Here is a 48626-nt window from a genome sequence, read left to right as displayed (position 1 = left end):
CGTCAGCGAGCCACGGCGCTTCAGCGCTTCGTTATAGGCCGGCCAGTTCCTGGTCTTGTAGCTCGGGGGGGTCGGTCTGCTCATGCGGCCCTGCTACCACGCCGGATAACACCAGATGAATCCCTCACGTGATTTGTGCAACAGAGCCGGCCAGAGCCCTTATCGACTCGCCGATGGGCCGCTGAACCTGCTGGTAGACAGTACCGGGATCACCTTCCTCGACGACGGCGAATGGCAAGCGTGCAACGCCGACGCCAGTGGGGCAAGGTCCATCTGGCCATGGACACGGCAACTTCGGGCATCCGGGCGGTTGAATTCGCCCCCAGTAGCAACGGTGACAGCCCATTCGTCGGGAAAACAGTCCAGTGGGGGGTGTTGAAGAAACCAGATATGACGGGTGTCCACAGACCGTCTTCTCCGCCATAGCACTCGCAGCTACCGCTATGTTCTGGCCATGAAGGAAGAACGAGATGCCGTAACGGGGCCTGCGCCGCGCCCTACCCGTTCCTGCTGCAGGCCCGAGGGCAAGCTGGCGCCATTCCCGTATCGGATCCTGAAGGAGAGCTGCGGGTTGCAGCTGTTTGTCGGGCTGGATGTGTCGCTGCAGAAGTCCCAACCCTGAAGATGGATTGAATCATTTCACAATAAACTCGGCGTGCAGCGCGCCGGCTGCGTGGATGCTTTTCAGGATATCGATCATGTCGTTAGGCGCCACGCCCAGCGCATTCAACCCGGAGACAACCCGCGAAAGCGTTGTGTCGCCCTGCACTTCGGCAAGACCGGTGCCGGTCTGCTCCTCAATGGAGGCGGAGCTTCGCGGAACGACGATTGTCTCGCCCTTGCTGAACGGGTTGGGCTGAATGACAAGCGGCTGCTCTTCAACGCGAAGGGTCAGCCCGCCTTGGGCCACCGCGACACGGCTGATCCGGACGTCTTCACCCATCACGATCGTCCCTGATCGCTGGTCCACAACGACACGGGCCGCCATCTCGGGCTCCACCGTCAGATTTTCCACCTTCTGCAAAACATGCGCAGCAGAGCGCAGCCGCGTCTGGTCAAGATCAAGTGCAACAGTCCCGGCGTCGAGCATCGTTGCCACGCCACGACCGAGTTCGCGGTTGATCGTCTCTTCGATCCGGCCCGCCGTGGTGAAATCGGCCGTGCGCAGCGCGAGTCGGACATTTCGCAGGCTCGCAAGCTCAAATTCGACTTCACGCTCGACCCGGGCTCCTTCGGGGATCGTTCCCGAGGTCGGAACGCCCTGAACCACACGGGCCGCCTCTCCTTCGGCTGACACCCCGCCGGCAATGATTGCCCCTTGCGCCACGGCATAGATCTGACCGTCGGCGCCGTTCATCGGCGTCATCACCAATGTGCCGCCCAGCAAACTCTTGGCATCCCCAATGGCCGAAACCGTGACGTCGACCTGAGAACCTGCCCGCGCGAACGGTGGAAGTGTAGCCGTCACGAAGACAGCCGCCACGTTCTTTGGCCGATACTGCTCGCCCGTCACGTTGACGCCGAGTCGTTCAAGCAGGTTCGACATGATATCTTCGGTGAACGGGGCGTTTCGCAAACCGTCGCCGGTCCCGTTCAGGCCCACAACCAGTCCGTATCCAACCAGATCGTTGCCGCGAACGCCGTCGAATCGGACCAAGTCCTTGATACGGATCGGACCCGCCGTGGCAGGAAGGGCAAACAGCAGGAATGCAAGCGCAAGCCTAAGCATCAGAGATAATCCACCAGGCTCAGGCGGCTGAGCCGCGATGTCAGACTGTAGAGCGTTTCGATCTGGGTTTGTGTCGACTCGAGCATCGTGGCGGCCTCGTAACTGTCGATGCCCAGCAGATTGGTGCGGGCGATCTGAAGCGAGGTGAGCTCGGCTGCATTCGTGGCGGCTGCGGATTCGATTCGCGTTTCTTGCAAGCCAAGATCTGCGGCAAGCGCAATCCGCGCGCTCTGGTTTTGAAGCAGACGGTCCCCGGCGCGACTGGCAAGATCTGCGCGCTCTGTTGCCGTTCCGGACCAGGAGCCACGTTCGAGGATAGCCCCGAGCGCCAGACCCTTCAAAGTCTCGCGGATCGTGGGATCGTTCGCGGTGATCCGGATCTGTGCCGTCTCAGTCGCGCCGACCGCCATCGGACCCTGCGGATCGCCCCCCTTGTAGCCGGCGGTTGCGTATCCCGCACCATCAAACCATGCGGAAACGGCGGCTTCTACATCTGCGGCCGTTGTTGCCCCGGCGACGGCCAGATCAAGGTCGGCCAGGATCGTTTCGGCGTCGGCCATGGCCGGCTCTTGCGGAAGGTCGCCCGCAAAGATCGACCTGTCGCCCACCCTGGTATTCAGCGCCGAGATCGCGGCGCGAAAGGCGCCATCGGATTGCGAGCCCAGCTGGTCGATGGTCATCGTGGACCCGTTGGTGCCCAGGCTTTTGATATCCAGCGCAAGATCCCGGCTGGCCAGATCGATCGCGCCCAGCGCAGTCTGCATCGCGGCCGCCGCAAGACCGGCCTCGGATGTAAGGGATTTTCTCGCGGTGAGCGTGGCAAGACTGCGGTCGATGCCGGCCAGCGCCCCGAGGTCTCCGCCAACCTGCTTGCGCACGTCGGCGGCCTGACCCGTAACCACCTCGGTCGAAAGGCTTTGTGCCTGTTCCTTGAGGGCCGCGTTCTGGCGCCGGAGCAGGAAGGTTCGGGCCAGATCGCCCAGCGAGACCGCGGTCATTTACATCTCCAGCAGATAAGTGATCAGTTTGTCACAGGCCGTGATGACCTTGGCATTGGCGGCATAGGATCGCTCAAGCAGCAAAAGTTGGGAAAGCTCGTGATCGGTGTCGACGCCGTCGGCAAGCTCGAGAACCCGGAGTTCGTCACTGCGAGCTGCGGCAAAGCTGGTTTCCTGATCTGCCGCGATCAGCGCGGTTGAAACCGATGAGACCGCCTCGGCGGCCAGGCCCGAAAAGCTGAACTTGCCGGCATATGGCCCGCTGGCGGCGGCCTCGCGCGCGTCGAGAGTGCTGACCAGCGCATTAAGCAGGGTCGCATTGCCGCTGGCCCCCTCGGCACTGGCGTTGGCGCCATCCCGAAGGCGCGTCAGCCGGCCGCCGGCCGTTGGGTCCACAGAGGCGTTCAGCGCAATGCGACCTGCAAGGCCGGCCTCGTTGGTGGCAAGAAATTCGGCGCCGCCGTCCGTGAACAGACCGGCGCTGCCGGCGGGTGGCGGATCGGCGGCATCGATCCGACGGATCAGATCGCGGGCGAGGGCATCCAGCCGATCCTGTTCGGCCGGCGCAAGAATATCGCGAACGGCAAAGGCGGCCGTCAAAGAACCTTGACCGAGCATTCCCCCGTCGTCGGTGACCGCGATCGGTCGCCCGTTCAACGTAAGCCCGGACAGGGTGCCAGAACCCAAGGACATCTGGGCCGTCACGACCGGCTTCGCGGAAAAGCCGAACTGGGCGGCATAACCGTCGAGAAGGGCGGTCCCTTCGGTGGTGAACAGGGCGATCTGGCCATTTTCGCGCTGAACCTCGCGGATGGGAACGATCGAGGACAGACTGTCGACAAGCATCTGCCGTTCATCCTCAAGCGCCGAACTGTCGCGGCCGGTGGTGCGGACCTCGGTTATCCGGGCGTTCAGCTCTTTCACCCGGACAAGGGTGGTGTTGAGCTGCTCGACCTGGGTCGCGATATCGGCATCGGCGTCCTGACGGGCCGCCTGCACGGCATCGGAAGCCGCATTCAGCCCCTTGGCCAAGGCATCGGCCGCATCGAACACATTCTGAAGCCGGGCGGTGGATTCGGGCCGGCTGGACGCGGCAAGCAGCGTGGATTCGAAGGCAGCGATCCGCCCAAGCAGCGAACCGCTGCCCGTATCGCCCAGCTGGTCGCCCAGATCCTGAAAAAACGCGGCGCGGGTCTGGCGATCGCCCGTCACCGCATCCGCAATCCTGCGGTCGCCCACAAGGGCCATGTCGATCATGCGGTTGATGTCCACCACGCGGACACCCTGCCCTTCGCTGCCAAGACTGCGCGAGGAAATCTCGAGTTCGCGGCGCGCATAGCCTTCGGTCAGCGCGTTCGCGATATTGTTCGAGACCGTCTCGACCCCGCGGGACGTAACATTCAGGCCCGAAAGCGCATTGGACAGGGCGCCGGTGATGCTCATCGGTCAGGCTCCTTAGCGCTTCATGTTGGTGGTTTCCTGAAGCATCTCGTCCACCGTCTGAATGATCTTGGCATTCGACGAATAGGCGCGCTGGGTCTGGATCAGGCTGGTCAGTTCCTTGGCCATATCGGTGGCCGAGCCTTCGCGCGCATAACCCACGACATCGCCGGTCGGCCCGTCACCGGCATCCCAGAGATAGAAGGCCCCGGAATCGGGCGAAATGGCGAAGGTCTGGTTGTTCAGCGCCATCAACCCGTTGTAGTTTGGCACGTCCACAAGCGGGATCTGATAGATCACGCGGGTGAAGCCCGTGTCGTAGGTCGCCTTGATGAAACCGCCCTCGTCGATCTCGACGCTGGTCAGGTTGCCGACCGGAGAGCCGTCCTTGGTGATCCCGGTCTGCGAAAACTTGCCCGCGACCTGCGTCAGCGCATTTGCGCTGTCGGGTTTGCCCAGCGTCAGCTCGATCGGGCCGCCGTCAACCTGAAGCGTGATCGTTCCGGTCGTGGCGTTCCAGGCCGACGAGGCGCCCGAGACATGGGTCACCCCCGTCGTGGTGAGGGTGCCGCCACCCGTCCGCGCATCGCTGAAGTCAAGCGTATAAGACCCGATGGAGGCACCGCCAGACGCTGAATCGGCAATGTTCATCGTCCATTCGTTGCCATAGTCGCCCGCCGCCGCCCCGATCGTCGGCGTAAAGGTCACCGTCAGCTTTTCCGAGGTGCCGAGGTTCCCGAAATATTCAACCTCGATCGTCAGCGGCTTGACCGTCGCGCCGAATTCGGTCGCTTCCGCGGGAAGGTTCACACCAAGGTTGATCTTTGTCGTCGGGTCGGCAGCCGTCTGGTTCGAGGCGATCACCACGGGTTCCAGCGATGCGATCGAATCGCGCGACTGCGTGGGGATCGTCCCGTCAGAGTTGGCCGGCCAGCCCAGCAGCACCAGCCCGGTATCCGTTTTGAGAACGCCGTTGGGGTCTGTCGCGAACGAGCCGGTCCGCGTCATCAGCAGTGCGTCATTGCCCGACGAGGCGCCAAGAGACGTCTCGGCGATGACCGGCAACATGCCCCGGCCGGAAATCGCAATATCCATCGCATTCGACGTGGAAACGATCGCGCCACTTTCGTCGATCAGGCGCAGGCCGTTCGCTCGGACACCCCCGGCGGAATACATGCCCGAGTTACTGGACTGGGTCAGCACCATGCTTTCGAAATCGGCATCGGCCCGTTTGTAGCCGTAGGTGCCAGAGTTCGCGATGTTGTCGGCGATCGTCGCAAGCTTGGTGGCGTTGGCGGCAAGCCCCGCCACCCCGGCATTGAGCGATGAAGAAATCGACATGAGGTAAGCGCCTTTCTGCTGCTTCGGGCATTGGTCACCCGAAACTGCGCGCGGCGGCTTAACACCGGGCTAACAGCGCCCGGTCTCAAGGGCGATCATCGGTCTCTTCTAAGAAGAATGACTTCAATTCGATTGTTTCTGACCGCCGTCGGGTCGGGCGTGACCGTCTTGCGGTCGGCAAAACCCGAAATCCGTTGCATCCGCTCGGCCGGCAGGCCCGCCGATTCGAGAAGCCCGCGCATCCGTTGCGCCCGTGCGGCCGAGACATCCCAGACCGGATTCCGGATCAGCGTGATCGGATAGCTGCGGATGTGGCCGTTGACCGCAATCCGGTTCGACGTGATCGGCAGGATCTCGGCCAGAAGCCGGACAATGGCGTTCAGCACAGGCTCTGGCTCGGAGGTGTCGCCAAAATACAGCGGCACTTCGGGCAGGTCGAAGATCTCGATCACCAGACCTTCGTCGGTGATGCGCGTCACGACGTGGCGCAACAGGCGCTGCATCGTCATGCTTTCGCCGGTCTTGGCGCGCAGAAGCTTTTCAACCTCTTCCAGTTTGGCCTGTTCCTCGGCGGCATCGCCCTTCTGGCCAGCCTCGCCGCGGGCCTGTCGCTGCTCGGACGCGTTGTCGTTCACCGCGCCGCTGCCGGTCTGGGTCATCGTCTGTTCATGGAACACCGAATCGCCGCCGAAGGCGCCCTCACCGCCGCCCGAGATCCTGTTCATCGGGATCGTCGGATTGAAATAATCCGCAAGACCCTTGCGCTGTTTTTCTGTCGTCGCGTTCAGCAGCCACATCAGCATGAAGAAAGCCATCATGGCTGTCACGAAGTCGGCATAGGCAACCTTCCACGCCCCACCGTGGTGACCGCCACCGTTCGTGACCTTCTTCCGCTTGATGACGACTGGCGCGGCATTTGACTGCCCGGCCATTCCGCTCACCCATAGTTTCACACCCATGTCGAGTGTTACAGGATGCGGGTGAATCCCGACTTAACCTTCGGTATTTTAAAGGTCTTGTGTCGCGGCGTGCAGGGCAAGCCTCATCCGCGTCACAAGGCCGATCTGGGCATAGTCGGCGCAAAACTGCTGCGCAGCGCGACGGCTGAGGCCAGCCTCAAGCCGGACGCCCTCGGCCACCTGCGGCGCCAGCAGCCTTTCGCGCCCATCGATGGCGCGTGTCGCAAGGAAATCGGCCAGATCCGCCTGACTCATGCCGCGGCTTCCCGCCAGAATCAGGTCGAACCGCTGGAAGTCGCGGTTCAGCGCATGAACGCAGTTGCCGTGGCGCGCCACCAACAGCGCCGCCGTTCGCGCATCAAGCGCCGCGGCGACCGCCCCGCTGAACGGGCAGCGCGCAAGACCAAGCTGGCGCAAAAGCCGCATCAGGTCCGTCGAAGCGACCTGCCCCGCCTTCAGGAACAGGTCATAGCGGGCCGAGGCGGGGTTCGAGATCGCAACCCGAAGCGCACTCACCGGACGCAACCGGCGCTGCACCCCCTCGGCCTTGCGGGCGGTTCGACGAAGGATCAGTCCGGTCGGCTCGGCCAGACCGCTCAGAACCGCCTCGGGCGTCATCCGCAGCAGCCGGGCAAGATGCGCAACCGTCGCCGCCGGCACTTCGCGCAACGGCTGAAGCGCGATCTCGACAGGGATATCCGGTGCCGGGCTTCCGACCGGATCAAGCCGTACCGTGACGCCAATCGCAGAAAGAAGCGCCAAAAGTCGTTGGGCGACATCCGCAGGCGCCGTCTCGGCCAAGATCAAGGCGCTGCGCCCCATCCGCTGCACCACCTCGCTGCGGTCAAGGCCCAGATGCGAGGCCAGAAGGCCAACCGCCCCACACGAATGCCGCGTGGCGCCGACGAACGTCATGCGCAACTGACCGCTCGGCGGCACAGGGACAGGCATGGCTTGCACCTTGATTTGTTAGGTCGGCTTGCCGTGGACCAAGTGCGGAGACCTTACCAGAGGCGGAAACTGTCCGTCAAACCGCAAGATATTTACACATTTCAACTTTTTCGTCGCACCGGCGCTGTGGACCCGCCGGCGGCCCGGTCCGCGCTGCCTTGCGCGGGGGGCGGGCGGCGACTAGCTTCCACGACCAATCCCGCAAGAGGCGCACATGATCCAGATCCTTGCCGGTGCCAAGCTGTTCGACGGCAACACTTTCCACAAGGGCAAGGCGCTGGTCCTTCGCGGTGGCCGCATTGCCGAAATCGTTGGCGACGACGCCCTGCCCGAAGGCCGGATCGACATGCTGGACGGCATCCTTGCCCCCGGGCTGATCGACCTTCAGGTGAATGGCGGCGGCGGCGTGATGCTGGACGGCGGGGCGACGGCGGAAACCCTGCGCATCCTTTGCGCGACTCAGGAACGGCTTGGAGTGCTGCATGTCCTGCCGACGCTGATCACCGCCACGCCCGAGGCGACACGCCGGGTGATCGACCTTGCGGCAAAGACCGCCGCCATCCCCGGCTTTCTGGGGCTGCATCTGGAAGGTCCGCACCTCGATCCACGCCGCAAGGGTGCGCATGACCCGGCGCTGATCCGGCCGATGACCGATGCGGATCTGGCACTTTATCTTGGCGCGGCCCGCGCGCTGCCGACGCTGATGATCACGCTTTCCCCCTCGGCTGCAACCCCGGACCAGATCCGGGCGCTTGCCGCGGCGGGCGTGACGGTCAGCCTTGGCCACAGCGACTGCACCATGGCCGAGGCCCGCGCGGCATTTGCCGCCGGCGCCGCCTGCGTCACCCATCTGTTCAACGCGATGAGCCCCCTCGGCCACCGAGAGCCTGGTCTGCCCGGCGCCGCCCTGACCAGCGACGTGCCGACAGGCGTGATCGCGGATGGCATCCATGTCGCGCCCGAGATGCTGCGCATCGCCCTTGCTGCCAAACCCCGCGGGCTGTTTCTGGTCTCTGACGCGATGGCCGTCGCGGGAACGAACCTTGCCAGCTTCACCCTGAACGGCCGCCAGATCCTGCGCCGGAACGGTAGCCTGACACTACAGGATGGCACACTTGCCGGCGCCGACCTGACACTTCCGCAGGCGATCCGCAGCCTTGTCGCGCTGGGCGTTTCGGCACAGCGGGCGCTGGCCATGGCCACCGCCGCCCCGGCCGCCGCCCTGCACCGCGCTGACCTTGGCCGTCTGGCACCCGACCTGCCCGCAGATCTGGTGCTGTTTGGACATGATCTGAACCCCACCGCAATCTGGCGCGCAGGCGTCAGACAAGACCTTCCGTCTCGGCTTTAAGCCAGTCGCGGAACGCCGCCAGCGGCGGATGCGCGTCCCGGCCCTCGGGCCAGACCAGCCAGTAGGCGTGGCGCCCCTCGACCGGCCCACCAAAGGCCGGCAGCAGCGCACCCTCGGCCAAGGCCGGCCGGGCCAGAAACTCGGGCAGCAGCGCCACCCCGATGCCATGGATCGCCGCCTGCATCATCGTGGCGAACTGGTCGAACACCATGCCGCGCGGCGGTGCGGCGCCCACCCCATGATGCGCGAACCAGTTGGCCCAGCCCCGGGGCCGGGTCTCAAGCGTCAGAAGCGGCAGCGTCAGCAGATCCGCCGCCGCCCTTACCGGATGGGCGGCCAGAAATCCCGGCGCCGCCACCGCCACCACACCTTCGCCGAACAGCCGCAGATGCCCGGCACGCGGCCATGTCGGGCTGCCGAAATGAATGGCCGCGTCGAACTCCTCGCCCTCGAAGTCAAAAGGCTTCAGCCGGGTCGCAAGGTTGATCGTCACCCCCGGATGTGCCTTCAGAAATCCCGGCAACCGCGGCGCCAGCCAATGCGTGCCGAACGTCGGCAGGATCGCCAGCGCCAACACCCCCCCATCGGGGTTCGCACCCAGCCGCAGTGACGCCCGCCCGATGATGTCCAGCGCCCGCCGAACCTCGTCGGCATAGACCAGCGCCGCCTGCGTGGGCTTCAGCCGCTTTCGCTGCCGCAGAAACAGCAGAACGCCCAACTGCGCCTCAAGCGCCTGCACCAGCCGACTGACCGTGCCCTGCGTCAGATCCAGCTCGCGCGCCGCCGCCGCGGTCGACCCCGTCCGCGCCACCGCCTCGAAGGCCGCAAGCTGCCCCACCGGCGGAAGATAGCGCCTCGCAAACGCCACTTGATGCACTCCTTGCATAAACTTCGGCAAAATTAGCGTTATATCCACCCCGGATGAAGCGGTATCTGCCGGGAAACGCCATCTGTCAGAGGACGCCATGCCGGACCTGAAAGCAAAAGACGCCCCCGATCTTGGCCGCTTCGACTGGGAAGACCCGTTCCGCCTTGACCTGCAACTGTCCGAGGAAGAACGGATGATGCGCGACAGCGCCCGCGCCTATGCGCAGGAAAAGCTGGCGCCCCGGGTGACAGCCGCCTACCGCGACGAACAGACCGACCCGACAATCTTCCGCGAAATGGGCGCCATGGGCCTTCTGGGCGCCACCATCCCCGAGGAATACGGCGGCCTCGGTGCCTCTTACGTCGCCTACGGCCTGATCGCGCGTGAAATCGAAAGGGTGGATTCCGGCTACCGCTCGATGATGTCGGTGCAATCCTCGCTGGTGATGTATCCGGTCTACGCCTACGGGTCCGAAGAACAGCGACGGAAATACCTTCCCGGCCTTGCCTCGGGCGAGCTGATCGGCTGCTTCGGCCTGACCGAACCCGACGCCGGCTCTGACCCCGCCGGGATGAAAACCACCGCCCGGAAAACCGCCACCGGCTATGTGCTGAACGGCTCGAAGATGTGGATCTCGAACGCGCCGATCGCGGATCTGTTCGTGGTCTGGGCCAAATCCGAAGCCCATGGCGGTAAGATCCGCGGCTTCCTGCTGGAAAAGGGCACCCCCGGCCTCTCGACACCGAAAATCGGCGGCAAACTCTCGCTCCGCGCCTCGATCACCGGCGAAATCGTGATGGACGGCGTCGAAGTCGCTGAAACCGCCCTTCTTCCCAATGTCGAGGGACTCAAGGGCCCGTTCGGCTGCCTGAACCGCGCCCGCTACGGCATCAGCTGGGGCGTCCTTGGCGCCGCCGAAGCCTGCCTTTCCGCCGCGCGCCAATACGGCCTTGACCGCAAACAGTTCAACCGCCCGCTGGCCCAGACCCAGCTCTATCAGTTGAAACTTGCCAACATGATGACCGACATCGCGCTGGGCCTTCAGGCCAGCCTTCGCGTCGGCCGCCTGCTCGACGAAGCCAACGCCGCCCCCGAGATGATCTCGATCATCAAACGCAGCAACTGCGGCAAGGCGCTCGAAGCCGCGCGCCACGCCCGCGACATGCACGGCGGCAACGGCATCCAGGAAGATTTCCACGTCATGCGCCACATGGCGAACCTTGAAACCGTCAACACCTACGAAGGCACCCACGACGTCCACGCCCTGATCCTCGGCCGCGCCATCACCGGGCTGCAAGCCTTCTTCTGACTTTCATTCTGGCAAAAATATCCCCGCCGGAGGCTCCGACCCTTCCCCCGGAACCTCCGCCGGCCACAAAGGCCCCCATGCCCCGCTCGCTGATCGTCCACGAGAATTTCCTTGCCCGCATAAAGGCCCGCGACCTCCCGCCCGGGCCGCTGCCCACGCCGGGTCTTGCCGCGCATGAACTGGTCTCGCTCTTTCGCAGCCAGTGTGTGTCACGCGCGCTCGACCGCACCAGCCGCGCGATGCAGAAGGCCGGACAGGGCTTCTACACCATCGGCTCGTCGGGGCACGAGGGCATGGCCGCCGTGGCCCATGCGCTGCGCCCGACCGACATGGCGTTCCTGCATTACCGCGACGCGGCCTTTCAGATCGCCCGCGCCGCGCAACTGGGGCAAAGCATCGCCTGGGACATGCTGCTGTCCTTTGCCTCGTCCTCGGAAGATCCGATCTCGGGCGGGCGGCACAAGGTTCTGGGGTCGAAGGCGCTGATGATCCCGCCGCAGACCTCGACCATCGCCAGCCATCTGCCGAAAGCCGTGGGTGCGGCCTATTCGCTGGGCCTTGCGCGCCGCCGTCCGCCCGAACACCGCGCCCTGCCGGAAGATGCGATCGTCATGGCCAGCTTTGGCGATGCCTCGGCCAACCACTCGACCGCGCAGGGCGCCTTCAACACCGCCGGCTGGACCGCCTTCCAGTCCGTGCCCCTGCCGATCCTGTTCGTCTGCGAAGACAACGGCATCGGCATCTCGACCAAGACCCCGAATGGCTGGATCGAGGCCAGCTTTCAGTCCCGCCCCGGCCTTCAGTATTTCCGCGCCGATGGCCTCGATATAACAAATACTTACGCGGTAGCTGCGGCTGCCGCCGCCCATGTCCGCGACCGACGCAAGCCCGCCTTTCTGCACCTGTCGACCGTCCGGCTTTACGGCCATGCCGGCGCCGATCTGCCCACCACCTACCTGTCCCGCGAAGAGGTCGAGGCCGGGGAAGCCAACGATCCGCTGTTGCACTCGGTCAGGCTGTTGGATCAGGCCGGCGCGCTGTCCCCGGACGAGGCGCTGGCGATCTATCTGGAAACGCAGGCCCGCGTGGACCGTGTCGCCGCCGAGGCCGTCACCCGCCCCCGCCTGCGCACCGCCCCCGAGGTGATGGTCAGCCTGATCCCGCCGCCGCGGCCCTGCAAGCCCACCAACGGCCCCGCGCCCGATGCCCGCGCCGCGGCCTTCGGCCCCGATCTGAAGGCCATGGCCGAACCCCAGCCGATGAGCCGGCTTTTGAACTGGGCGCTCACCGACCTGATGCTGGCCCATCCCGAGGTGGTGCTGATGGGCGAGGATATCGGCCGCAAGGGCGGGGTCTATGGCGTCACCCAGAAGCTTCAGGCCCGCTTTGGCGCCGACCGGGTGATCGACACGCTGCTGGATGAACAATCCATCCTTGGCCTTGGCATCGGGCTGGCCCACAACGGCTTTCTGCCGATCCCGGAAATCCAGTTCCTCGCCTATCTGCACAACGCCGAGGACCAGATCCGCGGCGAGGCCGCCACCCTGCCCTTCTTCTCGAACGGACAATATGCCAATCCGATGGTGCTGCGGATCGCGGGCCTTGGCTATCAGAAGGGCTTTGGCGGTCATTTCCATAACGATAACTCCATCGCCGTGCTGCGCGACATTCCGGGGCTGATCCTTGCTTGCCCCTCGACCGGCGCCGAGGCCGCGATGATGCTGCGCGAATGTGCGCGCCTTGCCCGCGAGGAACAGCGGCTGGTGGTGTTTCTGGAGCCGATCGCGCTTTATCCCATGCGCGACCTGCTGGACGACAAGGACGGCCGATGGATGCAGACCTATCCCGACCCGTCCCAGCGCATCGGTCTGGGCCAGATCGGCATGGCAGGCGACGGGAAGGATCTGGCCATCGTCACCTATGGCAACGGCAACTATCTGTCACATCAAGCGAATTTCGCGCTTCGTAAAAATCGCGTCGCCACCCGGATCATCGACCTGCGCTGGCTGGCCCCCCTGCCCGTCCCGGCCATGCTGGACGCCGTGCGGGATTGCGCCGCCGTTCTGGTGGTGGACGAATGTCGCCGCTCGGCCGGGGGGCCGGCCGAGGCGTTGATGACCGCGCTGGCCGAAGCCGGCCACCGCCGCATCGCCCGCGTCACTGCCGAAGACAGCTTTATCGCCACCGGCCCGGCCTATGCCGCCACCCTGCCGTCGCGCGATGGCATCGTGGCGGCGGCTCTGGAACTGGTGCGGGCATGAGGATCGTCGTCGTCTGCCCCGGCCGCGGCACCTATACCAGGACCGAGCTTGGATCGCTGTCGCACCTTCACCCCGACAAGGCGGATCTGTTCGCCCGGTTCGACGCCCGCCGCCGCGCGCTGGGGCAGGACACGCTGGCCGATCTGGATGGCGCCGCCAGCTATTCCGTCGCCCGCCACACCCGGGGCGACAATGCCTCGGCGCTGATCTATGCCGCCAGTCTTGCCGATGTCCTGTCGTTGCGCGGGGTCGAGGTGGTGGCCGTCACCGGCAATTCCATGGGCTGGTATACCGCGCTGGCCTGCGGTGGCGCGCTGACCGCCGACGATGGCTTTCATGTCGTCAACACCATGGGCACGCTGATGCAAGGCGCGCTGATCGGTGGCCAGATCGTCCACCCGACCATGGCCGAGGACTGGCGCCCCTGTGCTCTGCGCAAGGCGCAACTTCTGGCGCTGGCCGAAAAGATCGCCGCGCGTCCGGGGCGGGTCTTGTCGCTGTCAATCGATCTGGGCGGGATGCTGGTTCTGGCCGGAAATGCCGAAGGTCTGGCAGATTTCGAGACCGAGGTTCCCCCCGAGCAGGGCCGCTTTCCGATGCGGCTGGCCAATCACGCGGCCTTTCACACCGCGCTTCAGGCCCCGGTGGCCGAACAGGGCCGCGCGGCGCTGCCCGAAAGCCTGTTCCGCCAGCCCGATCTGCCCCTGATCGACGGGCGCGGCGCGGTCTGGTGGCCGCGGGCCACCGACACCCGCGCCCTTCGCGCCTATACGCTGGGCCATCAGGTGACAGAGCCCTATGATTTCACCCGCGCAATTGCCACCGCCGCCCGCGAATTCGCGCCGGATGCCTTCGTGGTGCCCGGCCCCGGCACCACGCTGGGCGGTGCGGTGGCGCAAAGCCTGATCCTTGCGGGCTGGCGCGGGCTGACCTGCAAGGCCGATTTCCAGACCCGGCAAGCCGAAAGCCCCATCCTGATCGCGATGGGGCGCAAGGATCAGCGCGGGCTTGTCACAGGAGGATCACGATGACGGAACTGTTCGATGCCCTTGGGCTGACAGAGGCGGTGACGGGCGGCCCGCTGGCGGTTCATTCGCCGATCGACGGGGCGCGGATCGCCTCGGTTGCGGTGACCGATCCGGCGGACATGCCGGCGGTCATCGCCCGCGCGCAGGCGGCGTTTCGGCTGTGGCGCGAGGTTCCGGCCCCGCGTCGTGGCGAACTGGTCCGATTGCTGGGCGAGGAACTGCGCGCCGCCAAGGCCGATCTGGGCGCGCTGGTGACGCTGGAAGCCGGCAAGATCGCCTCGGAAGGGCTGGGCGAGGTGCAAGAGATGATCGACATCTGCGATTTCGCGGTGGGTCTCTCGCGGCAGCTTTACGGGTTGACCATCGCCTCGGAACGCCCCGGCCACCGGATGATGGAGACATGGCAGCCGATGGGCCCCTGTGCCGTCATTTCCGCCTTCAACTTCCCCGTCGCGGTCTGGGCGTGGAATGCGGCACTGGCGCTGGTCTGCGGCGATCCGGTGATCTGGAAGCCGTCGGAAAAGACCCCGCTGACGGCCATGGCCTCGATGCGAATCCTGAACCGGGCGCTGGCACGGTTTGGCGATGCGCCCGAAGGGCTGGTGCAACTGGTGGTGGGCGGACCACAGATTGGCGAGGCGCTGGTGACCTCGGCCGATGTGCCGATCGTTTCGGCCACGGGATCGACCCGGATGGGGCGGATCGTCGGGCCAAAGGTGGCCGAACGCTTCGGGCGCGCGATTCTGGAGTTGGGCGGCAACAACGCGATGATCGTGGCGCCCTCGGCCGATCTGGACATGGCGGTGCGGGCCATCGTCTTTTCCGCGGTGGGCACGGCCGGGCAACGCTGCACCACGTTGCGGCGGCTGATCGTGCATCACTCGATCCGCGACGAACTGATGGGCCGGTTGCTGCGGGCCTATGCCTCGCTTCCGGTCGGCGATCCGCGGGCGCCGGGAACGCTGGTCGGGCCGCTGATCGACGAAGGGTCGCGCAGCCGGATGCTGGCCGCGCTGGATCGTGCCCGCGCCGAGGGCGGCGAGGTGCATGGCGGCGCCCCGGTCGAGGGGGTGCCGGGCGGAGCCTACATCCGACCCGCCATCGTGCTGATGCCCGCCCAGACCGGGGTGGTGCGCGAAGAGACCTTTGCCCCGATCCTGTATGTCATGGGCTATGACACGCTGGATCAGGCCATCGCGATGCAGAATGACGTGCCGCAGGGCCTGTCGTCCTGCATCTTCACCCTGAACCTGCGCGAGGCCGAGGCGTTCCTGTCGGCTGCCGGGTCCGACTGCGGCATCGCCAATGTGAACATCGGCCCGTCGGGCGCCGAGATCGGCGGTGCCTTCGGCGGCGAGAAGGACACCGGCGGCGGGCGCGAAAGCGGGTCGGACGCGTGGCGCGGCTACATGCGGCGGCAGACCAATACGGTGAACTGGTCGGCCAGCCTGCCGCTGGCGCAGGGGGTGCGGTTCGACTTCTAGGCCGGGTGGGCAAGGGCGGTGCGGCACCAGTGCAGCACTGCCCCAAGCTCGGCGGGAAGGGTCCGGGCCAGACCGCCGGTGAAGTCCTGCCATGCCGGGGCGCTGGCTTCGCGGACGGCGACAAGGACAGGGATCTGCAATTCGCAGGCGCGGGCGATCACCGCGCGCAGGCCCTCGCCCTCGACCTCGGCCTTGCCGAAGCGGGGGATCACCAGCAGGTCGGGCCGCCCATTCAGCGCCGCCAGCGCCACGGCGGCGGCCTCGGCCAGCCCGCGCGGGTCCAGCTTGCAGCCATGCGAGCCGGGTCCAAGCCGCTGGGTGATGCCATGGCTGCCGCCGCCCGCCAGATCGGACAGCCGGACGTCGCCACCGCCGCGGGCCTGAAGAAAGCCCGCGAGCCGGAACCCCTCGGCCCGCAGGTTGCAGACCACCGCGTGCAGCAGCGCGTCGATGTCGATGTCGATGCCGGGGCGGATCGGGATCGACGCGACCGGCAGCAGGTCTGTCGCCTCGTGGGTTCGGGTCATCTGGTTCATCCCTTTTGCCGCCCCTGCCTGACGCCAGACCGCCCGGCGCGCCTTGATCTTGCGCAAGCGGTTGGCCCAGCGTGGCCTGTCATCAGGCGCAACGCGACGGGGGCGATCAGGCGGGCGGGCTCGTGTCGCGTTCGGGGTCAAAGCGCAACAGGCGCAGCGCATTCAGCGTGACAAGGACGGTGGCCCCGGTGTCGGCAAGAACCGCCATCCAAAGGCCGGTGATGCCGGCGATCGAGGTGACCAGAAACACCGCTTTCAGGCCCAGTGCGATGGCCACGTTCTGCCGGATGTTGGCCATTGCCGCGCGGGCCAGCCGCACCATCGCTGGAACATCCGTCACCCGGTCGCGCAAGATCGCGGCATCGGCGGTTTCAAGCGCCACGTCAGTGCCCGAGCCCATCGCCACCCCCACCGCGGCCTGTTTCAGCGCCGGGGCATCGTTGATGCCGTCGCCCACCATCATCACGCCAGCGCCCATGTCCCGGATCGCGTCGCGCTTGTCGGCCGGCAGCATCCCCGCCTGCCAGTCGGCCCCCAGCGGGCCGGCGATGGCGGCGGCGGTGCGGGGGGTGTCGCCGGTCAGCATCACCGTCGCGATCCCCATGGCACGCAACTGGGCAAGGGCGGCGGCCGCGTCGGGGCGCGGCTCGTCGCGCAGCGCGATCAGGCCAAGCCCTTCGGCGCCGCGATACAGGGCGACGACGGTCTGGCCGTCCTTCTCCAGCCGGGCGGCGTGGTGCAGCGCCTCCTGATCCAGCGCCCCGGCTTCGGCGGCGCTGCGGGGGGCGGTGACGCGGACAAGGGCGCCGTCGATCCCGGCCTCGGCGCCGATGCCGGGCAAAACCCGGGCGCCCTGCACAGGCGGCAGGGTCAGGCGGCGACGGGCGGCCTCGTCGCGGATGGCGCGGGCAAGGGGATGGGCGGCGCCGATCTCGACCGCGGCGGCAAGGGCCAGAACCGTATCCTCGTCGCCGTTCAGCGCGACGATCGCGGTTACGTTGGGACGACCGCAGGTCAGCGTTCCGGTCTTGTCAAAGGCCACGCGGGTGGTGGCGGCCGCGACCTCGACCACCGCGCCACCCTTCAGCAACAGCCCGCGCCGCGCGCCGGCCGCCAGCGCCGAGGCGATGGCCGCCGGCACCGAGATCACCAGCGCGCAGGGGCATCCGATCAGCAGCAGCGCCAGCGCCCGATAGCTCCAGTCCGGCCAAGGCAGGCCGAGGACAAGCGGCGGCAGGATCGCCACCAACGCCGCCACGCCGACGATGGACGGCATATACCAGCGGCTGAAGCGGTCGATGAAACGCTCGGTCGGGGCGCGGGCGCTTTCGGCCTCTTCCACCAGCCGGACGATGCGGGCAATCGCACTGTCCGAAGCCGGGCGGCTGACGCGCACCCGCAAGGCGGCCTCGGTGTTGATGGTGCCGGCCAGAACCTCATCGCCGGGGCCACGGGTGCGCGGAACGCTTTCACCCGTCACCGGGCTTTCATCAAGACCCGAGGTGCCCTCGACGATGATCCCATCGGCGGGCACCCGGTCGCCCGCCCGCACAAGGACGACCTGACCGGCCCGCAACGCCGCCGCCCGCACCTCGCGCAGCGCGCCACCCACCTCAAGCCGGGCGGTTTCGGGGGCAAGCCGGGCCAGCGCGCGGATGCCGCTGCGGGCGCGCTGGGCGGCCAACCCTTCCAGAACCTCGCCCACCGCGAACAGGAACAGGACGAACGCAGCTTCTTCCGCCGCGCCAAGCACCAGCGCACCCCCGGCGGCCAGCGTCATCAGCGCCTCGATGGTGAAGGGCATCCCGCGGCGAAGCGCCGCCCATGCCCGCCGCGCCACCGGCAGAAGACCGATCAGACAGGCCAGCACAAAGGCCGCCTCGGCCAGCGCCGCCGCCGCCGTCAGCTTCACCCCCCACGCCCCGGCCAGAAGACCACCCGTCACCAGCAACAGGCGCCCCTTGGCGGTCCGGTGCCACGGAAGGGATGCAGGCGGCGGCATGTCCTGGGGTTCGGGGTCGGGTGCGGGTTCAGGCAGTGCGCCGGGCAGAACAAAGCCCTTTCGCCGCTCGGGCGGGGTGCCCTCGGGCGCGATACCGAAGCCCAGCGCGCGGATCGCCGCCTCGATCTCGGCGCGGGGGGTCAGTGCCTCGTCCAGCGTCAGGCGCAGCCGTTCCGCGATCAGCGTGACCTCGACCCCGCTGACGCCCGGCAGACGTTCCACCGCGCCGCGCACCTTGCCGGCGCAAGATCCGCAGTCCATTCCGGTCACGGTCCAGCCGCAGCGCGTTTGCGTCGCCATGTCCGACCTTGCCCCCTTTGCTTCACAGCCTAAGGCTACACGGTCCAGCATCGGGAAGTGCAAGCGTTTTCCGCCATGGCGGCCGCGTGACCAGTGGGGGTGCCGCCCTTGACGGCAGCCAGACCGGAATGGCCGCCTGCCAACGCCGCCACCTGTGGCCGGCGGCAATCCGGCGGCCTTGTGCATTATCGCTTGAAAATCGCGGGCTGTGGGTGTTCTGCCTAGACGTATCAAAGCCTGTCGGTTCCAGCCCAAGCGGAGACTGTCCATGACTCGCGCCTTGACCCTTCCCCTGTCCCGTCGGTCGGTCCTTGCCGGCGGCGCCGCGCTTGCGGCCACGACAAGCCTGCCGCGCTTTGTGCAGGCCCAAAGTGCGCAGCCGATCCGGCTGGGCTTTCAGTTGCACCGCACCGGGATCGGCGCCGCCTATGGCCGCTGGTATGAACGCACCGCGCTGGCCGCGCTGAAGGTGGTGAACGAGGCCGGCGGCATCAGCGGCCGCCCGGTCGAGATCCTGTTCGAGGATGACGCGACCGACCCCCGCCGCGGCGCCGAGGTGGTCGAGAAGCTTGCGACACAGGCCGGGGTGGATCTGATCTTCGGGCCGCTGTTTTCCCATGTGGTGATCGGCTCGGCGCCGCGGGCGGCCGAGTTGAAGATCCCGTATCTGGTCTGTTCCGAAGGCTATCACGTCGCCTCGGGCAAGCTGAACCGCTGGGTGTTGCAGCCGGGCATCACCGATGTGCGGGCGCAGGTGACGGCGATGGCGCCATGGGTCACGCAGAATCTGGGCCGGAAGGTCACGATGATCTTCCCCGATTATGCCTTTGGCCACGATCACCGCGATTTCTTTTCGGCCGCGGTCGAGGCGCAGGGCGGCGAGGTGGTGGCCAGGATCGCCATTCCGCCCACCGAGACCAGTTTCACCCGCTACTTCCCCCGCATCCCCCGCGATACCGAGGTGCTGTATCACGTCATGGTCGGCCCCGCCGTCCTGAGCTTCGTCAAGGAACTGGGCGAGTTCTATGGCACCGGCCCGCGGCCGCAGATCTTCGGTTTCATCGACTCGCTGGAGGCGGTGGACATCGCCAGCCCCGGCCTGCAATTCCTTGAAGGCTCGCATTTCTGGGAAGGTCAGTGCCGGATGCTGCAACCCGACGCCTCTGACGCCGAACGCTTTTACCGCGCGGCCGTGGGGGTGGACGACGCTGGCGCGGCGGTCGAAGATCCGCGAAATGTCTCGTGCTACGGGCACATGTTCTCGGTCTGGGAGACGCTGTTCGCGATCAAGCAGGGGATGGAAGCCTGCAACTGGCGCGGCCCGCAGGACCGGCAGGCTTTTGTCGAAGCGGTCGAGGCCATCACCGACATGCCCGCCGGCCGCGAACGCCCGCAGGGCGCCAAGGTGTTCAACGCCCGGCTGCATCAGGCGTTCGGGCATCAGTTCATCACGAAGCTTGACGGCGGCCGTCTGGTGAAGGTTCACGAAACCCGCATCGAGGACAGCCTTTACGACAGCGACGTGGACTACACCGCCATGCCCTTCTGAGGATGGAGTTCGGCCCCTTCCTGCTGCTGGCCCTGATGGAGGGGCTGGTGGGCGCTGCGGTGCTGGCGCTGACGGCCTCGGGGCTATCGCTGGTGTTCGGGGTGATGCGGGTGGTGAACGTCGCGCATGGCGAGTTCTTCATGCTGGGCGCGGTGGCGGCGTGGTTTGTCAGCCAGTGGGTGCCGGGGCCGCCGGCCGTGGCCTTCGCGGTGGCGCTGGTGGTCTGCCCGCTGATCGTGGCCGCGCTGGCGGCGCTGGCCGATCTGGCGATCCTGAAACGGCTGAAGCACGAACCCGAGGCGACGATCGTCGCCACCATCGGCCTGCTTTACATCCTGCAACAGGCGGCACTGACGGTCTATGGCCCCGAGGCGCGCCCCGTTCCCGCCCCGTTCGAGATGCGCCTGCAACTGCCGTGGTTCGGCTGGTCGGGCTACAAGCTGTTCGTGATCGGTGCTGCGGCGGCGGTGCTGCTTGGCCTGTGGCTGATGCTGACGCGGACACGGGCGGGTCTTGTGATGCGGGCCACGCAGATCGACCGCGAGACCGCCACCGCCTTCGGCATCGACGTGACCCGCGTGCATGCCGGCACCTTCGCGCTGGGCGCGGCGCTGGCCGCGGTGGCCGCGGTGCTGATCGTGCCGATCCAGCAGGCGCATTACCTGATGGGGGGCGATCCGCTGCTTCTGTCGTTCATCGTGGTCATCATCGGCGGGCTTGGCAGCCTGCGCGGCACGCTGCTGGCGGCGCTGCTGATCGGGCTGTCGGACGGGGTGATCTCGACCTTTTTTCAACCGACGCTGGCCAAGATCGTGGCCACGCTTCTGGTGGCGCTGGTGCTGGTGTTTCGCCCGCAGGGCCTGTTCGGGGCGCGGGCATGAGGATGCTTGCCCTGCATCTGGGGGTTCTGGCGGTGCTGGCGGCGGCGCAGTTCCTGTTGCCGGCCTATCACCACACCAATGCCGCGCGCATCATGGTGCTGGCGGTCTATGCCATCGGCTACAACATCGCCTTCGGCTATACCGGCCTGTTGTCGCTGGGCCATGCGCTGTTCTTTGCCGCGGGGATGTATGCCACGGGGCTTCTGGTGGATCGCGGCGGGGAGCCTTGGCTGGCGCTGTTGGCGGGGCTGGTGGCGGGGGGTGCGGTGGCGGGGGCAGTGGGCCTTCTGGCACTGCGCACCGCGGGGCCGGCCTTCATGATCGTGACGCTGATGTTTGCGCAGGCGTTCCATCTGGCGATCCTTTACTGGGGCGGCTTCACCGGCGGGGACGAGGGCTTTACGCTGTCGGGGGCCGCCCGTCGCCTTGGCCCGCTTGATCTGGCCGATCCCACGACGCGCTATTTCGTGGCGCTGGCGCTGGTCTCGGTCGCGATGCTGGGCACGCTGGCGCTGGTGCGATCGCGCCTTGGGCGGGTGCTGGTCGCGGTGCGCGAGAACGAGGAACGCACGCGGATGCTGGGCTATGACACCTTCCGCGCCAAGCTGCTGGCGCTGATGCTGTCGGGGCTGGCATCCGGCGCGGCAGGATCGACCTATGGGTTGATGTTCGGCTATGTCGGCGGCAGCTTTGCCGCGATCCAGTATTCCATCCTGCCGCTGATCTGGGTGCTGATGGGCGGCGCGGGCACGGTGCTGGGGCCGCTGCTGGGCACGGCGCTGATGTTCTACCTGATCGACCTGTCGTCCTCGGTCACGACCGCTTCGCAGGCGGTGGTGGGGGCGGCGCTGATCGGGCTGATCCTGTTCGCCCCGCGCGGCATCCTTGGCACGCTGCGCGAACGCGGCCTGCGGGGCCTGCCATGAGCCTTCTGGAAGCGCGCGGCCTGATCTGCCATTTCGGCGGGGTCAAGGCGATCGACGGGGTGGATTTCGATCTGGAGCCGGGTGAAGTCCACGCCCTGATCGGGTCCAATGGCGCGGGAAAATCGACGCTGGTGGGCCTGTTGTCGGGGCGGATTCCGGTGCAGGCGGGCAGCATCCGGTTCGACGGGCGCGACATCACCCGCCTGCCCGCCCATGCCCGCGTGGCCTGCGGCATCGCCTATGCGTTTCAGATCACTTCGGTCTTTCCGCGGCTGTCGGTGTTTGACAACGTGGCGCTGGCGGTGCAGCGGACCGGCGCCCGCGATCTGCGCGCGGGCACCATGGCGGCGCTGGACCGGGTGGGGCTGGCTGCGCTGGCCGACCGGCTTGCAGGCGCGCTGTCCTATGGCCACCAGCGCCTGCTGGAGATCGCGATGGGGCTGGCGCTGGCGCCGCGGCTGCTGATCCTGGACGAGCCGACGCAAGGGCTGGCCGCGGCCGAGATCGACAGCTTCAAGGCCCTTGTGCGCAGCCTGCCCGCCACCATCCTGCTGATCGAGCACAACATGGAGGTGGTGATGGATCTGGCCGGCCGCATCACCGTGCTGGGCAACGGGCGCGTGCTGGCACGCGGCACGCCTGCCGAAATCCGCGCCAATCCCGTGGTGCAGGCCGCCTATCTGGGGGGGCGGGATGCTGACGCTTGATGCCGTCGACGCGGGCTTTGGCCGCGCACTTGTGCTGCGCGGCCTGTCGTTTCGGGCCCGCCCCTCCGAGGTGACCTGCGTCATGGGCCGCAACGGCGCGGGCAAGACCACGATGCTGCGGGCGATCATGGGGCAGGTGCCGGTCTCGGCCGGCCGCATCACGCTGGACGGCCAGCGGATCGAGACGCTGGCGCCGCATCTGATCCCGCAGCTTGGCGTGGGCTATGTTCCGCAGGGGCGGCGGCTGTTCGGGTCGCTGACCGTGGCGGAAAATCTGGACATCGGGCTGATGACCCGCGGCCGTGGCCGCGCCACGCGCGATCGGGTGCTGGACCTGTTTCCCCGCCTGCGCGAACGGCTGGGCCAGACCGCCGCGACCCTTTCAGGCGGCGAACAGCAGATGCTGGCCATCGCCCGCGCGCTGTGCCTTGAGCCCAAGGTGATCCTGCTGGACGAGCCGACCGAGGGGCTGCAACCCTCGATGATCGCGGCGATCCGCGACACGGTGCGGACGTTGCGCGGCATGGGCGTTGCGGTCGTGCTGGTCGAACAGCGGGCCGAGGCGGTTCTTGATCTGGCCGACCGCGTGGCCTTTGTCGAAACCGGACGGGTGGCCGAGATGGTGCCCGCCGCCGATCTTGGCCCAGAGGCGCCGCAGTTCGCGCGCTATGTCGGCGTCTGACCCTGTCCCCAAGGCCACGGGCCGGCCCGCCCTGCCCTGTCAGACCGGCACCGGGGCGGCGGGGATATAGGCGCCGTCAAGCCGAAGGATCTCTTGTTGAAGCCGGGTCGCCGCCGCCGACAGCCGCCGATCCATCGGGTTCACCAGAAACCAGTGCCGCTCGATCGGCAGGCCCACCGCTTTCAGTTGCACAAGCTGGCCGAAGCGCAATTCATCCATCACCGTATGCAGTGACAGGAAGGCGATCCCCAGACCGGCAATCGCCGCGGCCTTGATGGTCTCGTTCGAATCCATCTCGACCAGATCCACCACCTGCCCCTCGCCCAGCCGGTCCAGATAGCGCGACATCAGAAGCCGGGTGCCAGAGCCTTCCTCGCGCGCAAGGAAGGTCTGCGCCAGCAGATCCGCCACCGGCACCTCGTCCAGCCGGGCCAGCGGATGATCGGGGGGCGCCACGATCCCGTGCGGATGCGGCCCCAGCATGACCGAGGCGACTTCTGGCATGCGTGGCGGGCGCCCCATCACCGCCAGATCGACGACATGGCGGGACAGGTCGTCGATGATCTGCCCGCGGTTGCCCACCCGAAGCGAGATTCGGATCTCGGGCCAGGCAAGCGACAGCATCTTGACCAGCCGCGGCGCGAAATAACGCCCGGTCGAGACCACGCCCAGCGTCACCTGCCCCACGCGGCCCTCGCTTGCGGCCATCACTTGGTATGAGCACTGCGACAGAGTGACCTCGATCCGGCGCGCGGCTTCCAGCACCGCCTCGCCGGCCGGGGTCGGGGAAAACGGCTCGGCGCCGGGGCCGCGATGCAGCAGGGGAACACCGAAAAGTTCTTCCAGGTTCTTGATCTGGCTGTGAATTGCTGGCGGTGTCAGGCCCAGACGACCCGCCGCCGCCGTCAGCGACCGCGTCTCGGCCACGGCTTTCAGCGCGCGAAGCTGCTTGAAGGTGATCGCATCCAGATGCTGCATTACATTTTTCCGAATATATATTCAGCCTTATTAAATTCCATAAAATCCACGAATGGGCAAGGGTGTCCCGGTGAGGCGGAGGAGAGCTAAAGAGTGAAACCGTTTTCCACAACCAAAGAGACCGACGCCATCCCTGCCGGGTTGCAGGATGTGATGGGCCGACTGGCTTCGGTGGCGATGCAGGTTGCCCACCGGATCGCCCGAGGCGGGATCGACGAGGATCTGGCCGGGCTGTGCGGCACCAACACCGACGGCGACGGGCAGAAGGCGCTGGATGTCATCGCCGACGACATGTTCTGCACGGCGCTGGAAGGGTCGGCCGTCCGCTTCTATGCCTCGGAAGAACAGGAAACCGTGGTCACGGTGAACGAAGGCGGCACGCTGGCGGTGGCGATCGATCCGCTGGACGGATCGTCGAACATCGACACCAACCTGTCCATCGGCACGATCTTCGCGATCTACCCGGCCGAAGCCGAGGCCGAGGCCAGCTTTCTGCGCCCGGGCAGCGACCTTCTGGCAGGCGGCTATGTGATCTATGGCCCGCAGACCTGCATGGTGGTCAGCTTTGGCCGCGGCACGCTGAAATATGTGCTGGACCCGGACATCAACAGCTTTGTGCTGGTCGATCCGGCGGTGAAGGTGAAACCAACCTCGACCGAATTTGCGATCAACGCCTCGAATTACCGGCACTGGCCGAAGCCGATCCGCGCCTATATCGACGATTGCGTGGCCGGCACCGAAGGCCCGCGCGGGCGCAACTTCAACATGCGCTGGCTGGCCTCGCTGGTGGCCGAGGCGCACCGGATCATCTCGCGCGGGGGGGTGTTCCTTTATCCGCGCGACAGCCGGAAAGGCTATGAAAACGGCCGTCTGCGCTATGTCTATGAATGTGCGCCCATCGCCCTTGTCATCACGCAGGCTGGCGGCGGCGCCACGGACGGCGAAAACCCGATCCTGAGCCAGACGCCGTCGCTGCTTCACGCGCGGACCCCCTTCATCTTCGGTTCGTCCGAGAAGGTGGCCCGCATCACGGCCTACCATGACCTGCCGGAGCAGGAAACGTCGGCCCTTTTCGGCAATCGCGGCCTGTTCCGGAGCTGAGGTCACATGAGCAAGAAACATCCCATCATCTCGGTCACGGGCTCGTCCGGGGCGGGCACGTCCACGGTCAAGCACACCTTCGACCAGATCTTCCGCCGCGAGGGCGTGAAGGCCGTCTCGATCGAGGGCGACGCCTTCCACCGCTATAACCGCGCCGACATGAAGGCCGAACTGGACCGCCGCTATGCCGCGGGCGACGCGACGTTTTCGCATTTCTCTTATGAGGCGAATGCGCTGGATGAGTTGGAGCGCGTGTTCCGCGAATATGCCGAGACCGGCCGCGGCCGCACCCGGACCTATGTCCATGACGACAAGGAGGCGGCGGTAACCGGCGTCGCCCCCGGCAACTTCACCGAATGGCGCGAGTTCGACGCCGACACCGACCTGCTGTTCTACGAGGGGCTGCACGGCGCGGTGGTGAACGAGCAGGTGAACCTTGCGGCGCTGGCCGATCTGAAGATCGGCGTGGTTCCCGTCATCAACCTTGAATGGATCCAGAAGATCCACCGCGATCGCGCCCATCGCGGATATACCACGGAAGCGGTCACCGATGTGATCCTGCGCCGGATGCATGCCTATGTGCATTGCATCACACCGCAATTCACCAAGACCGACATCAACTTCCAGCGCGTGCCGGTGGTGGACACCTCGAACCCGTTCGTCGCGCGCTGGATCCCCACCGCCGACGAAAGTCTTGTGGTGATCCGGTTCCGCAACCCGCGGGGGATCGATTTCCCCTATCTCACCTCGATGATCCATGGATCCTGGATGAGCCGCGCCAATTCCATCGTGATCCCGGGCAACAAGCTGGATCTTGCGATGCAACTGATCCTGACCCCGCTGATCGAGCGCCTTGTGCGCGAAAGCCGGCTGGCCTGATCCGACCCCCAAGGAGACGTCATGGCGATCATCACCCTCAGACAGCTTCTGGACCACGCGGCCGAACGCGGCTACGGCGTGCCGGCCTTCAACATCAACAACATGGAACAGGGGCTGGCGATCCTGAAGGCCGCCGAGGCCTGCGATGCCCCGGTGATCCTTCAGGCCAGCCGCGGGGCGCGCAGCTATGCTGGCGACATCATGCTGCGCCACATGGTGCAGGCGCTGGCCGAGATGCATCCCGCCATCCCGATCTGCCTGCATCAGGACCATGGCAACAACGAGGCGACCTGCCTTTCAGCGATCCGGCACGGCTTCACCTCGGTGATGATGGACGGCTCGCTGGAAGCCGACATGAAGACGGTGGCGAGCTATGACTACAACGTGGACATCACCCGCCGCGTGACCGAATGCGCCCATTGGGTCGGCGCCTCGGTCGAGGGCGAACTGGGTGTGCTGGGCAGCCTGGAAAAGGGCGAGGCCGAAGCCGAGGACGGATCGGGCGCGGAAGGCAAGCTGGATCATTCCCAGATGCTGACCGACCCCGATCAGGCGGTGGATTTCGTGCGCGCGACCAAGGTCGATGCGCTGGCCATTGCCATGGGCACCAGCCACGGCGCCTACAAGTTCAGCCGCAAGCCCGATGGCGAGATCCTTGCCATGTCGGTGATCGAGGAAATCCACAAGCGCCTGCCCGGCACGCATCTGGTGATGCATGGATCGTCCTCGGTGCCGCAGGAATTGCAGGATCTGATCAACACATATGGCGGCGACATGCCCCAGACCTATGGCGTCCCGGTCGAGGAGATCGAACGCGGCATCCGCCATGGCGTGCGCAAGGTCAACATCGACACCGATTGTCGGATGGCGCTGACCGGCCAGTTCCGGAAAGTGGCGATGGAAAACCCGAAAGAGTTCGACCCGCGCAAGTTCCTGATCCCCGCGATGAAAGAGATGGAAACGCTGGTGCGCGACCGCTTCGAGCGGTTTGGCACTGCGGGCAATGCCTCGAAGATCACCGTCATCCCGATGGATGACATGGCCAAACGCTATGCGAGCGGCGCGCTTGACCCGGCGATTGCCGCCGCCACAGCCGCCTGATGGGAGGGAGAGACATGGACAACAAATCGACCGAAATCAAAGGCAAGGAACGCTACAAGGCCGGCGTTCTGAAATACGCCCAGATGGGGTATTGGGATGGCGATTACCAGCCCAAGGACACGGATGTGCTGGCGCTGTTCCGCATCACCCCGCAGGATGGCGTGGACCCGGTGGAAGCCGCCGCCGCCGTGGCCGGCGAAAGCTCGACCGCGACCTGGACCGTGGTCTGGACCGACCGGCTGACCGCCTGCGACAGCTATCGCGCCAAGGCCTACAAGGTGGAACCCGTGCCGGGCACGCCGGGGCAGTATTTCTGCTGGGTGGCCTATGACCTGATCCTGTTCGAAGAAGGCTCGATCGCGAACCTGACGGCCTCGATCATCGGCAACGTGTTCAGCTTCAAGCCGCTGAAGGCCGCGCGGCTGGAAGACATGCGCTTCCCCGTCGCCTATGTGAAAACCTACAAGGGTCCGCCGACCGGCATCATCGTGGAACGCGAGCGGCTGGACAAGTTCGGCAAGCCGCTGCTGGGCGCCACCACGAAGCCGAAGCTGGGCCTTTCGGGCAAGAACTACGGCCGCGTGGTCTATGAGGGGCTGAAAGGTGGCCTCGATTTCATGAAGGATGACGAGAACATCAACTCGCAGCCCTTCATGCACTGGCGCGACCGGTTCCTGTATGTGATGGAGGCCGTGAACCTTGCCGCCGCCCAGACGGGCGAGGTAAAGGGCCATTACCTGAACATCACCGCCGGCACGATGGAGGAGATGTATCGCCGGGCGGAATTCGCCAAGCAGCTCGGCTCGGTCATCGTGATGGTGGACCTGATCGTGGGCTGGACCGCGATCCAGTCGATCAGCGAATGGTGCCGCCAGAACGACATGATCCTGCACATGCACCGGGCGGGCCACGGCACCTATACCCGCCAGAAGAACCACGGCGTCAGCTTCCGTGTCATCGCCAAGTGGCTGCGACTGGCCGGGGTGGACCACCTGCACGCCGGCACTGCGGTTGGCAAGCTGGAAGGCGACCCGATGACGGTGCAGGGCTACTATAACGTGCTGCGCGAAGCGAAGAACGAAGTGGACCTGCAACGCGGGATCTTCTTCGAACAGGACTGGGCCGACATGCGCAAGGTCATGCCGGTCGCCTCGGGCGGTATCCATGCCGGGCAGATGCACCAGTTGCTGAGCCTGTTCGGCGACGACGTTGTGTTGCAGTTCGGCGGCGGCACCATCGGCCACCCGATGGGCATCCAGGCGGGCGCGACCGCGAACCGCGTGGCGCTGGAAGCGATGGTTCTGGCCCGCAACGAAGGCCGCAACATCGACGTGGAAGGCCCCGAGATCCTGCGCGCCGCCGCCAAATGGTGCAAGCCGCTGGAAGCGGCGCTGGATACCTGGGGCAACATCACCTTCAACTACACCTCTACCGATACGTCGGACTATGTGCCGACGCCCTCGGTCTCGATGTAAGGAGCCACTCAGATGCGCATCACTCAAGGCTGCTTCTCGTTTCTGCCGGACCTGACGGACGAGCAGATCTCGGCGCAGGTGGAATACTGCCTGTCGCGTGGCTGGGCCGTGAGCCTGGAATACACCGACGACCCCCATCCCCGGAACACCTACTGGGAGATGTGGGGCATGCCGATGTTCGATCTGCGCGACCCCAAGGGCGTGATGATGGAGCTGGACGAGTGCCGCAAGGCGCAGGGCGACAGCTATATCCGGATCAACGCCTTCGATTCGACCCGCGGCTTCGAGACCGTGACGATGAGTTTCATCGTCAACCGTCCCAAGGTCGAGCCGAAGATCCGGATGGAGCGGACCGAGGTGGACGGGCGGTCGATCCGCTACACCCACAGTATCGTCCGCTGACGCGATCCTCCCTGCGGATCGGCGGATGGAGGCGCCGGGGGGCTTCGCGCCCCCCGGACCCCCCGCGGGATATTTGAGCCAGAATGAAAGAGGGAAATCGCGGCCTGCGACGAATGGTTTGCCTTTTCCCTGTGGTCCCGTGGTCTAATCTCAGGAAACGAGAATTACCGGAGTTCGAGATGAACGACGAGACGGTGGCACCAGACAGTATCGATCTGCGCGCGGAATATGAGGGTTCGGGTGCGAAGGAGGTGCTGGAGGAACTGGACCGCGAGTTGATCGGGCTGAAACCCGTGAAGGACCGTATTCGCGAGACGGCGGCGCTTTTGCTGGTTGAGCGGGCACGGCAGAAGCTGGGGCTGGCGCATGAGACGCCGACCTTGCACATGAGTTTCACCGGCAATCCCGGCACCGGGAAGACAACTGTCGCGCTGAAGATGGCGGGGTTGCTGCATCGGTTGGGCTATGTGCGCAAGGGGCATCTGGTGTCTGTCACGCGCGACGATCTGGTGGGGCAGTATATCGGCCACACGGCGCCCAAGACCAAGGAAGTGTTGAAGCGCGCCATGGGCGGCGTGCTGTTCATCGACGAGGCCTATTACCTGTATCGGCCCGACAATGAGCGGGACTATGGGCAGGAGGCCATAGAGATCCTGTTGCAGGTGATGGAGAACAACCGCGACGATCTGGTGGTGATCCTTGCCGGCTATGCGGATCGGATGGAGAATTTCTTTTCCTCGAACCCCGGTTTTCGGTCGCGGATCGCGCATCACATCGAATTCCCTGACTATTCGGACGAGGAGTTGTTCCAGATCGCCGAACACATGCTGACGGATCAGAGCTATCGGCTGACCGCCGAGGCGCAGGTGGCGTTGCGGGAGTATATCGGGTTGCGCCGGCTTCAGCCGCATTTCGCCAATGCACGCTCGATCCGGAACGCACTGGATCGGGCGCGGCTGCGGCAGGCGAACCGGCTGTTCACCGCGTCTGCGGGGCCGCTGGATGCGGTGGCGCTGTCGACGATTGCCGAGGGTGACATCCGGGCGAGCCGGGTGTTCAAGGGTGGGCTGGACAGCGAGCGCAAGGCCGCCATGGCGGGTGTGAAATGATCGATGCGATCATCTTTGACGTGGACGGAACGCTGGCCGAGACCGAGGAACTGCACCGGCGCGCCTTCAACGACACATTCGCGGCGATCGGGGTGGACTGGTTCTGGGATCGCGAGGACTATCGCGAGTTGCTGACCACCACCGGCGGGAAGGAACGCATCACCCGCTTTCTGCGCCACCAGAAGGGTGATGCGGCGCCGATGCCGGTGGCCGAGATCCACAGGCTGAAAACCGATCGTTATGTGGCGCTGATGGCCGAGGGCGAGATCGCGCTGCGGCCCGGCATCGCCGAGGTGATCCGCGAGGCCGAGACGGCCGGGGTGCGGCTGGCCATTGCCACCACCACCAGTCTGCCCAATGTCGAGGCTTTGTGCCGTGCCATTTTCCGCCGCCCTGCCGCGCAGATATTCGAGGTGATCGCCGCGGGTGACATGGTGGCGGAAAAGAAGCCCTCGCCCGAGGTCTATCAGCTTGCGCTGAGCCGGCTGGGCGTGGCGGCCGATCGCGCGGTGGCGTTGGAGGATTCCGTGAACGGGTTGCGGGCGGCGAAGGCGGCGGGGCTGCGTTGCATCGTCTCGCCCGGGCTTTATACCCGGCATGAGGAGTTCGCGGGCGCGGACCGGCTGCTGGGTTGCTTTTCCGATCTGGGTGGGCTGGCGGGGCTGCGTGACACCGTGGGGGTGGAGTGATGCCGGGCGTCGTGTTCGATCTTGACGGGACGCTGATCCATTCCGCGCCCGACATCCATGCCGCGGTGAACCGGACGCTGGCCGATGAAGGCGCCGATCCGCTGTCGTTGGCGCAGGTCGCGGGGTTCATCGGCAATGGTGTGCCGGTTCTGCTCCAGCGGGTGATGGCGGCGCGGCACGAGGCGCCGGATGCCGCGCGCCACGCCGATCTGGTGGCGCGCTTCATGCGCCATTACGAGGCCGACCCGGCGACGCTGACCACGATCTATCCCGGTGTGGAAGCCGCGCTTTGCCATCTGGCGGGGGCGGGCTGGAAGATCGGGCTTTGCACCAACAAGCCGGCGGCGGCCTCGTGGAAGATCCTTGAACATTTCGGCCTGTCCGAGTTGTTCTCGGTCGTGATCGGTGGCGACAGCCTGCCCCAGCGCAAGCCCGATCCGACACCGCTTCTGGCGGCGGCGGCCGAACTGGATACCGATCCGGTGCTGTTCGTGGGCGATTCCGAGATCGACGCCGCGACTGCGCTGGCGGCAGGGCTGCGGTTCGCGCTGTTCACCGAAGGCTATCGCCATGCTCCGCTGCATGACCTGCCGCATCACGGGCTGTTCAGCCACCATGACGACTTGCCGGCCCTGCTGGACCATCTGCTGATCTGATCCGGTGGCCACGCGCCCGGCCCCGCCCTATATCGGGAACAAGCGAAGGGAGGGCGCGATGGGCTGGATCGGAAGTGGCGGGACGGATTGGGCGCAAAGGCCGGTGCATCGGCGCTGGTTGCTGGATCAGGCGGTCGGGCTGTTCGACTTCTTTCGTCCGGCACTGAACCCCGACGGGGGCTTTCGTCCGCTTGACAGGCTGGGGCGGCCGCTGGACGGGCCCGCGGGCCGGGTGCGGCAGATCCATGAAACCGCACGCATGGTGCATTGCTACACCATGGCGCAGGAACTGGGCCTGCCCGGCGCCGACCGGATGATCGACCACGGGATGGAGGCGCTTTGGGCCCGCCACCGCGATCCGCGCCATGGCGGCTATGTCTGGAGTTTCGATGACGACGGGCCGGTGAATCCGACAAAGCAGGCCTATGGCCATGCCTTCGTGCTGCTTGCGGCGGCCTCGGCGCGGGTGGCAGGGCATCCCGATGCCGACCGCCTGCTTCACGACGTGGCCGAGGTTCTGCACACGCGGTTCTGGGACGATGCGGCCGGCGCCTCGCGCGAGGAATTCAGCGAGGACTGGAAGCCGCTTGGCCCCTATCGCGGGCAGAACTCGAACATGCATCTGACCGAGGCGCTGATGGCGGCCTATGAGGCGACGGGGGATCTGGCCTGGTTGACCATGGCCGAGCGGATCGCCCGGCTGATCATCGACCGCCATGCCCGGGCGGAAGGCTGGCGTGTGGCCGAACATTTCGACGAGGACTGGCGCGTGGATCGCGACCATGCCGGCGATCCGATGTTCCGCCCCGCGGGCACCACGCCGGGCCATGCGCTGGAATGGAGCAGGCTGCTGATCCAGCTTTGGCAGTTGGGTGGGCAGGCGCAGGGCTGGATGCATGAGGCGGCCGAGGCGCTGTTTCTGCACACGGTCGCCATCGGATGGGACCGGCGGCGCGGGGGGGTCTACTACACTCTGCACTGGAGCGACCGCCCCGACCGTGAGGACCGCTTCTGGTGGCCCTGCGCCGAAGGCATCGCGGCGGCCTATGTGTTGCGGCAGATGGGAGGCGACACCCGGTTCGAGGACTGGTATCGCCGGATCTGGGATTTCACTGCCAACCATTTCATCGACCATGCACATGGTGGATGGTTTGCCGAGCTTGATCCCGACCTGCGCCCGATCGAGCGGGTGTTCCACGGCAAGCCCGACCTGTATCACGCGGTTCAGGCCTGCCTGATCCCGCTTGTCCCGGCGAAGGGGGGACTTGTCATGGGGTTGCGCAGCCAGTCCGGGCATTCCATCCCCTGACAGGCGACGGATCGGGGCGCGGGGGGGTGTGAAGTCCATCCCCGCGCGGCGCCGCAGCTTGAAGGCGGATCGGCTGGCCCTTTTGCCGGGTGAGGGCGATCCCCGTGCGCCGACCGCACCTTGCAGGCGCCGATTGGGGCGACGGGTCGCGTTTGCTGCCGCCGGAGGGCGATCCTCGCGCGGCACCGCACCTTGCAGGCTCCGGGGTCCGCAACGCCAAACCGGCACGTCTGAAATTTTTGCCACCTGCGGAACCCCCGCGGGCGTGGGGGTGTTACGTCGATACTCCCTTGGCTGGCGCTTTCCCCGAAGCCTTGCCCCAAGCCGCCACGGGGTCAGCGCCACCGTCAGGGCCATCCCTCGCCTGTCGGTGGCGCGATCTTTCCCTTTGCAGACTGCCGGAAGACGCCGGGTCGGCGGGGCGGCTTTGCGTTCCGGTCCGGCCATCGCGGGCCGCGGCAGGATGGCCACCGTGGATTGCGGGCTGAAAACAGGAAAGACCGGCTGACAGCCGGTCTTTGTCGCAGGCGCCAAGGGGCTTTCGCCTTAGCCGTCGATCCGGTCCACGGTCGCGGCGGCGAAGGCCGCGACCATGGCCGCATAGACCTCGGGGCTGGTGCGCGGGATCACCAGAATGTCGGTGCCCGGCGGCAGATAGGGCAGCGCCTGATTCATCGTCACCGTCAGGCCGAAGGTGTTGAAATTGGTGTTGTTCGTCATGTCGACGACATTCACCGTGCCCGACAGTTTCGATTCCGCGGCGCCGGTCTGCGCCTCAAGGAAACTGGCCAGTTCGACCTCGTGCATGTTGATCCGAAGATCCATGCCTTCGTCGCCAAGACGGCCGACAAGCTGCGCGGCGATGGCGGCTTCAAGATCGGTATCCAGCGACTTCCAATAGGCCGCGGCCTCGGCAGTGTTCAGATCGGTCAGCGAGACTTCGACATCGATCGACTTGATCGGCGGGGCATCCTGGGCCACGGCCGGCACAGTCACGAAGGCGCCCAGAAGGGCGGCCAGGAAGGTCTTGCGAAACATGGCAAATCTCCGTCAGTGAAGGGAGCGGCGAACCTCGCGGCTCCGACACGGGTAGAACGCGGCTTTGCGCCTGCGGTTCCGGCCCATCCCGCGCCGGGGGGCCGGATGCCCGGCCCGCGCGGGGTGTGTGTCAGGCGTTCAGCGTCTCGGTCGACGAGAAGAACATCGCCTGACTGACCGCCGAGCGGACCTGATCCTCGGAATAGGGTTTGGTAATGAGAAAGGCGGGTTCCGGCCGCTTGCCGGTCAGCAGGCGTTCCGGGAAGGCGGTGACGAAGATCACCGGCATATCCTCGAACTGGCTCAGGATATCGTTCACCGCGTCGATGCCGGACGAATGGTCGGCCAACTGGATGTCGGCAAGGATCAGGTCGGGCCGCGCCCGAGAGGCAAGCGCCACGGCCTCGGTGCGGGTGCGGGCGATGCCGGTGACGCTGTGGCCCATCTCGCGGACGATGGCGCCGATATCCATGGCGATGATCGCCTCGTCCTCGATCACCATCACGCGGCCAGCGACGGAATGGGCCATTTCGCGCTGTGCGATCTCGATCATCTCTGCGGCCTCGGTGGCGTCAAGCTGCATGATGGCGCCGATCTCGTCATGGCGGAACCCCTCGATCGCGTGCAGCAGCAGCGCCTCGCGGGTGTTGGGGGTCAGTCGGGCCATATGATCCTGCGCCCGGCGCGACAGCCTTGTGTCAGGCTCGCCCAGCGGGGCGCCGGCGCTGGCCCAGACCAGATGAAAGGCATGAAACAGCGCCACCTTCGGGCGTTCGGTCGTGTCGAAGATATGCGTATCCTCTAGAATGGCCTCAAGGGTTGCAGCGGCATAGCGGTCGCCGGTTTCCTGACTGCCGGTCAGCGCGCGGGCGTAGCGGCGCAGATACGGCAGGCTTGTCCCGATCACAGCGGCAAGGTCGGGCGTCGTGTCCGAGGTCATATACAAGATCCCCTGTGTGCAACATTCTTGGGAACCGAACGCACCCGGAGACGTTCGGTTCCGGGGATCTTATCAACATTCGTAAAAGGCGTGGCAGTTTCCATGGCGCAATCGACGGACCCGAAGGCATCGCCCGAAGTGGCGAAGGTCATGGCGCGGAACAAGGCAAAAGATGCGAACCGCAAGGCGTTGCAGCAGCAGATCGACGACAATCTTCGGCGCGTCTACGAAGAGGCTCTTGTGCAGGAAATTCCCGATCGGTTCGCCCAGTTGCTTCACCAGTTGCGGCGGAAGGAAACCGATACATGAGCGTGCAGCAAAGCCCGCCCTCGGGGCACCGCGATCCGCGCGACGAACTGCCTGAACACCTGCCGGCGTTGCGGGCCTTTGCCATCAGCCTGACCCGGAACGTCGCCGTTGCGGATGATCTGGTTCAGGATACGATCGTGAAAGCCTGGACCAACTTTGACAAATTCACTGAGGGCACAAACCTGCGGGCCTGGCTGTTCACCATCCTGCGCAACACCTTCTATTCGGACAAGCGCAAGCACCGCCGCGAAGTGCCCGACCCCGAAGGCATCCATGCCGCAAGCCTGTTCGTGAAGCCCGCCCATGACGGGCATCTGGCCTTTACCGACTTCCGGGCCGCCTTCGACCAGTTGTCGCCGGAACACCGCGAGGTGCTGATCCTTGTCGGCGCCTCGGGCTTTGCCTACGAGGATGCGGCGCAGATGATGGGCGTGGCGGTCGGCACGGTGAAAAGCCGCGCCAACCGCGCCCGCGCCCGACTGGCCGAGTTGCTGGGCCTTGAAAAGGGCGAAGAGATATTCTCGGGCGTCGATGGCCAGACGATGGCGGTGATGTCGCGGTCCGGGATGACGGCTGCATGACACCGCTGCTCGGGCGGCGCCGCCGCTTCGCGGACCGGATCGGATCACGTCTGGCGTTCCTGCTTGCGGTGGCGCTGCTTCCCCTTGGCACCATTTCTGTGGTGCAATCCTATGTCGTCCTGCACGAGGCTGAAGCCCGGTCCGAAGCCGCCCTGACCGGCGAGACGATGCGCGCGGCCGACCATCAGGTGCGGATGATCCAGCGTGCGCAAGGCGCGGCCGCGGCCCTGTCGCAAATGGTGCGCCCGTTGCTGGCAGAGCCTGGGTCCTGCTCGGCGGCGCTGGCGGATGTGGCGCGCGAATCCGGCATTTACACGCTGGTGGGCTTTCTTGGCCCCGACCTTCAGATGCGGTGTTCGTCGGCCGACAGGACGTTCGATTTCACCGGCTCGGCGCCCGCTCAGGCGGCGTTGGCTGCGGGCAAGCCGTTGCTTCAGGTCAATCCGAAGGGGCGGGTTTCGGGCACGTCGGTCGTGATCGCCTCGCATCCGGTGCGGGATGAACGGGATCGTTTCCTTGGTCTGGTGACAATCTCGCTGCCCCACAGTGCGCTTGTCAGCCATACCGACACCGACCCGGGGCAGGCTTCGCCGGTGCTGATGACCTTCAATGGCGAAGGCGACGTGCTGACCTCGTCAACCGGGATTGCGGATGTAGAGCGCATGCTGCCGCGCGACCGGGCGCTGAAGGCGCTGGCAGGGATGGACCGCGGCTTTGCCTTCACCGCGCAGACGGCCGATGGCGAGATGCGGGTGTTTTCCGTGGTGCCGATCATTGCGGGCACGCTTTACACGCTGGGTTCCTGGGCGGCGGACAGCCAGTCCAATCGGCGGCTGTCCACGCTGCCGGCGCTGGCGCTGCCGTCGCTGATGTGGCTCGTCTGCCTGCTGGTGGCATGGCTTGCCGCCGAACGGCTGATGACCCGGCACATCCGCAGCCTGCGCAAGGCGATCACCTCGTTTGCGAAGGGCAGCCGGATGGTCGATCCGCTGGATTTCGCCACCGCCCCGCGCGAGATCCGCGATCTGGCCGAGGCGTTCGCCCGCATGACCGAAACCATCCTGCATGACGAAGCCGAGCTGGAGGATATGGTTCACCAGAAAGAGGTGCTGCTGCGCGAGGTTCACCACCGGGTCAAGAACAACCTGCAACTGATCGCCTCGATCATGAACATGCAGATGCGGCAGGCCCGCACCCCCGAGGCGAAGGGGCTGATGAAGGGGTTGCAGGATCGGGTGATGAGCCTTGCCACCATTCACCGCGGGCTTTACCAGACCACCGGCCTGACCGACATCCGCGCCGACGAATTGTTGTCAGACATCGTGCGGCAGGTGGTGAACCTTGCCACCGGGCCGGGGCGGCGGATCGTGGTGCATACCGATTTCCGCGACCTGCGGCTGACGCCGGATCAGGCGGTGCCGCTGGCGCTGTTGCTGACCGAGGCGCTGACCAATGTGATGAAATACGCCGGTGCCCCTGTGGGACAGGTCCCCCGGCTGGATGTGGCGCTTTGGCGTGACGGGCCTGCGGCGGCGGTGCTTGAGGTCACCAACACGGTGGGCGAACAGCCGCCTTCGGCCGAGACGCTGGCGACGGGAACCGGGCTTGGCGCCCAGCTTCTGACGGGCTTTGCCCAGCAGGTCGGCGGCGAGGTCCGCATCGTCGAGGACGGTCAGACCCACAGCCTTTCGGTCCGGTTCGTGGTGCGTCCGCTGGCGGATGCCGAGGCGCGCAATGACGCGCCATCGCCCGAAACCGGCCCCGGAACCAGCGACAGGTGACGCAACGGCAGCGGGCGGTATCGGAACCCCACACCCGGCCCGCGCGTTCTTCAGGCATCGCAAAAGCCAAGCCAATCAAGGAGAACGTGATGAACTGGGATCAGATCGCCGGCCGCTGGAAGCAGTTTCAGGGTCAGGCTCGCGCCAAATGGGGCGAGTTGACGGACGACGAGCTGGAACAGGTTGCGGGCAACCGTGACCGCATGGTTGGCCTTATCCAGCAGAAATACGGGGACAACAAGGCCGACGCCGAACGCAAGGTCGATGACTGGATGCGCCGCCTTTAAGGTCATCCCTGCGCCCGATCATCAAGGCCGGCCTTCGGGCCGGCCGTTTTCATGCGGCTGTGGATCAGTCGCGGGTCGAGGCGGCGGCCTGCGTCTCGAACAGCAAAAGCGACAGTTCGCGTCGCATCGACCGCAGGCGAGCGGTGACGTCGATCGGCTGTCCCGCCCCCAGCGCATCGTCGAACGCAGCGATCACATGCTGTTCGCCGTCCTGGATCTGGCCCAGCACGTCACGGTCGATGGTATCGATCAGCGACCGCAACGAGATCACCGCCCGGTTCACCGTGGACATCAGGCTGCCGTCGATCTCGGGCTGACGACCAAAGCGCGAGATCATCTCGGCCAGTTCGTCGGTCTGACTGCGGTGCAGATCGCGGAAACGCTCGGCCGTGGCGCGGAAGGCGGGTTCGGCGCGATCCACCATCGTCTCGAACCCGGCAAGGACATCAAGGCTGCGCAGGTGCAACGTCTCAAGCGCCGCGATGGCAGCCTTGTCGGGCTTGCCGTAGGATCTTCTCCCGATCATCCACTCGTTCTCCTCAATACCGCGGCGCGGGCGGATCAGATCCCGCGCGATGCGGCGCGCGGCCCGAGAAACAGCCAAAGGATGAAGCCCGCCACCGGCAGCAGGATCACGATCAGCGCCCAAAGCACCTTTCTCCCCGTTGAAGCCGAGGAGCCGACTATGGATACCAGCGCCCACAGATCCAGCGCAAGAACGATGAGGCCGCCAAAGCCCCGCAGTTGCAGCATGTTCATTTCCACGGCGTTTTCTCCTACAGGCGCGGATGCGCGGGTCGCGTCCTGAACGCGCGGCCGGGGGGCTTGTTCCGCGCGGCGGCTCAGGTGCGCAGGAAGGCCGCCACCGGAAGAAGCGAGCGGTCGGGCCCTTCCTCTTGCGGGACATGGCCCATGCCCGGCAGCAGCACCGTCTGCGCATGGGGCAGCGCGCGGGCATAGGCCGGGGCGTTGGTGACGGGGATCACCGCATCCTCTTCGCCCCACAGCAGCAGGGTCGGCGCCTGCACTCGTGTCAGCAGGGTTTCCGGCCGGACCAGCACGGTCTGGCGCATCCGTTCCACCAGCGCCTCGCGGACGCCGGGGGCGCGCATCAGGTCGTGGTAGCGGCTGACAAGCTGATCCGTCACCACGCCGGAATCCGCGTAAGCCATCCCCAGCGACAGCCGCAACAGCGGCCTTGGCAGCCACAGCCGCAGCGCCTCGGCCAGAACCGGCACGTCGGGGGCCTTGCCATAGGTGAAACCGGGGCTTTCATAACCATCGGGCGACACAAGCACCAGTTTGCGCACCCGTTCGGGATGACGGGCGGCAAAGGTGAAGGCGATGCGGCCGCCGATGGAATTGCCCACCAGATCGGCCCGTTCAAGCCCCAGTTGATCCATGATCGCCAGCACGATTTCGGTCACGCGGCGGTCGGAATAATCGCCGGTGGCATCGGGCGGCGACAGGCCAAGCCCGGGCAGGTCAAAGCTGACCACCCGCCGCTCGGCTGCCAGCCGGTCCTGCCAGCCGGCCCAGGTGTGCAGGCTTGCGCCAAAGCCGTGGATCATGATGACCGCCGGCGCGTCGCGCGGGCCGCGGTCGCGCAGGTGCAGCATGGTGCCTGCCACCTCGACCAGATCGGCGGGGCTGGCGAGATAGCGCGCCTCAAGCTCGGCGCGGGGCAGGTCGGGGGTCCACAGCGCCAGCCCGGTGCCCAGGACGACAGACGCCATCAGGTTCAGGACGAAGATCAGGCGGATGTGACGGACCCTGCGCATGCAACCACCGTTGGGAACCGGGAAACCGGCCGCCCGGTTGGGTGCCGGGGCCATGAGAATCAGCCGGAGTCCCCGATTCGGTCAACTAGGGCGGAAAGGTCTCAAGTCAATGACGCATAGTGTCGCGCGACACTTTTGCCCGGCGTTCGGCGCAACCCCTTGTGCTGCAATGCAGCACCCTGGCCGCGCTTCAATCATGGCACAGTAACAACTTGACCTTGCTCAAGTGGATAATGCTGCGACTGCATTACAAGAATTTTACGGATCGGGTGTAAACTCCGGCCCGGACCACCGCAACGGAAACGGAAATGTCAGATACGAACTGGACGACCGACGCGCCGCAGGCCTATGGCGAGGCGCTTGACCGCGCGGCCAGGGCGACGATCGCGGGGATGACGCGGGGGCTGGCGCCCTCGACCCTTGCGACGGCGACGCTGGACTGGATGATGCATCTTGCAAGCTCGCCGGGGAAACAGGCGGAACTGACGGAAAAGGCGATGACGGCGGCGACCACGCTGATGTCGGGGGCCTTCGTGACGCACGAGTCGCCGGTGAAGGACCGCCGCTTTGCCGCCGCACAATGGAGCCGCCCGCCCTATGCGCTGATGCGCGACGCCTTTCTTCTGACCGAGGACTGGTGGCAGACCGCCACCACCGGCCTGCGCGGGATGGAGCCCGCCCACGAAGCGGCGCTGAGCTTTTCGGTGCGCCAGATGCTGGATGTCTTTTCGCCCTCGAACATCCCGTTCCTGAACCCCGAGGTCGTGGCCCGAACCGCCGAGACCGGCGGCGCCAATCTGGTGCGGGGCGCGCTGAATTTCGCCAGCGACATGACGCAGTTCATCGGCGGCCAGCAGGTGAACGGCAACGGCTTTCATCTGGGCAAGGATCTGGCCGCGACGCCGGGCAAGGTGGTGGCCCGCACGCATCTGATGGAGCTGATCCAGTATTCCCCCACAACCGCCAGAACCCACCCCGAGCCTGTGCTGATCGTGCCGGCCTGGATCATGAAATATTACATCCTTGACCTGTCGGCGCAGAACTCGCTGGTGCGTTGGCTGGTGGCGCAGGGCTTCACGGTCTTCATGATCTCGTGGCGCAATCCGCAGTCGGAAGACCGCGATCTTGGCATTCTGGAATATCTGGATCAGGGGCCGCGGGCCGCGCTGAAGGCGATTCAGGCCATTACCGGCGCGCCCAAGGTTCATGCTGCGGGCTATTGCCTTGGTGGCACGCTGCTGTCCTTGATGGCGGCGCGGATGGCGCATGACCATGACGAACGGCTGGCCTCGATGACGCTGTTCGCGGCGCAGGTCGATTTTTCCGAAGCGGGGGAACTGGCGCTGTTCATCTCCGAAGCGCAGGTCGCGCTGCTGGAAGACATGATGTGGCATCAGGGCTATCTGGACAGCGACCAGATGAGCGGCGCCTTCACGCTGCTGCGGTCGAACGATCTGGTCTGGTCGCGGATGGTGAGCGAATACATGATGGGCGAACGCGCGCATCCCAATGACCTGATGTGCTGGAACGCCGACACCACCCGGATGCCCTATCGGATGCATTCGGAATACCTGCGCGAACTGTTCCTGGAAAATCGGTTCGCCGAAGGCAAATACGAGCTTGAGGGCCACAAGCTGTCCCTGACAGAGTTGCGCCTGCCGATCCTTGCGGTGGGAACCGAGACCGATCACGTTGCGCCGTGGCGGTCGGTGTTCAAGATCCAGCGCCTGACCGAGACCGAGACGACGTTCATCCTGACTTCGGGCGGGCACAACGCCGGGATCGTGTCGGAACCGGGCCACAGGAACCGCCACTATCGCATTGCCACCACCCAGCGCGACGATCCCTATCTGGATGCCGACGAATGGTTTGCGACACATGCGCCGGTTGAAGGATCATGGTGGCCGGAATGGGGGCGCTGGCTGGCCCGGCGTTCGGGGCCGAAGGGCGCTTTGCCGCCGATGGGTGACCTCGCCAATGGCTATCCGGTTCTGGGCGACGCGCCCGGCACCTATGTGATGCAACACTGAAAGGGGCCGCGATGCTCAAGGGAAAATTCGGGCTGGTTGTGGGCGTGGCCAACGATCAGTCCATCGCGGCAGGCTGCACCCGCGCCTTTGCCGATGCCGGCGCCACGCTGGCGCTGACTTACCTGAACGAACGCGCCCTGCCCCATGTGACCCCGGTGGCCGAGGCGGTTGCGGCGGATATGCTGCTGCCGCTGGACCTGTCGCAGCCCGGCGCGCTGGAAGCGGTCTTCGATGCCCTCCGCGACCGCTGGGGCCGGCTTGATTTCCTGCTTCATTCGGTGGCCTTCTGCCCGAAAGAGGATCTGCACGGCCGTGTCACCGACTGTTCGGCCACGGGTTTCGCGCAGGCCATGGATATCTCTTGCCACTCGTTCCTGCGGATGGCGAAGGCGGCCGAGCCGCTGATGACGGACGGTGGCAGCCTGATGACGGTCAGCTATTACGGCGCCGAAAAGGTGGTGGACCATTACAACATCATGGGTCCGGTCAAGGCGGCGCTGGAAGCCTGCACCCGCCATGTCGCGGCCGAACTCGGGCCGCAGGGTATCCGTGCCAATGTGCTGTCGCCCGGCCCCATCGCCACCCGCGCCGCCAGCGGGATCGATCATTTCGACGAGTTGATCGAGGACGCCAAGACCCGTGCCCCCGAACGCCGGCTTGTCACCGTGGCCGAGGTGGGCGCCGTCGCGGCCTTCCTTGCCTCGGATGCCGCATCGGGTGTCACTGGCACCGTGACCCATATCGACGGAGGCCGCCATGTTCGGATGTGACCCGTCCATCACCACGGTTGAAAACCGCACGTTGCAGGAGCTGTCGATCGGTGACAGCGCCGAGGTCGATCGCGTCCTGACGCAGGAAGACATCGAGCTGTTCGCCGTGATGTCGGGCGATGTGAACCCCGCCCATCTCGATCCGGCCTATGCCGAAGAGACCGGCTTTCACCATGTCATCGCCCATGGGATGTGGGGGGGCGCGCTGATCTCGGCGGTGCTGGGCACCCGTCTGCCCGGCCCCGGCACGATCTATCTGGGCCAGTCGCTGCGCTTCCGCCGCCCGGTTTCGCCCGGCGACCGGATCACCGTCCGCGTCACGGTGCGGGAAAAGGACATGGAAAGCGCCAAGGTCACGCTGGATTGTGTCTGCCAGAACCAGAAGGGCGAGATCGTGATCTCGGGCGAGGCGCTGGTTCTGGCGCCGCGCGAAAAGGTGTGCCGCCCGGTCTCGCATCTGCCCGAGGTGCGGCTGCACACCCCCGGCGCGCGGTTTTCCGGGCTGATTCAGGCCGCGCGGGCCTTTCCGCCGATGCCGACCGCCGTGGTCCATCCCTGCGACGACCTTAGCCTGCTGGGCGCCATCCAGGCCGAGGCGGCAGGCATCATCGCACCGTGGTGGGTGGGGCCAAAGGCGAAGATCCTGGCCACCGCCGCCGCCGCAAGCGTGACGCTGGACGAGGCGCGGATCATCGACGCCCCCCACAGCCATGCCGCGGCCGAGATCGCGGTGGATCTGGTGCGCGACGGCCGCGCCGCGGCGCTGATGAAGGGCAAGCTGCATACCGATGAGCTGCTGTCGGCGGTGCTGTGCCGCGACAAGGGCCTGCGCACCGAACGCCGGCTGAGCCATGTCTTTGCGCTGGACGTGCCGGGGATGGACCGGCTTTTGTTCATCACCGACGCCGCCATCAACATCGCCCCCGATCTGGAAACCATGCGCGACATCGTGCAGAACGCCATCGATCTGGTGCGGGCACTGGGGATCGACTGCCCGCGCACGGCGCTTTTGTCGGCGGTCGAGACGGTGACGGGCAAGATCCCCTCGACGCTGCTTGCGGCCTCGATCTGCAAGATGCACGACCGCGGGCAGATCGTCGGCGGGATGGTGGACGGGCCGCTGGCCTATGACAATGCGATCTCGGTCGAGGCGGCGGTGGCCAAGGGTATCCGGTCCGATGTCGCGGGACGCGCCGACATTCTTGTGGCGCCGAACCTTGAAAGCGGCAACATGATCGCCAAGCAGTTGATCCATCTGGGCGGCGCCGAAGCGGCGGGTCTGGTGATCGGCGCGCGGGTGCCGATCATCCTGACCAGCCGCGCCGACAGCGCCAGTGCGCGGCTGACCTCGGCCGCGCTGGCGCGGTTGCAAGCCGAAGCGCGGCCGACAAAGCCGGTGGCCGAATGAAACCCGTCTGGCTTGTGCTGAACATAGGCTCGTCCACCGTCAAGTTCGGCCTGTTCGACATTCAGGACGCCAGTCCCCTTGTCCGCGGCGCGGTCGAGGGGATCGGGCTAAGGCCGCGGCTGAAGGCCCACCTGCCCGACGGCACGCTGGAACTGCGCGCCCCGGCCGATGCCCGCGACGCCAAAGAGCTGACACTTTGGCTGCTGGGTCTGCTGGAAGGGCGGCTTGGCCCGCTGGATCTGCATGCCGCGGGGCATCGCGTGGTGCATGGCGGCCCGGATTTCAACGCGCCAGTGCTGCTGACGCCCGAGGTGATCGAGCGGCTGGAAGGTTTCTGCCCGCTGGCCCCCGGTCATCAGCCCTTCAACCTTGCCGGTATCCGCGCGGTCGAGGCGCGCTGGCCCGGTGTGCCGCAGGTCGCCTGTTTCGATACCGCCTTCCACCACGACCGGCCGCGGATCGCCCGCCTTTACGCCCTGCCGCGCGACCTGACCGATCAGGGCATCCTGCGCTATGGCTTTCACGGGCTGTCCTATGACTTTGTCGCCTCGCGCCTGCCCGATGTGCTGGGCGCAAAGGCGCGGGGCCGGGTGATCGTGGCGCATCTGGGCAGCGGTGCCAGCCTGTGCGCGCTGCACGACCTGAAAAGCACCGACACCACCATGGGGTTCAGCGCGCTGGACGGGCTGATGATGGGCACGCGCTGCGGCCAGATCGACCCCGGCGTGTTGCTGCATCTGCTGCGTCAGGGCATGACCGGCCCGGAAATCGAGTCGCTTCTGGGCCGTCAAAGCGGGCTTCTGGGCGTATCGGGCCTTAGCCCCGACATGCGCGATCTGCTTGATAGCGATCACCCCGAGGCCGCCGAGGCGGTCGAACTGTTCGTGCGGTTCGTCGTGCGGCAGGTGGGGGCGCTGGCCGCCGGGATGGGCGGGCTTGATGCGCTGGTCTTTACCGCCGGCATCGGCCAGCACTCGCCCGAGATCCGGGCGCGGGTGATGGCGGCGCTGGGCTGGCTGGGCCTTGATCCCGACCCGGAGGCGAATGCCCAAAGCCGGACGATCCTCAGCCGTGCGGGCTCTCGGGTCATGGCGGCGGTGATTGCGACCGACGAAGAGGCCGTGATCCTGCGGGCGTTGCGTCATGGCGAGGCCGCGCATTTCGCAGCCCGCACCGCGCTGGTCTGACACGCGGATTTCCGCGCAGCGACGATCATGGCGGAACGGTTGGGGCCGCGATGCATTACCGTTGGTCACGCTTTGCGCGGATGGTCCGGGCAAAGCCGCTACGGAGGATACCATGACCCTTCCCAAGTTCCTGCTGCCCGCCCTTGCCGCCAGCCTTGTCATCGCCGCCTGCGGTGAAACCCGCACGCAGCGGGTCGCCACCGGCGCATTGGGCGGTGCCATCGCCGGCGAGGTGCTTGCGGATGATCCGCTGACCGGCGCGGTCGTGGGGGGCGTCGGCGGCGCGATCCTGCGCTGACATCACCCCGGCGCAGCGCCTTGTGCCTTGGTTGCGCCGATCCCGGTCCGGGACGCAGCGGAACGGTTGACCGTCCGCGCGGGGGCGTTCCACCTTCCGGCATGACGAGAGGAGATCCGCCATGCCCATTCCCTCGGCCCTTCGCGGCCGCCTGAAGGCCCCGATCATCGCCGCCCCGATGTTCCTGACTTCGGGGCCGGATCTGGTGGTTGAAACCTGCAACGCGGGCCTTCTGGGCACCTTTCCCGCGCTGAACCAGCGCAGCAGCGCAGGCTTTCGCGACTGGCTGCACCAGATCCGGGGCAGGCTTCTGCCGGATGCGGCGCCCTTCGGGGTGAACCTGATCGTCCACCGCTCGAACCCGCGGGTCGAATCCGATCTGGCGATCTGCATCGAGGAAAAGGTGCCGCTGGTCATCACCTCGTTGGGGGCGGTGCCGGAACTGGTGGCGGCGGTGCATGGCTATGGCGGGCTGGTGTTCCATGACGTGGTGAACGTCCGCCATGCCCGCAAGGCGGCCGAGGCCGGGGTGGATGGCATCATTGCCGTGCCCGCGGGCGCCGGCGGCCATGCCGGCACGCTGAACCCTTTTGCGCTGGTGTCCGAGATCCGCGCGGTCTTTTCCGGCTGCATCGTGCTGGGGGGGGCGCTGAACACCGGCCGTCAGGTGGCGGCGGCACGGATGATGGGGGCGGATCTGGCCTATCTGGGGACGCGCTTTCTGGCCACGGCCGAGGCCATGGTGCCCGAGGCGCAAAAGCGCATGGTGGTGGAAAGCTCGGCCGCCGACATCGTCTATACCCCGAAAGTCAGCGGCATCCCGGCCAGTTTCCTGCGTCAAAGCCTTGCCGCGGCCGGGATCGATCCCGAAGCGGATGGCAGCGCCCCGCATCTGGACATGCAATCCGAGGCAAAGGTCTGGAAGGATGTCTGGTCGGCCGGGCAGGGGGTGGGCGGCATCACCGACATTCCGCCGGCGGCCGAACTCTGCCAAAGGTTGATCGCCGCGTATCGGCACGAGACGCTTGGCTGCGCCGACACAGCCCGGGCCGAAGGCTGGCTGTAACCCGAAGCGGCGCCGTCTGCCTGCGAATGGCAAAAGTCGGGCGGGTCTGCCGCGGATTGGCGCGTTTTCACGATCACATCCCCGGCCTCTGCCGCAGGTCGGCGGGGATGGCGCCGTGTTTCCTCTGGTTGAGGATAGTATCCTTCCGCATCGCCCCGCGATATTGAGTATCGGTGGGGTGTCGCCTTCTTTCGTGCCGGGTTAGGTCTTTCGGGCAGTCCCCAATTTTCGCCGGGGAGGCCGGAAACACGCTCGCCGAGCGGAAAAGACATGACCCAGACCTCCAAGATCCGAATCCTTATCGCTGACGATCACCAACTTGTCCGCGACCTTGTTGCCATCCACCTTGCCGGCTTGGGCAAAGTGGAATGTCACACCGCCGAAAGCCTGCCGGACGTGCTGGCCCGCATCGAGGCGCATGGCGCCTTCGACATCGTGCTGCTCGATCTCGACATGCCCGGCATGGCGGGGCTTGCCAGCGTTGCGTCGGTGATCGAGGCCAACGCCCCCGGCCGGGTGGTGATCTTTTCCGGCACCGCACCCCGCGATCTGGTGGTGCGGGCGATGGACATAGGCGCCTCGGGCTTCATCCCGAAAAGCCTGCCGGCCAAATCGCTGCTCAGTGCGCTGCGCTTCGTGCTGTCGGGCGAGGTTTACATGCCGATCTCGTTCGTGACCGAGCCCGCACCACGCACCGACAGCCCGTCAGGGCTGACCGCGAAAGAGGTGGATGTTCTGAAGGCCATCCGCTCGGGGATGATGAACCGCGAGATCGCGTCACGGATGAACCTCAGCGAGGTTGCCGTGAAGATGCATGTCCGCTCGATCTGCGCCAAGCTGAACGCGCGAAACCGCACCCATGCGGCGCTGCTGGCGACAACGCTTGATTTTGCCTAAGCCGGCCGCGGCGGTGGCGCCTTAGCGCGCCATCAGCTCGTCCGGCGTGCAGCCCTGCGCCATCGCGACTTTGAACCAGTTCGGGCACCGCCCGCGGCCGTTCCAGCTGACCGCGCGGTTCGCGGGGTTGAAATAGCGGATACGGCGAACCTCGGTGGCAGGCGCCGTCACGACCTCGGCCGCCGATGAAAATCCAAGTTCGCGGGCACGACCGTTCACGGCCGCCGCCGCCGCCGCGCGGCGGGTTTCGCAGGCATCCAGCGCCACGGAGATCTTTCCGTAAAGTTCCAGCAGCTCGTCCCGCGTCAGCCGCTCGATCTCGATCTTCATTCGGACAATTCCTTCGCCACGCCTCTTTCGGGCGCTGATCCGTTTGGCACCCATGCCGATCATCACTGCAATCTACAGGAGGCGTTTCCGGTTTTCGTGCTCTCTTTGGCACGGAACGGATACATACTTTAGTATGTAAAATGCGCGGCGCCGCGGGATCGTCCACTGGAACGATTGCCGGCCGCGGGAAATTCTCTTTTGAATTGCAAAGGGCTGACGCGGCGCCGGACAAGGCGGATCAGCGGCGCCGCCTCGGCGGGCGGCGCGCGAAACGGTTCAGGCGGCGCGGCGGATCGGATTCGCCGCAGCCCCGGCCTGTTTCAGGTCCGGGACCACATGGGCGCTGCACGCGATCATCAATTCGAACGGCGCCTTGAGGTCGGCGGCGCTGCGCGCAAGCATCCCCTCATACCATTTCTGAAGCGATCCAAAGGCGGCGCCGGTGTCGGTCAGACCGGTTTCCATCACCTGCTGCGTGGTTCCGGAAAGGCTGGCAAGCGCCTCGTGGCGGCGGTCAAGCCAGCGGTGAGTGGCCTCGGTCATCTCGGCCGCGATGGCGGTCTGCATCTCAAGCGTGTGGCGCGTCCACATGGTGCCGACCGGCGCGGTCTGGGTCATGGTGCTGAGCAGCGTCGCCATTGTGTCAAGAAGGCTCAGCGACTTGTCGGCCGGCTTGGTCATGGTCATCCTCCGGTTCGGTCGATTCCAACTGCGACGGGACGCCGCGCCGGGCACGGTGGAAGAGCCGCGCCCCTGCGTCAACGGAAAACTGCACCGCGGCAAAGGCCCGCAAAGGTTGCTGTGGCGCAACGTGGGGGCAGGGCGCGGCCTGCTATCCGGTTTCCGGACAATCGGAAGGACCAAAGGATGCAGAAACCGATCTTCACCGCCGCGATCGCCTCGCTTCTTCTGGCGGGGGTGG

The 48626-nt window shown here is 66.2% G+C and carries 48 protein-coding genes and 1 pseudogene (1 of these 49 running past the window's edge); 32 read left to right on the top strand and 17 right to left on the bottom strand.

The annotated features are described in order from the left end of the window. Positions 1-151: 151 nt before the first annotated feature. Positions 152-345: pseudogene (locus CRO07_RS12900) on the top strand (IS5/IS1182 family transposase); the annotation flags it as partial. 289 nt (positions 346-634) lie between these two features. Here the strand turns inward: CRO07_RS12900 and CRO07_RS12895 are convergent. The 6 genes from CRO07_RS12895 to CRO07_RS12870 form a co-directional block, all read right to left on the bottom strand. Further along, complete coding sequence (locus tag CRO07_RS12895) at positions 635-1732, bottom strand: flagellar basal body P-ring protein FlgI (RefSeq protein ID WP_097031101.1); 1098 nt, start codon at positions 1730-1732, stop codon at positions 635-637. Continuing rightward, positions 1729-2727, bottom strand: a complete 999-nt coding sequence (locus tag CRO07_RS12890; RefSeq protein WP_097031100.1) for a flagellin — start codon at positions 2725-2727, stop codon at positions 1729-1731. The genes CRO07_RS12895 and CRO07_RS12890 overlap by 4 nt, the downstream gene beginning before the upstream one ends. Next, positions 2728-4170, bottom strand: a complete 1443-nt coding sequence (gene flgK, locus CRO07_RS12885) for a flagellar hook-associated protein FlgK (RefSeq protein WP_097031099.1) — start codon at positions 4168-4170, stop codon at positions 2728-2730. A gap of 12 nt (positions 4171-4182) precedes the next feature. After that, complete coding sequence (locus CRO07_RS12880) at positions 4183-5508, bottom strand: flagellar hook protein FlgE (RefSeq protein ID WP_097031098.1); 1326 nt, start codon at positions 5506-5508, stop codon at positions 4183-4185. A gap of 95 nt (positions 5509-5603) precedes the next feature. Beyond that, positions 5604-6440, bottom strand: a complete 837-nt coding sequence (locus CRO07_RS12875) for a flagellar motor protein MotB (protein ID WP_097031097.1) — start codon at positions 6438-6440, stop codon at positions 5604-5606. A gap of 75 nt (positions 6441-6515) precedes the next feature. Then, positions 6516-7418: a hypothetical protein gene (locus tag CRO07_RS12870; protein WP_235841000.1), complete on the bottom strand. Its 903-nt coding sequence runs from the start codon at positions 7416-7418 to the stop codon at positions 6516-6518. Positions 7419-7632: 214 nt separating this feature from the next. Between CRO07_RS12870 and nagA the strand changes: the two genes are divergently transcribed. Continuing rightward, positions 7633-8769, top strand: a complete 1137-nt coding sequence (gene nagA, locus CRO07_RS12865; RefSeq protein WP_097031095.1) for an N-acetylglucosamine-6-phosphate deacetylase — start codon at positions 7633-7635, stop codon at positions 8767-8769. Here nagA and CRO07_RS12860 read toward each other — a convergent pair. Continuing rightward, on the bottom strand, positions 8741-9655 hold the full coding sequence (locus tag CRO07_RS12860; RefSeq protein WP_097031094.1) for a LysR family transcriptional regulator: 915 nt from the start codon (positions 9653-9655) through the stop codon (positions 8741-8743). The two genes, nagA and CRO07_RS12860, sit on opposite strands and share 29 nt — an antisense overlap. A 79-nt stretch (positions 9656-9734) precedes the next feature. Here CRO07_RS12860 and CRO07_RS12855 point away from each other — a divergent pair, with 79 nt between their 5' ends. The 4 genes from CRO07_RS12855 (at position 9735) to amaB (ending at position 15719) form a co-directional block, all read left to right on the top strand. Beyond that, positions 9735-10946 (top strand): acyl-CoA dehydrogenase, encoded by a 1212-nt coding sequence (locus tag CRO07_RS12855; protein ID WP_097031093.1) that lies wholly within the window; start codon positions 9735-9737, stop codon positions 10944-10946. Between the two features lie 77 nt (positions 10947-11023). After that, positions 11024-13207 carry a thiamine pyrophosphate-dependent enzyme gene (locus CRO07_RS12850; protein ID WP_097031092.1) on the top strand — a complete coding sequence of 728 codons (2184 nt, stop codon included), beginning with the start codon at positions 11024-11026 and terminating at the stop codon, positions 13205-13207. After that, positions 13204-14238 (top strand): ACP S-malonyltransferase, encoded by a 1035-nt coding sequence (locus CRO07_RS12845; protein ID WP_097031091.1) that lies wholly within the window; start codon positions 13204-13206, stop codon positions 14236-14238. Before CRO07_RS12850 ends, CRO07_RS12845 begins: the two co-directional genes overlap by 4 nt. After that, positions 14235-15719 (top strand): L-piperidine-6-carboxylate dehydrogenase, encoded by a 1485-nt coding sequence (amaB, locus tag CRO07_RS12840; protein WP_097031090.1) that lies wholly within the window; start codon positions 14235-14237, stop codon positions 15717-15719. Before CRO07_RS12845 ends, amaB begins: the two co-directional genes overlap by 4 nt. Here the strand turns inward: amaB and CRO07_RS12835 are convergent. Together CRO07_RS12835 and CRO07_RS12830 are read right to left on the bottom strand one after the other, a co-directional pair. Next, a complete protein-coding gene (locus CRO07_RS12835) occupies positions 15716-16246 on the bottom strand; it encodes a DUF2478 domain-containing protein (protein WP_097031104.1) in 531 nt (176 codons plus the stop codon). The genes amaB and CRO07_RS12835 overlap by 4 nt on opposite strands. A gap of 115 nt (positions 16247-16361) precedes the next feature. Further along, positions 16362-18557, bottom strand: a complete 2196-nt coding sequence (locus CRO07_RS12830) for a heavy metal translocating P-type ATPase (protein WP_097031089.1) — start codon at positions 18555-18557, stop codon at positions 16362-16364. 268 nt (positions 18558-18825) lie between these two features. Here CRO07_RS12830 and CRO07_RS12825 point away from each other — a divergent pair, with 268 nt between their 5' ends. Genes CRO07_RS12825 through CRO07_RS12805 form a run of 5 tightly spaced genes read left to right on the top strand, consistent with a single transcriptional unit; the run spans position 18826 to position 23302 of the window. Then, positions 18826-20106, top strand: coding sequence for an ABC transporter substrate-binding protein (locus CRO07_RS12825; protein ID WP_097031088.1), 1281 nt, complete (start codon positions 18826-18828; stop codon positions 20104-20106). A 2-nt stretch (positions 20107-20108) separates the two neighbouring features. Beyond that, on the top strand, positions 20109-20987 hold the full coding sequence (locus CRO07_RS12820) for a branched-chain amino acid ABC transporter permease (protein WP_097031087.1): 879 nt from the start codon (positions 20109-20111) through the stop codon (positions 20985-20987). Next, the gene (locus CRO07_RS12815; RefSeq protein ID WP_097031086.1) at positions 20984-21913 is read left to right on the top strand and encodes a branched-chain amino acid ABC transporter permease; all 930 of its coding nucleotides are present in this window, start codon (positions 20984-20986) and stop codon (positions 21911-21913) included. Before CRO07_RS12820 ends, CRO07_RS12815 begins: the two co-directional genes overlap by 4 nt. Further along, on the top strand, positions 21910-22620 hold the full coding sequence (locus tag CRO07_RS12810; RefSeq protein WP_097031085.1) for an ABC transporter ATP-binding protein: 711 nt from the start codon (positions 21910-21912) through the stop codon (positions 22618-22620). The genes CRO07_RS12815 and CRO07_RS12810 overlap by 4 nt, the downstream gene beginning before the upstream one ends. Then, positions 22607-23302, top strand: a complete 696-nt coding sequence (locus CRO07_RS12805) for an ABC transporter ATP-binding protein (protein WP_097031084.1) — start codon at positions 22607-22609, stop codon at positions 23300-23302. Before CRO07_RS12810 ends, CRO07_RS12805 begins: the two co-directional genes overlap by 14 nt. A 39-nt stretch (positions 23303-23341) precedes the next feature. On the opposite strand, the gene cbbR is transcribed toward CRO07_RS12805, so the two are convergent. Continuing rightward, complete coding sequence (gene cbbR, locus CRO07_RS12800) at positions 23342-24280, bottom strand: LysR family regulator CbbR (RefSeq protein ID WP_097031083.1); 939 nt, start codon at positions 24278-24280, stop codon at positions 23342-23344. A gap of 93 nt (positions 24281-24373) precedes the next feature. Between cbbR and CRO07_RS12795 the strand changes: the two genes are divergently transcribed. The 9 genes from CRO07_RS12795 to CRO07_RS12755 all read left to right on the top strand — a co-directional run bounded on the left by CRO07_RS12795 (position 24374) and on the right by CRO07_RS12755 (position 33001). Continuing rightward, complete coding sequence (locus tag CRO07_RS12795; protein WP_097031082.1) at positions 24374-25381, top strand: class 1 fructose-bisphosphatase; 1008 nt, start codon at positions 24374-24376, stop codon at positions 25379-25381. Positions 25382-25387: 6 nt separating this feature from the next. After that, entirely contained in the window at positions 25388-26260 is an 873-nt protein-coding gene (locus tag CRO07_RS12790; RefSeq protein WP_097031081.1) for a phosphoribulokinase, read from the top strand. A 21-nt stretch (positions 26261-26281) separates the two neighbouring features. Beyond that, complete coding sequence (fba, locus tag CRO07_RS12785; protein ID WP_097031080.1) at positions 26282-27361, top strand: class II fructose-bisphosphate aldolase; 1080 nt, start codon at positions 26282-26284, stop codon at positions 27359-27361. Between the two features lie 14 nt (positions 27362-27375). Then, positions 27376-28836, top strand: a complete 1461-nt coding sequence (locus CRO07_RS12780) for a form I ribulose bisphosphate carboxylase large subunit (protein ID WP_097031079.1) — start codon at positions 27376-27378, stop codon at positions 28834-28836. A 12-nt stretch (positions 28837-28848) separates the two neighbouring features. Continuing rightward, positions 28849-29238, top strand: a complete 390-nt coding sequence (locus CRO07_RS12775) for a ribulose bisphosphate carboxylase small subunit (RefSeq protein ID WP_097031078.1) — start codon at positions 28849-28851, stop codon at positions 29236-29238. A gap of 179 nt (positions 29239-29417) precedes the next feature. Further along, a complete protein-coding gene (cbbX, locus tag CRO07_RS12770; protein WP_097031077.1) occupies positions 29418-30347 on the top strand; it encodes a CbbX protein in 930 nt (309 codons plus the stop codon). Beyond that, positions 30344-31036, top strand: coding sequence for an HAD family hydrolase (locus tag CRO07_RS12765; protein WP_097031076.1), 693 nt, complete (start codon positions 30344-30346; stop codon positions 31034-31036). Before cbbX ends, CRO07_RS12765 begins: the two co-directional genes overlap by 4 nt. Continuing rightward, entirely contained in the window at positions 31036-31692 is a 657-nt protein-coding gene (gene gph / locus CRO07_RS12760; RefSeq protein WP_097031075.1) for a phosphoglycolate phosphatase, read from the top strand. Before CRO07_RS12765 ends, gph begins: the two co-directional genes overlap by 1 nt. 58 nt (positions 31693-31750) lie before the next feature. After that, complete coding sequence (locus CRO07_RS12755; RefSeq protein WP_097031074.1) at positions 31751-33001, top strand: AGE family epimerase/isomerase; 1251 nt, start codon at positions 31751-31753, stop codon at positions 32999-33001. A gap of 546 nt (positions 33002-33547) precedes the next feature. Here CRO07_RS12755 and CRO07_RS12750 read toward each other — a convergent pair. Both CRO07_RS12750 and CRO07_RS12745 read right to left on the bottom strand, forming a co-directional pair. Further along, positions 33548-34039 (bottom strand): hypothetical protein, encoded by a 492-nt coding sequence (locus CRO07_RS12750; protein WP_097031073.1) that lies wholly within the window; start codon positions 34037-34039, stop codon positions 33548-33550. A gap of 130 nt (positions 34040-34169) precedes the next feature. Continuing rightward, positions 34170-34979, bottom strand: coding sequence for a response regulator (locus CRO07_RS12745; protein WP_097031072.1), 810 nt, complete (start codon positions 34977-34979; stop codon positions 34170-34172). 102 nt (positions 34980-35081) lie between these two features. Between CRO07_RS12745 and CRO07_RS12740 the strand changes: the two genes are divergently transcribed. The 4 genes from CRO07_RS12740 (at position 35082) to CRO07_RS12725 (ending at position 37937) form a co-directional block, all read left to right on the top strand. Next, a complete protein-coding gene (locus CRO07_RS12740) occupies positions 35082-35288 on the top strand; it encodes a NepR family anti-sigma factor (RefSeq protein ID WP_097031071.1) in 207 nt (68 codons plus the stop codon). Continuing rightward, on the top strand, positions 35285-35869 hold the full coding sequence (locus tag CRO07_RS12735; RefSeq protein ID WP_097031070.1) for an RNA polymerase sigma factor: 585 nt from the start codon (positions 35285-35287) through the stop codon (positions 35867-35869). Before CRO07_RS12740 ends, CRO07_RS12735 begins: the two co-directional genes overlap by 4 nt. Next, positions 35866-37650, top strand: coding sequence for a sensor histidine kinase (locus CRO07_RS12730; protein WP_097031069.1), 1785 nt, complete (start codon positions 35866-35868; stop codon positions 37648-37650). The genes CRO07_RS12735 and CRO07_RS12730 overlap by 4 nt, the downstream gene beginning before the upstream one ends. Before the next feature lie 89 nt (positions 37651-37739). Further along, positions 37740-37937 carry a CsbD family protein gene (locus CRO07_RS12725; RefSeq protein WP_097031068.1) on the top strand — a complete coding sequence of 66 codons (198 nt, stop codon included), beginning with the start codon at positions 37740-37742 and terminating at the stop codon, positions 37935-37937. A gap of 64 nt (positions 37938-38001) precedes the next feature. Here CRO07_RS12725 and CRO07_RS12720 read toward each other — a convergent pair whose 3' ends face one another. From CRO07_RS12720 to CRO07_RS12710, 3 genes are all read right to left on the bottom strand, one after another. Further along, entirely contained in the window at positions 38002-38463 is a 462-nt protein-coding gene (locus CRO07_RS12720) for a ferritin-like domain-containing protein (protein ID WP_097031067.1), read from the bottom strand. 35 nt (positions 38464-38498) lie between these two features. Continuing rightward, positions 38499-38702 carry a PLD nuclease N-terminal domain-containing protein gene (locus tag CRO07_RS12715; RefSeq protein ID WP_097031066.1) on the bottom strand — a complete coding sequence of 68 codons (204 nt, stop codon included), beginning with the start codon at positions 38700-38702 and terminating at the stop codon, positions 38499-38501. A 77-nt stretch (positions 38703-38779) separates the two neighbouring features. Beyond that, positions 38780-39718 carry an alpha/beta fold hydrolase gene (locus tag CRO07_RS12710; RefSeq protein WP_097031065.1) on the bottom strand — a complete coding sequence of 313 codons (939 nt, stop codon included), beginning with the start codon at positions 39716-39718 and terminating at the stop codon, positions 38780-38782. 308 nt (positions 39719-40026) lie between these two features. On the opposite strand from CRO07_RS12710, the gene CRO07_RS12705 reads away from it, so the two are divergent. From CRO07_RS12705 to CRO07_RS12675, 7 genes are all read left to right on the top strand, one after another. Next, the gene (locus CRO07_RS12705) at positions 40027-41748 is read left to right on the top strand and encodes a PHA/PHB synthase family protein (protein WP_097031064.1); all 1722 of its coding nucleotides are present in this window, start codon (positions 40027-40029) and stop codon (positions 41746-41748) included. Between the two features lie 11 nt (positions 41749-41759). Further along, complete coding sequence (fabI, locus tag CRO07_RS12700; RefSeq protein WP_097031063.1) at positions 41760-42518, top strand: enoyl-ACP reductase FabI; 759 nt, start codon at positions 41760-41762, stop codon at positions 42516-42518. Then, entirely contained in the window at positions 42505-43926 is a 1422-nt protein-coding gene (locus CRO07_RS12695; protein WP_097031062.1) for a bifunctional enoyl-CoA hydratase/phosphate acetyltransferase, read from the top strand. The genes fabI and CRO07_RS12695 overlap by 14 nt, the downstream gene beginning before the upstream one ends. Then, the gene (locus tag CRO07_RS12690) at positions 43923-45113 is read left to right on the top strand and encodes an acetate/propionate family kinase (protein WP_097031061.1); all 1191 of its coding nucleotides are present in this window, start codon (positions 43923-43925) and stop codon (positions 45111-45113) included. The genes CRO07_RS12695 and CRO07_RS12690 overlap by 4 nt, the downstream gene beginning before the upstream one ends. A gap of 112 nt (positions 45114-45225) precedes the next feature. After that, positions 45226-45411, top strand: coding sequence for a hypothetical protein (locus tag CRO07_RS12685; RefSeq protein ID WP_097031060.1), 186 nt, complete (start codon positions 45226-45228; stop codon positions 45409-45411). Positions 45412-45532: 121 nt separating this feature from the next. Next, positions 45533-46477: an NAD(P)H-dependent flavin oxidoreductase gene (locus tag CRO07_RS12680; protein WP_097031059.1), complete on the top strand. Its 945-nt coding sequence runs from the start codon at positions 45533-45535 to the stop codon at positions 46475-46477. 270 nt (positions 46478-46747) lie between these two features. After that, positions 46748-47374: a response regulator gene (locus CRO07_RS12675; protein ID WP_097031058.1), complete on the top strand. Its 627-nt coding sequence runs from the start codon at positions 46748-46750 to the stop codon at positions 47372-47374. 21 nt (positions 47375-47395) lie between these two features. Here the strand turns inward: CRO07_RS12675 and CRO07_RS12670 are convergent, their stop codons facing one another. Both CRO07_RS12670 and CRO07_RS12665 read right to left on the bottom strand, forming a co-directional pair. After that, positions 47396-47704: an H-NS family nucleoid-associated regulatory protein gene (locus CRO07_RS12670; RefSeq protein ID WP_097031057.1), complete on the bottom strand. Its 309-nt coding sequence runs from the start codon at positions 47702-47704 to the stop codon at positions 47396-47398. Between the two features lie 276 nt (positions 47705-47980). Continuing rightward, positions 47981-48385 carry a hypothetical protein gene (locus CRO07_RS12665; protein WP_097031056.1) on the bottom strand — a complete coding sequence of 135 codons (405 nt, stop codon included), beginning with the start codon at positions 48383-48385 and terminating at the stop codon, positions 47981-47983. Between the two features lie 186 nt (positions 48386-48571). Between CRO07_RS12665 and CRO07_RS12660 the strand changes: the two genes are divergently transcribed. Further along, on the top strand, positions 48572-48626 hold the 5' end (the start) of the coding sequence (locus CRO07_RS12660; RefSeq protein ID WP_097031055.1) for a pseudoazurin. It continues 380 nt past the right edge of the window; the window shows 55 of its 435 coding nt (coding positions 1-55); the start codon lies at positions 48572-48574; its stop codon lies off the right edge, out of view.

It is taken from the genome of Cereibacter ovatus (assembly GCF_900207575.1).
Lineage (GTDB): Bacteria > Pseudomonadota > Alphaproteobacteria > Rhodobacterales > Rhodobacteraceae > Cereibacter_A > Cereibacter_A ovatus.
The sequence above is the reverse complement of the archived record's forward strand: the minus strand, read 5'-3'. Positions and strand labels throughout refer to the sequence as shown.

Bases quoted from the DNA above. Each gene is read 5' to 3' on its own strand.
- CRO07_RS12890 (WP_097031100.1), bottom strand. From the start codon at position 2,727: ATGACCGCGGTCTCGCTGGGCGATCTGGCCCGAACCTTCCTGCTCCGG.
- flgK (WP_097031099.1), bottom strand. From the start codon at position 4,170: ATGAGCATCACCGGCGCCCTGTCCAATGCGCTTTCGGGCCTGAATGTT.
- CRO07_RS12880 (WP_097031098.1), bottom strand. From the start codon at position 5,508: ATGTCGATTTCTTCATCGCTCAATGCCGGGGTGGCGGGGCTTGCCGCC.
- CRO07_RS12875 (WP_097031097.1), bottom strand. From the start codon at position 6,440: ATGGCCGGGCAGTCAAATGCCGCGCCAGTCGTCATCAAGCGGAAGAAG.
- CRO07_RS12870 (WP_235841000.1), bottom strand. From the start codon at position 7,418: ATGCCTGTCCCTGTGCCGCCGAGCGGTCAGTTGCGCATGACGTTCGTC.
- nagA (WP_097031095.1), top strand. From the start codon at position 7,633: ATGATCCAGATCCTTGCCGGTGCCAAGCTGTTCGACGGCAACACTTTC.
- CRO07_RS12860 (WP_097031094.1), bottom strand. From the start codon at position 9,655: ATGCAAGGAGTGCATCAAGTGGCGTTTGCGAGGCGCTATCTTCCGCCG.
- CRO07_RS12855 (WP_097031093.1), top strand. From the start codon at position 9,735: ATGCCGGACCTGAAAGCAAAAGACGCCCCCGATCTTGGCCGCTTCGAC.
- CRO07_RS12850 (WP_097031092.1), top strand. From the start codon at position 11,024: ATGCCCCGCTCGCTGATCGTCCACGAGAATTTCCTTGCCCGCATAAAG.
- CRO07_RS12845 (WP_097031091.1), top strand. From the start codon at position 13,204: ATGAGGATCGTCGTCGTCTGCCCCGGCCGCGGCACCTATACCAGGACC.
- amaB (WP_097031090.1), top strand. From the start codon at position 14,235: ATGACGGAACTGTTCGATGCCCTTGGGCTGACAGAGGCGGTGACGGGC.
- CRO07_RS12835 (WP_097031104.1), bottom strand. From the start codon at position 16,246: ATGACCCGAACCCACGAGGCGACAGACCTGCTGCCGGTCGCGTCGATC.
- CRO07_RS12830 (WP_097031089.1), bottom strand. From the start codon at position 18,557: ATGGCGACGCAAACGCGCTGCGGCTGGACCGTGACCGGAATGGACTGC.
- CRO07_RS12825 (WP_097031088.1), top strand. From the start codon at position 18,826: ATGACTCGCGCCTTGACCCTTCCCCTGTCCCGTCGGTCGGTCCTTGCC.
- CRO07_RS12820 (WP_097031087.1), top strand. From the start codon at position 20,109: ATGGAGTTCGGCCCCTTCCTGCTGCTGGCCCTGATGGAGGGGCTGGTG.
- CRO07_RS12815 (WP_097031086.1), top strand. From the start codon at position 20,984: ATGAGGATGCTTGCCCTGCATCTGGGGGTTCTGGCGGTGCTGGCGGCG.
- CRO07_RS12810 (WP_097031085.1), top strand. From the start codon at position 21,910: ATGAGCCTTCTGGAAGCGCGCGGCCTGATCTGCCATTTCGGCGGGGTC.
- CRO07_RS12805 (WP_097031084.1), top strand. From the start codon at position 22,607: ATGCTGACGCTTGATGCCGTCGACGCGGGCTTTGGCCGCGCACTTGTG.
- cbbR (WP_097031083.1), bottom strand. From the start codon at position 24,280: ATGCAGCATCTGGATGCGATCACCTTCAAGCAGCTTCGCGCGCTGAAA.
- CRO07_RS12790 (WP_097031081.1), top strand. From the start codon at position 25,388: ATGAGCAAGAAACATCCCATCATCTCGGTCACGGGCTCGTCCGGGGCG.
- fba (WP_097031080.1), top strand. From the start codon at position 26,282: ATGGCGATCATCACCCTCAGACAGCTTCTGGACCACGCGGCCGAACGC.
- CRO07_RS12780 (WP_097031079.1), top strand. From the start codon at position 27,376: ATGGACAACAAATCGACCGAAATCAAAGGCAAGGAACGCTACAAGGCC.
- CRO07_RS12775 (WP_097031078.1), top strand. From the start codon at position 28,849: ATGCGCATCACTCAAGGCTGCTTCTCGTTTCTGCCGGACCTGACGGAC.
- cbbX (WP_097031077.1), top strand. From the start codon at position 29,418: ATGAACGACGAGACGGTGGCACCAGACAGTATCGATCTGCGCGCGGAA.
- CRO07_RS12765 (WP_097031076.1), top strand. From the start codon at position 30,344: ATGATCGATGCGATCATCTTTGACGTGGACGGAACGCTGGCCGAGACC.
- gph (WP_097031075.1), top strand. From the start codon at position 31,036: ATGCCGGGCGTCGTGTTCGATCTTGACGGGACGCTGATCCATTCCGCG.
- CRO07_RS12755 (WP_097031074.1), top strand. From the start codon at position 31,751: ATGGGCTGGATCGGAAGTGGCGGGACGGATTGGGCGCAAAGGCCGGTG.
- CRO07_RS12750 (WP_097031073.1), bottom strand. From the start codon at position 34,039: ATGTTTCGCAAGACCTTCCTGGCCGCCCTTCTGGGCGCCTTCGTGACT.
- CRO07_RS12745 (WP_097031072.1), bottom strand. From the start codon at position 34,979: ATGACCTCGGACACGACGCCCGACCTTGCCGCTGTGATCGGGACAAGC.
- CRO07_RS12740 (WP_097031071.1), top strand. From the start codon at position 35,082: ATGGCGCAATCGACGGACCCGAAGGCATCGCCCGAAGTGGCGAAGGTC.
- CRO07_RS12735 (WP_097031070.1), top strand. From the start codon at position 35,285: ATGAGCGTGCAGCAAAGCCCGCCCTCGGGGCACCGCGATCCGCGCGAC.
- CRO07_RS12730 (WP_097031069.1), top strand. From the start codon at position 35,866: ATGACACCGCTGCTCGGGCGGCGCCGCCGCTTCGCGGACCGGATCGGA.
- CRO07_RS12725 (WP_097031068.1), top strand. From the start codon at position 37,740: ATGAACTGGGATCAGATCGCCGGCCGCTGGAAGCAGTTTCAGGGTCAG.
- CRO07_RS12720 (WP_097031067.1), bottom strand. From the start codon at position 38,463: ATGATCGGGAGAAGATCCTACGGCAAGCCCGACAAGGCTGCCATCGCG.
- CRO07_RS12710 (WP_097031065.1), bottom strand. From the start codon at position 39,718: ATGCGCAGGGTCCGTCACATCCGCCTGATCTTCGTCCTGAACCTGATG.
- CRO07_RS12705 (WP_097031064.1), top strand. From the start codon at position 40,027: ATGTCAGATACGAACTGGACGACCGACGCGCCGCAGGCCTATGGCGAG.
- fabI (WP_097031063.1), top strand. From the start codon at position 41,760: ATGCTCAAGGGAAAATTCGGGCTGGTTGTGGGCGTGGCCAACGATCAG.
- CRO07_RS12695 (WP_097031062.1), top strand. From the start codon at position 42,505: ATGTTCGGATGTGACCCGTCCATCACCACGGTTGAAAACCGCACGTTG.
- CRO07_RS12690 (WP_097031061.1), top strand. From the start codon at position 43,923: ATGAAACCCGTCTGGCTTGTGCTGAACATAGGCTCGTCCACCGTCAAG.
- CRO07_RS12685 (WP_097031060.1), top strand. From the start codon at position 45,226: ATGACCCTTCCCAAGTTCCTGCTGCCCGCCCTTGCCGCCAGCCTTGTC.
- CRO07_RS12680 (WP_097031059.1), top strand. From the start codon at position 45,533: ATGCCCATTCCCTCGGCCCTTCGCGGCCGCCTGAAGGCCCCGATCATC.
- CRO07_RS12675 (WP_097031058.1), top strand. From the start codon at position 46,748: ATGACCCAGACCTCCAAGATCCGAATCCTTATCGCTGACGATCACCAA.
- CRO07_RS12670 (WP_097031057.1), bottom strand. From the start codon at position 47,704: ATGAAGATCGAGATCGAGCGGCTGACGCGGGACGAGCTGCTGGAACTT.
- CRO07_RS12665 (WP_097031056.1), bottom strand. From the start codon at position 48,385: ATGACCAAGCCGGCCGACAAGTCGCTGAGCCTTCTTGACACAATGGCG.